The following is a 56,329-nucleotide window of genomic DNA, read 5'->3' as shown; positions in this document are numbered from 1 at the left end:
TGACGCCCTCCCACGGCACCGCCTCGACCTCGGGGTGGGCCAGCGCGGTGTGCGCCGGGTTGCGGGAGAACACGATGATCCGCGCGTTCGGCTCGTGCTGGCGCAGGTCGGCCAGGAGACCCGTGAGGATCGCCTCGTCGCCGAGGTTGCGTCCGCCGTACGAGCCGAGCACGCCGATGGTCAGTCCGGTGCCTCCGGTCATCCGATGCTCCTTTCCGCGGCGTCCGGGCCAGCGTTCCCGCTGCGCACGCCGGGGTAACCCGGTCGGGTGCCGGTCTCAGGGGGCGAGGTCCGCGCCGCGGACCAGACGGGAGACCAGGGTGGAGACCACCTGATCGGGGTCGAACCCGGCGTCGATCGAGGTGGTGAGCAGGTCGAGCAGGAGCCCGTCGACCGCGTAGTGCAGCAGCGCGATCTCGTACGCCCCGCCGGGCAGGCCGGCGGCGACGTGGAAGGCGACGTCGTCGGCGTACCCCCGGCGGAGCACGTCGCCGAGCGCGGCCCGCAGCTCGGGGTGGCGGGCGGCCTCCAGCCGCAGCTCGAACAGCGCCCGAGTGAGGTCGGGCTCGCGGGTGGTGCGGGCGACGATGTCGCGCAGGTAGTCGGTGAACAGCGCGAGCGACGGCTCCCGCCGGCCGAGGTCGGCCACCACCGCCGGGTCGGGGGCGATCCGGTCGAAGATCCGTTCGGCCAGGCCGGCGAGCAGCGCCGATCGGGACGGGAAGTAGTTGGAGGCCGTGCCGGTGGGCACGCCCGCCTCGGCGTCGACCGCCCGGTGGGTCAGCCCCCGCGCGCCGGCGGCGGCGAGGATGCGCAGGCCGGCGTCGGCGAGCAGGTTACGGCGTTCCGGGTTCCTGGCCACGCCGAACACCCTAGCAACGACCACGACAGGTGTTGTACATTCGTCGCCGAACCACGACGGCCGTCGTGGTTATCCCGGACATCGGAGTCGGTTTGCGCTCGCTCGTCTACTTCGTCGCCAGCACGCTCGACGGCTTCATCGCCGCCCCCGACGGGTCGTTCGACTTCCTTCCGTTGGAGCCGGACGTGGCCCCCTACCTGGTGTCCGACTGGCCGCAGACGCTGCCCACGTTCGCCCACGCCCAGCTCGGCGTCCCGTCGCCACCCACCGGCCGCTTCGACGCCGTGGTGATGGGTCGCGCCACCTACGAGCCGGCCCTGAAGGTCGGCGTCACCAGCCCCTACGCCCACCTGGAGCAGTACGTCTTCAGCCGCTCCCTGGACCCGGCCGACCATCCGGACGTCTCGGTGGTGACCGGCGAGCCGGCGGCGTTCGTCCGCGAGCTGAAGACGCGCCCCGGCGGCGACATCTGGCTCTGCGGCGGCGGCAACCTCGCCGGCCAGCTCCTCGACGAGATCGACGAGCTGGTGGTCAAGCTCAACCCGGTGGTGGCCGGTAGCGGCGTCCCGCTGGTCGACCGCGGCTTCGACCCGAGGCGGTTCACGCTCACCGCCACCCACCCGTTCGACAGCGGCGTCGCGGTGCTGCACTACGCGCGGTGAAAGGAGGGGCCCCCTGTTAACGCATTCGGTAGAGGCGGGGGCCCCGCTTAACTCGGTTGTCCGGCGGGCGGGCGGCGCGCACCGTGGAACGGGTGAACAGCCCGACGAAGAACCGACTCCACTGGCACGAGCTGCCGGCCCACGTACGCGCCGCGGTCGAGGCCATCCTCGACGACCGGGTGGTGGCGGCGGAGTCGCAGCCGGGCGGCTTCTCCCCCGGCACCGCCGACCGGGTCCGCACCGCGCGCGGCGGACGAGCCTTCGTCAAGGCGGTCAGCCCCGCGCAGAACCAGCACACACCGACCATGCACCGCGCGGAGGCCCGGATCGCCGCCGCGCTGCCGCCGGCCGCGCCGACGCCCCGGCTGCTCGGCAGCCACGACGACGGCGAGTGGATCGCGCTGGTCTACGCCGACGTCGAGGGCCGGCACCCGGTCACCCCGTGGGACGCCGGCGAACTGGCCGTCGTGCTGTCCACGCTGGAGACGATGGCCGCGACGCTCACCCCGGCCCCCACGGTCGCGACCACCACCGCGGCCGAGGCGCTCGGCCACGACTTCGCCGGCTGGCGACGCCTCGCCGACGATCCGCCCGCCGATCTCGACCCGTGGGCCCGCGACCACCTGGCCGAGCTGTGCGCCGCCGCCGACCGCGGCCTCGCCGCGCTGGGCGGCGACACGCTCTGCCACCTCGACGTCCGCGCCGACAACCTGCTGCTCGGCCCGGACGGTCGGGTCACCGTGGTCGACTGGCCCTGGGCCTGTCGCGGGCCGACCTGGCTGGACACCCTGCTCACCGTCGTCAACGTGCAGGTGTACGGCGGCCACGACCCGGACGCCCTACTGGACTCCCGGCCGCTCACCGCGCGCGTCGACCCGGCCGATCTGACCGGGGTGCTGGCCGGCCTCACCGGCTTCTTCCTGGACGGCGCCCGTCGACCACCGCCGCCCGGCATCCCGACCGTGCGCGCGTTCCAGCGACTCCAGGCCGACGCCCTGCTCCCCTGGCTGACCCGCCGCCTGAACCCCTGACCCTGCCCACCGTCCCCAACCACCTCGGCGATCTTGCGGTTGCGGCCCCCCGGAAGCCCGATACGCCCTTTCCGCCCGGGCCACTTCTGCAAGATCGACAAACGGGTGGGGGGTCAGGGGCGGGGGGCGAGGGGGTTGGTCAGTAGCGGGGTGAAGGCGAGTTCGGCGGCGCCGATCAGGGTGGCGTCGTAGCCCAGCGCGGAGACGCGCAGGTGGGCCTTGTCGCGCGAGACGGGGAGCACGTTGGCGGCGATCCGGTTGCGGACCTGCTGGGCCGCGGTGCCCGGGAACACCTCGCGCAGCGTCCCGCCGAAGATCACCACGCCGGGGTTGAACAGGTTGATCAGGTTCGCCACGCCGATGCCCAGCCAGTCACCGATGCGCCGCAGCGCCTCGCGGGCCGCGGCATCCCCCTGCTCGGCGGCGACGACCACGGCGCGCACCGCCTCGCGCCCCCGGTGGTCGGCCGGGCGGCCGGCCTCGTCGAGCAGCGCCCGCTCACCCACCTCGGCCTCCAGGCACCCGCGCGAGCCGCAGCCACAGGGCCGCCCCCGGTACGGGTTGACCAGCATGTGCCCGACCTCGGAACCGTACCCGCCGTCGCCGTCGAGCAGGTCCCCGCCGACGATGATCCCGCCGCCCACGCCGACGTCACCGTGCAGGTAGATCAGGTTCTGCGCGCCGACGCCGGCGCCGCGTCGGTGCTCGGCCATCGCGCCCAGGTGGGCCTCGTTGCCGACCAGCACCGGCAGGCCGAGATCCAGCCGGCGGGCCAGTTCCGCGCCGAACGCCTGGTCCACCCACCCCAGGTCCGGCCCGAAGCGGACCATCCCGTCCCCGGGCCGGATCATCCCGCAGTAGGACGCGCCGATGCCCACGCACACCGACGTCGGCGGCGCGTCGTGGTGCAGCGCCCGCCCGAAGTCGGCGAGCACGGACACCACCGCGTCGAGGTCGGCCCCGGCGCGGGCCCGGGTCGCCTCGAGCCGGGCCGAGACCGTCCCGCCCAGGTCGACGCGGGCGGCCACGAGCCGGTCCACCGCGATGTCGAAGGCGAGGACGTGGACGGCTTCCGATTCCGGGCGGACCACGAACGACGGACGTCCCGCCCGACCGCTCGTCGTGGCGGGCACCTCCCGCACCAGGCCGGCCGCCGCGAGGTCCGCCGTGAGCGCCATGACCGTGCTGCGGTTGACGCCCAGCCAGTCGGCCAGCTCGACGCGGGAGGCCGCGCCGCCCAGATGGACCCGGCGGAGCAGCGCGCCGAGGTTGCGGCGACGGGTGTCCACCTGCGCATGCCGATCCGCAGCCAGATCCTTCAGCATCGACCACCTCGTCAGCTGACCCACGGCCTGTCCTCCGAGGATAGCCCTCGGCCATCAGCCGGTCGGCCGGCGTTCATTCCGGTGCGGGGTCGTTGCGGATGGCCGATCGTGATGCCGGCCGACGGTTTCGCAGACGTGGCGTCCGGCGACGAGCCGGTCCACGCCGCGGTCGACGCGGTTCGGTCAGCCGGGGGCGCGCGCCACGTGCGTGAGGAACGGCAGCACCGCCGCCGGCAGCGCGGGCGACGCCACCACCTCGTCGTGGGTCAGGCCGGGCAGCACGGCCAACCGGGACGCGGGACGGTCCGATCCGTCGTCGCCCGGGTCCCGGTGGCCGCCACCGAGCAGGCCGAAGAACTCGGCCACGTGACTCATCGGGATGGCGTCGGCGTCCGCGAAGACCAGCAGCACCGGCATCGGCAGCGCGGCCACCTCGGCCGACCAGTCGTAGTCGCGGCGCAGCAGCTCACCGCTGCGCGCCCAGAGCGCCGGCCAGTCCTGCGGCCGGGGCGCGACCTCCGCGTACCGCTCGTACGGCGGGGTGCCCCGCATCCGTTCGGCGGCGCGTTCGTCGTGCGTGGACATCGCGGCCAGCACCCGCGGGTGCCAGCCGCCGCGCCGGAACGGCGTGGAGACCAGGACCAGGCGGCGGACCAGCGCGGGATGCCGGATCGCGGTACGCAGGGCCACGCCGCCGCCGAGCGAGTAGCCGAGCAGGTCGACCTCGGGCAGGTCGAGGTGCCGCAGCAGCCCGGCCACGTCGTCGGCCATCGACTCGTACCGCAGGGGCCGGTCCACGCCGGCGGTGCGGCCGTGGCCCCGCAGGTCGACCGCGATCAGCCGCCGGCGCGCCGCCAGCGCGGACCGGACCGGGGCGAACGTCCCGGTCGACCCGTAGGAGCCGTGCAGCAGGACCAGCGGCTTGCCGGTGCCGTGCACCTCGTACCAGATCCGCAGTCCGCGCACGTCCGCATAGCTCACCCGCTGATCGTGCCGCCCCGGCCGGCGCTCCGGGGCGGGATCACTCCCGGCCGCGGGGGCGGGCCCGCAGGTGGGCCCGCTCGCCCTGGCTGCCGAAGAGGCTGAGGAACTCCACGCCGTCGGCGTCGGCACGGCCGAACCAGTGCGGGACGCGGGTGTCGAACTCGGCCGCCTCGCCGGGCACGAGCACCAGGTCGTGCTCGCCGAGCACCAGACGCAAGTGCCCGTTGAGCACGTAGACCCACTCGTACCCCTCGTGGGTCTTCGGGTCGGGCTCGGCCCGGCCGCCGGCCGGGATGATCAGCTTGTACGCCTGGATGCCGCCGGGCCGCCGGGTGAGCGGCAGCATGGTCATCCCGTGCGCGGCGACCGGCCGCAGGTGGATCCGGGGGTCGCCGGTGGGTGGCGCGCCGACCAGTTCGTCCAGGGCGACGCCGTACGCCTTGGCCAGCGGAAGGAGCAGCTCCAGCGTGGGCCGCCGGCCGCCGGACTCCAGCCGGGACAGCGTGCTCACCGAGATGCCGGTCGTGGCGGAGAGGTCGGCGAGCGTGGTCTCCCGCTCGCGGCGCAACGCGCGCAGGCGGGGGCCGACCGCGTCGAGCGCCCGGTCGAGGTCGTCATCCATCCCGCCAGTTTGCCACGTTGGCAACAAGGTTTGCTTCCGCGCCCAGGGTCGTCGCACGCTGGGCGCGGAGGTGGTCACGATGACCGAGATACGGCAGGACGGCTACGAGGTGTTGGTGATCGGCGGCGGCGCAGCCGGTCTGAGCGGCGCGCTGATGCTGGCTCGGGCGCGCCGGTCGGTGCTGGTGGTCGATGGGGGCAGCCCGCGCAACGCGCCGGCCGACGGGGTGCACGCGCTGCTGGGTCTCGACGGCGTGCCGCCGGCCGAGCTGCTGGCACGCGGGCGCGACGAGGTCCGCCGCTACGGCGGTCACCTGCTCACCGGCGAGGTCGAGACGGTGACCCGCGACGGCGAGGGGTTCGACGTGGCGCTGGCCGACGGTCGTCGGGTGCGGGCCGGCCAGGTGCTGGTGGCCACCGGCCTGGTCGACGAGCTGCCGGAGGTGGCCGGGTTGCGCGAGCGCTGGGGCCGGGATCTGGTGCACTGCCCGTACTGCCACGGGTGGGAGGTACGTGACCGGCCGATCGGGGTGATCGGCAGCGGCCCGATGTCGGTGCACCAGGTGCTGCTGTTCCGGCAGTGGAGCGACGACGTGGTCTATCTCCGCCACACCGCGCCGCCGCTCACCGACGAGCAGGCGGAGCAGCTCGCCGCGCGCGGCGTGCCGGTGGTCGAGGGCGAGGTCGCGGCCGTCGAGGTGGTCGGGGACCGGTTGACCGGGGTGCGCCTGCGCGACGGCCGCACGGTCAGCCGGGAGGTGCTGACCGTCGCGCCCCGGATGGTGGCGCGGGCCGGGTTCCTGGCCACGCTGGGGCTGCGCGTGGCGCCGCATGAGAGCGGTTCGGGCGAGTACGTGCCGGCCGACCCGGCGGGGCGTACCGAGGTTCCCGGGGTGTGGGTGGCGGGGAACGTGACCGACCTGTCCGCGCAGGTCGGAGCCGCGGCGGCGGCCGGCGCCCGGACGGCCGCGATGATCAACGCGGATCTGGTGGCCGCGGAGACGCGCGCGGCGGTCGAGGCGGGCGGCGGGCGGCGGACCGCGAAACGGCCCTAACCTGACAATTCTTCCCCTAGGTTGGAATGCGCAGGAGGCAGTCGACACCGGGGGGCGACGTGGAGAGCTATCCGGCGATCGAGGATCACGGGCTCATCGGCGACCTGCAGACCGCCGCGCTGGTGACCTGCGACGGGACGATCGACTGGTTCTGCGCGCCGCGCTTCGACTCGCCGAGCGTCTTCGCCGCGCTGCTGGACCGGGAGAAGGGCGGCTACTTCCGGATCGCCCCGCACGACGTCCGGTACGTCACCAAGCAGCTCTACCTGCCCGGCACACCGATCCTGATCACGCGGTTCATCAGCGCGGACGGCGTCGCCGAGGTGATGGACTTCATGCCGGTCACGGGTGAGCGGGCGACCGACACGCACCGCCTGGTCCGCATGGTCAACATGGTCCGCGGCAGCATGCGCTTCCGGGTGGAGTGCCGTCCCCGGTTCGACTACGCGCGCCAGCCGCACACCCTGGAACGGCACCAGAACGGGTACGTGTTCCGCAGCCGGTCGGCGTCGCTCACGTTCAACCCGGTCGACCCGGTGCGGCAGCTCCTCGCCCAGGGCGGTGACGTCCGGCTGGAGGACGGTGACCTGATCGCCCACGGCACGCTGAACGAGGGCGACACCGGCGGGGTGGTCCTGGAGACGGAGGGGGCCGAGCCCCGGGTCATCCCGCCGGAAGAGGTCCAGGGCATGTTCGAGTGGACCCGCGACTACTGGCGGCGCTGGGTCGAGCGGTCCCGCTACACCGGCCGCTGGCGGGAGATGGTCGAACGCTCCGCCATCACGCTCAAGCTCATGACGTACGCGCCGACCGGCGCGATGATCGCCGCGCCCACCGCCGCGTTGCCCGAGCTGGTCGGCGGCACCCGCAACTGGGACTACCGCTACACCTGGGTACGCGACACGTCGTTCTCCGTGCACGCGTTGCTCGGCCTCGGGTTCACCGAGGAGGTCAGCCGCTACATGGACTGGCTGGACGAGCGGATCCGCGAGGCCGGCGACCACCAGGACCCACTGAAGATCATGTATCGGGTGGACGGCTCCTCCGACCTGCACGAGGAGGTCCTCGACCACCTGGAGGGCTATCGCGGTTCCCGGCCGGTGCGGATCGGCAACGGCGCTGCCGACCAGCTCCAGCTCGACATCCACGGCGAGGCGCTCTACGCCATGCACCTCGCCGACGAGCAGGGCATCCGGGTGTCGCACCAGGTGTGGAAGAGCACCGTCCGGCTCGTCGACTGGCTCTGCCACAACTGGGACCAGCGCGACGCCGGCATCTGGGAGAGCCGCCACCACCCCCGCAACTACACGTTCGGGCGGGTGATGTCCTGGGTGGCGCTGGACCGGGCCATCCGGCTGGCCACCCGCACCGGCCGCCCCGGGGACATGTCCTGCTGGACCGAGCAGCGCAACCGGATCTACAACCAGGTCATGGCCCGCGGCTACCACCGGGAACGCGGCAGCTTCGTGCAGGCGTACGACGAGAACGTGCTGGACGCCGCGCTGCTGGCGATGCCGGCGGTCGGCTTCATCACGCCGAGTGACCCGCTGTGGAAGTCCACGCTGGCGTCGATCGAACGTGACCTGGTCTCCGACAGCCTGGTCCACCGGTACGACCCGGAGCACTCCCCCGACGGACTCCCCGGCCACGAGGGCACGTTCAACATGTGCACGTTCTGGTACGTCGAGGCGCTGGCCCGCACCGGCCGGCTGGACGACGCAAGACTGACGTTCGAGAAGATGTTCACGTTCAGCAACCACCTCGGCCTGTACGCCGAGGAGATCGCCGCGACCGGTGAGCAGATCGGCAACTACCCGCAGGCGTTCAGCCACCTCTCCCTGATCAACTCGGCGCTGGCGCTGAACGAGCTGCTCGACGCCGAGGCGGACGCCCGACGCCGCCAGTAGGGCGACTCACGCCGCCGATCCGGGCAGCAACGAGAAATGTGATTACTCCGCGTCATGTCAGGCAAGGAGCATCTGCCGGTCAGCGTCATACCCCTGAGTCATAAATATGACGAGGAGTCATATCGTGCTCAGGTAGTGCCGTTCCCGTTCCCGCTCCCGCCCGCCGACGTCGGCCGAGCCCGAGGTGGGCGCCACCTTGACGCACCCCTGTGTTCCAATCCCGGCCATGCATGTCGTCGTCATCGGGGCGCTCGTGGAGAACGGCGCGGTCCTGCTGGTGCACCGCAGTCCGAGCCGGCGGGCCTACCCGGATCTCTGGGATCTTCCCGGCGGGCACGTCGAGGCGGGTGAGTCGGAGCGACAGGCCCTCGCGCGGGAGATGCACGAGGAGATCGGTGTCCGCATCGTGGCGGAGTCCTCGTCACGCCTGGGTGACCTGCACCTGGGCAGCGGCGAGGACGCCGTTCACGTGGCCGTCTGGCACGTCGGGGACTGGGTCGGCGCTCCGACCAACTGTGCGCCCGACGAGCATGACGACATCGCCTGGGTGGCGGTCGGCGAACTGAGTGGCCTGTCCCTCGTGCACGGCGGCGTGGTGGGGCTGGTCCGGAAGGTGGTGGGCGCGGCAGGTTTCGAACCTGCGACCCCTCGCTTGTAAGGCGAGTGCTCTCCCACTGAGCTACGCGCCCGGAACGCCCGTACGGCGGGCCGGAGCGGCAAGCTTACCTGCCGCCTCCGGCCCGGTCGAACGACGTGTTCGGGGTGGCTCAGGCGGCGACGGCCTCGGTCAGCGCCTTGCGCCAACCTTGCTGGTCGCGCGCCTCGCCGGGCATGTTCATCTCGGCGAAGCGGATCACGCCGGCCTTGTCGATGACGAAGGTGCCCCGGTTGGCGATGCCGGCGACCTCGTTGAAGACGCCGTACGCCTGGGCCACCGCGCCGTGCGGCCAGAAGTCGGCCAGCAGCGGGAACTGGTAGCCCTCCCGGTCGGCCCAGATCTTGTGGGCGTAGACCGAGTCGACGCTGACGGTCAGCACCTGGACGTCGTCGTTGACGTACTCGTTGAGGTTGTCCCGCACCTCGCACAACTCACCCTGGCAGATGCCGGTGAAGGCGAGCGGGTAGAAGACCAGCAGCACGGTCTTGCGACCGCGCAGGTCGGAGAGTCGAACCTCCTGGTTGTTCTGGTCCTTGAGCAGGAAATCCGGCGCCTCGGCGCCAACCTTGATGGGCATGTGTGCTCCTACTTCTTGCTCTTGGACCCGCGCCGGAGCACGAGGCGGGCGCCGCTCCAGTCGCGGCCCGCGTTGATGGTGGAGGTCTGCTGGAGGCCGGCGGTCTGGGCGCTCTCCGCGACCTCGCTCGGCTCGACGTGGCCGTCCCGGCCGGCCTTGGGGGTCAGGAGCCACACCACGCCGTTGTCCGCCAGCGGGCCGAGGGCGTCGACGAGGAGCTCGAAGAGGTCACCGTCGCCGTCCCGGTGCCAGACCAGAACCGCGTCGACCACCTCGTCGGTGTCCTCGTCGACCAGTTCTCCACAGCGGTCGGTCAGGGCGTCCCGGAGATCGGAGTCGACGTCGTCGTCGTAGCCCATCTCCATGACGACCATGCCCGGCTCGATCCCGAACCGGTCCGCCAGGCTGCGTACCCCGTCGGCGGCCTGACCAGCGGTCGCGCTCACTGTCGCGTGCCTCCTCATCTCATCCCTGCCGGCGACGTCGTGCGACACCGCCGCGCCCAGTCCACACAGTTGCGGCTCGCTGCGCAAGTGGCGCACCGGGTGGAACGGAATTTACCGTGCCAGCAGCGTACGGGCACCCTCGGTAATGGCTTCCTCGGACACCAGAACCTGACGAGCAGCCGGACCTAATGGTACAAACGAGTCAAGAGCGGCCACCCGTCGCGCCGCGCCCACATAACCGGTGTCGACAAGGGCCGCCAACACCCCCTCGCCCACCCCGCCGGAGCGCCGCGTCTCGTCCACCACCAGCACTCGGCCGGTCGCCGACGCCTCCCGGATGATGTCGGCCACCGGCAGCGGGGCGAGCCAGCGCAGGTCCACCACCCGGGTGCCGACGCCCTCCTCGGCCAGCGTGGCCGCGGCCCGCAGCGACATCCGCACCCCGTTACCGAAGGTGATGATGGTGAGATCGTCGGCGGAGCCGACGCCGTACACCCGGGCGCGGCCGATCGGCACGTGCCGGTCCGCCCAGGCACCCGGCTCGGCGTACTCGGCCAGCCACTCGCCGTCGCCGTCCGCGTGGAGGTCGCGGGTGTGGTAGAGCGCGATCGGCTCCAGGAAGACGCAGACGGCACCGTCCACCCGGGCCGCCGCCAGGCAGGTACGCAGCATCGGCGCGGCGTCGTCCGGCCGCGCCGGCACGGCGATCACCAGCCCCGGCACGTCCCGCAGCACCGCCACCGAGTTGTCGTTGTGGAAGTGCCCGCCGAAGCCCTCCTGGTACGCCAGGCCGGCCACCCGCACCACCATCGGGTTCCGGAACGCACCCCGGGAGAAGAACCGCATGCTGGCCGCCTCGCCGCGGAGCTGGTCCTCGGCGTTGTGCAGGTACGCCAGGTACTGGATCTCCGGCACCGGCAGCATGCCGGCCAGGCCGGCGCCGAGCCCGAGCCCGAGGATCGAGGTCTCGTCGAGCAGCGTGTCGAACACCCGGGCCACCCCGAACCGGTCCCGCAGTCCCTTTGTCACCCCGTACACCCCGCCCTTGGCGGCCACGTCCTCGCCGAACACGGCCATCTGCGGGTGGTCGAGCATGCCGTCGGCCAGCGCCGCGTTGATGCTCTGCGCCAGCGTCAGCGGCCCGGTCAGCTCCGGCGGCTTCCCGCCGAACGCCTCCGCCCGCGCTCCGGCGCCCGGACCAGCCGCGTGTGCCGCCGCGTCGGCGACCGTCCGGGACACCCGCGCCGGCCGGCGCGGCGCCAACTCCGCCACCACCTCGACCGGGGTGGTCAGTTTCGGCTCGTCCAGCACCTCCTCGGCGATCCGCCGGAGCTGCCAGCCCCGCTCGTCGTACCGGGCGAGCAGTTCCTCGCCGCTCGCGTAGCCGCCCGCCACCAGCCGCCGTGCGGTGACCAGCAGCGGGTCCCGTGCCACGTCCGCGGCGATCTCCGCCGGGCTCCGGTACGCGGTCTCCGCGTCCGCGCCGGCGTGCCCCATCAGTCGGACCGTGCGCAGGTGCAGCACGGCGGGCCGGCGGTGCCGGCGCACCCAGGCGGTCGCCTCCGCCGCCACCCGGTGGCTCGCCACCACGTCCGTGCCGTCGGCGTCGAAGTAGCGGATGCCGGGCCGGGACCGCAGCATGGCGGCCACCCAGCCCTCGGGCGAGCGCACGCTGATGCCCAGCCCGTTGTCCTCGCAGACGAACAGCACCGGGATCCGCAGGCCGGTGTGGTCGTACCAGCCGGCGGTGTTGAACGCGGCGGTGGCCGTGGCGTGGTTGACCGAGGCGTCGCCGAAGGAGCAGACGACCACGGCGTCCAGCGGCCAGGACGCCACCTCCGGGTCGCCGTCGAGGCGCCGTCCGCCCCGCCGGAGCCGTTCCAGGGCCAGCCCCAGGCCGACCGCGCGGGGCAGGTGCGAGGCGATGGTCGAGGTGGTCGGCACGACCGCGAGGTCGGCCCGGCCGAAGACCTTGTGCCGGCCGCCGGCGATCGGCTCCTCGACGGAGGCGACCATGCCGCGCAGCACGTCCCGCGCCGCGCCCGCGAACGCGTCGTCGAGCGACGACGACGGCAGACCGGGTACGCCGACCGTCGCGTCGCCGTCCGCGTCCACGGTCACCCCGGCCCCGTCCGGCAGCAGCACCGCGTCGACGTCGTGCGAATCAGCGGCGTCGTCCCTCCGCTCCGCCGGAGTGAGATCTTGGTAGGAATCGGCCCCCGGAGGGGCACTTTCCTGCCAAGCTCTTCCCTTGTCCTGCAGGTCGGAACGTTGCTCCCGGGAAGTGGGAGGCTGGGGCACTCCGGGGTCCGTGGCGCCCTGAGCGGCGCGGTCCGACGCCTCGTGGTGGGCGGCCGGCGAGTGGGCGGGCACACCGGGCTCGGTGGCCGAGGTGGCCGGCTCCGCGGTCGGATCGTCCGGCACGGCCGGCGGCGGACCAGGCGGGAACTCGCCGGCCGCCTGGGCGGCGCGCAGGCAGTAGAACGCGCCGGACCGGTAGTGCAGCAACGCCGGGTCGGTCGGCCGCAGCGCGGCGGCCACCGCCGCGTTGCCCTCGTGACCGGCCGACCCGATCGTGTAGTACCCCTCACCGAAGCCGCGCAGCCAGCGCCCGGCCAGGTCGACCAGCCGGCTGGTGAGCTGCGCGTCGAACAGGGCCAGCGCCTGCGCTCCGGTGAGCGACCCACCGTCGGGCAGCGGTTCACGCAGGTCACGCCGCTGGTCCGGCGCGTCGAGCGCGGCCAGGTCGGCTCGGAGCCGGTCGTCGAGATCGTGCGGGGAGGTCACGTCGGACAGCATTACCGAATCAGGCCCGCCTCGCCCAGTCGGACACGTTCGCACCCGGCGCGGCTCAGACCTCGCCGCGACCCTCCGGGCAGCCGCCGTCGGACGGGCAGCCGCCGTCGGACACCTTCCAGACCAGGTCACGCAGCGTGGCCAGCTCCGCCGTGCTCAACCCGTCGAGCAGCCGTGAGTCCGACATCACCTGGCGTACCCGCTCCCGGACCTGCCGGCCGCGCGCGGTGACGACGAGCGCCCGCTGCCGCCGGTCGGTCGGGTCGGCCCGGCGCTCGACCAGCCCGGCCTGCTCCAGCTTGTCGGCCAGCCCGGTCACGTTGGAGCGGTCACAGCCGAGTCGCACGGCCAGGTCGCGGGCCGGCGACGGGTGGTCCGGGTCCAGCTCGTGCAGCGCCCGGGCCGCGGCCGGGGTCAGGCCCAGCGCGGCGATCTCCTCGTCCTGGTGGTGCCGCAGCGCGGCGGCGACGTGCTGGATCCGGCGCACGGTGTCCCCGGCCAGCCCGAGCCGGTCGTCGGCCGGGGTCGGCGTGCGGGGGACCGGGCGTTGTGCCATGCCGGCAATCATACGTGACAGATCAACAATTGATTTCCTCCACTATTGCGGTAGCGGCCACGGGGCGCGACCGCACCGCCCGGCGGGCGGCGAACGCGCCGGCCACCAGCAGCGCGGCGGTGGCGAGCGCCGGCGGCAGCGCGAGCGCGACCCCGGCGACGCCGGCGTCGGCCAGGGCCAGATGCAGGCCACCGACCACGGTCACCCCGAGCACGGCGGCAAGCAGCGTGCCGGTGGAGACGACCGCGGAGAGAGCGGCCGCGGCACCCGCCGGGACCACGTCGGTGAGCCGGGTGACCAGCGGGCTGAACGCCGCCGCGTGCCCCGCGCCGCCGAGCAGCAGCAGCGCGCTGCCGGCCAGCCAGGGCCAGCGCCCGGCGGACGAGCCGGCGAGCAGCACCGCCACGGCTGCCAGCACCAGCGGACCGGCCACCGGCAGGGCCGCGCGGGCCGGCCCGGGGAGCCGGGCCACCGCCAGACCGCACCCGGCGAAACCCACCGCGTACGGCAGGAAGGCCAGGCCGGCGGCGAGCGCGCTGAGCCCCAGCACGTCCTGCGCCCGCAGGGTGAACACGAACAGGAAACCGGCGTAGCAGCCCATGACCACACAGCAGGCGAGCAGCCCGGCCGGGACGCCCGGGTGCCGTAGCACCGACACGTCCAGCAGCGGCGCCGCGTTGCGGCGGGCCCGCCGGTGCTCGTACCGGAGGAAGAGCCACAGCCCGACGGCGCCGGCGGTGACCGCGACGGTCCGGATCCAGACGGCGGTCTCCAGCACCAGCGGCAGCACGAGCGTGAGCATCGCCGTCGCCAGCAGCGCGGCGCCGGGCAGGTCGAGCGGCTCAGACCGCCGCGCCGGGGCCGGCGGGCCGGCCAGCACCCGCCGGCCGACGACCTGGAGGACCACCCCGACCGGCACGTTGACCAGGAACGCCAGCCGCCAGGTCAGCCCGCCGAGGTCGAGCGTCACCAGCAGCCCGCCGAGCACCTGACCGGCGGCCACACCGAGCGCGAGCACCATCGAGTACGCCCCGACCGCGCGGGCCCGCGCCGCGTCCGGCAGCGCGCTCCGGATCAGCGCGAGCACCTGCGGCACCATGAGCGCGCCGGCCGCGCCCTGGACCACCCGGGCGAGCACGAGCGCCACCGGTGTCGGGGCCAGTCCGCAGGCCATCGACGCGAGCGTGAACCCGGCCAGACCGAGCCGGAAGATCCGCGGGCCGCCGTGGCGGGCGCCGAGCCGCGCGCCGACCACCACCAGCACGGCGAAGGTCAGCGTGTAGCCGGCGAGCACGAGCTGCCCGACGGCGGCCGGGCCGCCCAGGTCGGCGCGGATCGCGGGGGCGGCCACGGCCGCGATCGAGGTGTCCATGGACGCCATCGCCTGCCCGGTGAGCAGCACGACGAGCAGGGCGGCGGAACGCCGGCGCGGATCGGTCACGCGCGTCACCCTGCCGGCCGGGGCGGCGTCCGGTCTTGTCGATCCTTGCGGGCCGTTCCGTCACCCGGGCGGCCTACGCTGAGCCGCGTGCGCACCACCCGCCGGCTGCTGACCCACCCGGACTTCCGGGTGAGCGTGGTGCGCTGCCGGGACGACCACACCGGCTGGTCGACGCCGGAGCCGGCCGGCGCGTACGGCCTGGTGCTGGCGCGGCGTGGCGCCTTCCGGCGGGCCGGGCGCGACGGGGACGCGTGGGTCGGCTCGACGGTCGCCTACCTGACCGTGCCCGGCGAGGAGGAGCGGTTCGCGCACCCGGCCGGCGGCGACGAGTGCACCTCGGTGCACCTGTCCGAACGGCTCTGGCGGGACCTGTTCGACGATCGGCCGGTGCCCGGCACGGTGCATGTCGACGGCCGGCTGGATCTCGCCCACCGACTGCTGCTGCGCAGCGGCGCCGATCCCGACCACGCCGCCGCCGAACGGCTGGTACGCCTGGTCGGTGACGCCGCCGCGCCCACGGCGGGTGGTGGCGGGCCGGGCCGGGGGCTGGTCGAGCGGGCCCGCGCCGCGCTGCACGACGACGCTCCGGAGGCCGCGGGGCTGCTGCCGCTGGCCCGGGCGCTCGGGGTGTCGCCCTACCGGCTCAGCCGGGAGTTCCAGGCCCGGGTGGGGGTGCCGCTGACCCGCTACCGCAACCGCCTGCGCGTCGGCCGGGCGCTGGACCGCATCGAGCAGGGCGGCGTGCGTCTGGCCGAGCTCGCCACCGAGCTGGGCTTCGCCGACCAGGCGCACCTGACCCGCACCGTCCGCGCCCACCTGGGTCACCCACCCGGCGTGCTCCGCCGCCTGCTCAACTGACGTCACACCGCCCGTCCTTGGGCGCTGATTCCCGGAAAGAGTGGCTGTTCCGCGTCGGACAGCCACTCTTTCCGTGAATCAGGGGCCCGCATCGGGGGTGGTCAGGCGGGGAGGAAGGAGAAGCGGATCTGGCGGTCCGGGTTGTCGCCGTTCGGGTCGACCAGGCAGATCGACTGCCAGGTGCCGAGCTGGAGCCGTCCGCCGAGCACCGGCAGCGTCGCGTACGGCGGCACGAACGCCGGCAACACGTGGTCGCGGCCATGTCCGGGCGAGCCGTGCCGGTGCCGCCACCGGTCGTCGGTGGGCAGCAGGTCGTCGAGCGCGCGGAGCAGATCGTCGTCCGACCCGGCGCCGGTCTCGATGATCGCCAATCCGGCGGTGGCGTGCGGCACGAAGACGTGCAGCAGCCCGTCGCCGGACCCGGCGAGGAACCGCTCGGCCTCGGCCGTGATGTCCCGGACGGTCGGCCGGGACCCGGTCCGGACGCTGATCACCTCACTACGCATACGGCGCATTCTGCCGCAGCGCGTCAGCTCCCGCCTCCGCCGCCGCAGTCCGCACCGCCACCGCCGCCGTCCCCCGAGCCGTACGTGGGCATCTCGCCGCCGCCGGTCTCCGGCCCGGGCGGGTACGGGAAGAGGCCGGCCCCGCCGGCCGCCTCCCGGTAGCCGGCCCCGAATCGGCGCCGATGGCGCAGCTCGTCCCGGCCGGCGAGCACCAGCATCACGCCGATGCCGAGGCCGATCGCCCAGCCCGGACCCCACTGCGGGGTACGCGCGATCTCCCAGCCCAGCCCGACCGCCGAGCCGGACGCGACAAGCGCGCCCACCGCCACCAGCACACCACCCACCCGGACCGGCCGCCTCCGCATGGCGGCAGGGTAGCCGGGGACGGCCAGCGCCGAGCCCACGGCGGGGCTCGGTGATCGCACAAAGTTACCGGCGGGTACCTGTGTTCAGCATCGCGTCTGGGGGAGCCAGACGTGACGACGAGCGCCACCAGGGGGCAGGATGGCGCTAGAGACCTATCCCACACAGAACCGAGGGAACGCCTGTGGCTACGGAACGCAAGCGCCCGGTGATCACCGCTGGTCTGCCGAGCCAGCTTCCGGACATCGACCCTGAAGAGACCAGCGAATGGGTCGAGTCGCTCGACGGTGTCATCGACGAGCGCGGAACCAAGCGCGCCCGGTACGTCATGCTGCGCCTGCTGGAGCGGGCCCGCGAGCGCCAGGTCGGGGTGCCGTCGCTGACCACCACCGACTACATCAACACCATCCCACCGGAGCGGGAACCGTGGTTCCCCGGTGACGAGCACATCGAGCGACGGCTGCGGGCGTACATCAGGTGGAACGCCGCCATGCTGGTGCACCGGGCCCAGCGCCCGGAGATCGGCGTGGGCGGTCACATCTCCACGTTCGCCAGCTCGGCCTCCCTCTACGAGGTGGGCTTCAACCACTTCTTCCGGGGCAAGGAGCACCCGGGCGGCGGCGACCAGATCTACTACCAGGGTCACGCCTCCCCCGGCATGTACGCGCGGGCGTTCCTGGAGGGCCGGCTGAGCGCCGACCAGCTCGACGGCTTCCGGCAGGAGCTGTCGCACCGCGCCGGCTCGCTGCCCTCGTACCCGCACCCGCGGTTGATGCCGGACTTCTGGGAGTTCCCCACCGTCTCCATGGGTCTCGGCCCGCTGAACGCCATCTACCAGGCCCGGTTCAACCGCTACCTGCAGCACCGGGGCATCAAGGACACCTCCCAGCAGCACGTCTGGGCGTTCCTGGGCGACGGCGAGATGGACGAGGTCGAGTCGCTCGGCGCGATCGGCGTGGCCGCGCGCGAGGAGCTGGACAACCTCACCTTCGTGATCAACTGCAACCTCCAGCGCCTGGACGGTCCGGTCCGCGGCAACGGCAAGGTCATGCAGGAGCTGGAGGCGTTCTTCCGGGGCGCCGGCTGGAACGTGATCAAGGTGGTCTGGGGCCGGGAGTGGGACCCGCTGCTCGCGGCGGACACCGACGGCGCGCTGGTCAACCTGATGAACACCACGCCCGACGGTGACTACCAGACCTACAAGGCGGAGTCCGGGGCGTACGTCCGGGAGCACTTCTTCGGCCGCGACGCGCGGACCCGCAAGATGGTCGAGCACCTGAGCGACGACGAGATCTGGAACCTCAAGCGGGGTGGCCACGACTACCGCAAGCTCTACGCGGCCTACAAGGCGGCGATGGAGCACACCGGCCAGCCGACGGTGATTCTCGCCAAGACCATCAAGGGCTGGACGCTGGGCTCGCACTTCGAGGGCCGCAACGCCACGCACCAGATGAAGAAGCTGACGCTGGACGACCTGAAGCTGTTCCGCGACCGGCTCTACCTCGACATTCCGGACAAGCAGCTGGAGGAGAACCCCTACCTCCCGCCGTACTACACGCCGGACGAGAAGTCGGACGAGATGGAGTACCTGCGGGAGCGGCGTCGCCAGCTCGGCGGCTTCCTCCCGTCGCGTACCACCGCGCCGAAGACGCTGGCGATCCCGGGCAGCGAGCGGTTCGCCGACGTCAAGCGCGGGTCGGGCAAGCAGAAGGTGGCCACCACGATGGCCTTCGTCCGCCTGCTCAAGGACGTGATGAAGGACAAGGAGTTCGGCAAGCGCTGGGTGCCGATCATCCCGGACGAGGCCCGCACGTTCGGCATGGACTCGCTCTTCCCGACCCAGAAGATCTACTCGCCGCACGGCCAGCGCTACACCTCGGTCGACCGGGAGCTGTTCCTGTCGTACAAGGAGTCGACGACCGGGCAGATCCTGCACGAGGGGATCAACGAGGCCGGTTCGGTCGCCTCGTTCACCGCCGCCGGCACGTCGTACGCCACGCACGGCGAGCCGATGATCCCGATGTACATCTTCTACTCGATGTTCGGCTTCCAGCGCACCGGCGACGGGTTCTGGGCGGCGGCCGACCAGATGGCCCGGGGCTTCGTGCTCGGCGCGACCGCCGGCCGGACCACGCTCAACGGCGAGGGTCTCCAGCACGAGGACGGGCACTCGCTGCTGCTCGCCGCCACCAACCCGGCGGTGGTCGCGTACGACGCGGCGTTCGCGTTCGAGCTGGCGCACATCCTGGAGAACGGCCTGCACCGGATGTACGGCGAGGCGCAGGAGAACGTCTTCTACTACCTCACCGTCTACAACGAGCCGATCTTCCAGCCGGCCGAGCCGGAGGGCGTGGACACCGAGGGCATCGTCAGGGGCATCTACCGCTACTCGCCGGCGCCGCAGCTGGGCGCGGACGCGCCGAAGGCGAACGTGCTGGCCTCCGGCACCGGCATGCAGTGGGCGCTCAAGGCCCAGCAACTGCTCGCCGAGGACTGGGGCGTGGCCGCCGACGTGTGGTCGGTGACGTCCTGGACCGAGCTGCGCCGCGACGCGGTGGAGTGCGAGGAGCACAACCTGCTCAACCCGGGTGAGGAGCAGCGGGTCCCGTACATCCAGCGCAAGCTGGCCGACGCCGAGGGTCCGAAGGTCGCGGTCAGCGACTGGATGCGCGCGGTACCGGACCTGATCGCGCGCTGGGTACCGGGCGACTACACCTCGCTCGGCACCGACGGCTTCGGCATGTCGGACACCCGGCACGCGTTGCGTCGCCACTTCCACGTGGACGCCGAGTCGGTAGCGGTCGCCACGCTGCGGCAGCTCGCGCTGCGGGGCGCGGTCCCGGCGCACGTGCCGGCCGACGCCGCCCGCAAGTACGCGCTGGACGACGTCAACGCCGCCCCCGTCGGCGAGACCGGCGGCGACAGCTAGACGTGAAAGGAAGGGCCCCCGCTTAACGCCTGCGGTAGAGGAGGGGGCCCTGCTTAACACCGACGGACACGACGATGGTCCGGCGTCCCTGGTTGGGATGCCGGACCATCGTCGTTGCGGGCGACGCCGGGACCGGACCCGGTCAGCCGACGGCGGCCAGGTCGGTCAGCCGGGCCAGCGAGTCCTCCAGGTCGGCGCCCACCCGGCGCAGGCCGAGCCGCAGCAGTGCGGCCTTGACCGGCCCGGCGGGCCACCGGACGACGATCAGCCGGACCACGGTGCCGCCGGCGTCCTCGTCCGCGGTGAGCTGGACGTAGATCTCGGTACGCGCCTCGGCCCGGGCGCCGGCGCCCTTGGCCCGTTCGCGCCAGCCGATCAGCGTCGGCTCCTGATAGGCGATCACTTCGGCCTCGTGCGCGGCGCCGCGTCCGGCCTGGACGAGCTGCCGCCGACCGAACCCCTCCCCGGAGAGGACCTCGGCCGCACGGACCCCCGCCAGCCAGGCCGGCAGCTGCTCGGCGCGCTGCACGACGTCCCAGACCACTTCCACCGGCGCCACCACGTGTGCGCTGCGTTCCACGAGGATCATGAGCGTCTTTCCCCCACTTAAAACTACATCCGCGATATTCGGCACTCTATGTGTAAATCGGACTTAAGCGGACGGGATTGTCGAAGACACGCCGAAACGCCCTGATGTCCCGCACCGTCCCGGCCTATGGCGTGGCGTTCCGCCGAGCCCTAGAGTCGCGAACACGCTTCACGTATTGGGAGGGCGAATTGACGACCGTGCCGATGCCCGACTTCCCCACCGGCTTCCGCTGGGGGGTGTCCACCTCCGCGTACCAGATCGAGGGCGCGACCACGGTCGACGGCCGGGGACCGTCCATCTGGGACACGTTCGCCCGGGAGCCGGGCCGGATCGTCGACGGCAGCACCGGCGACGAGGCGTGCGACCACTACCACCGGCACGCCGAGGACACCGCGCTGCTGGCCGGGCTGGGCGTGTCCGCGTACCGGTTCTCGATCGCCTGGCCCCGCGTCCAGCCCACCGGCGCCGGCCCGGCGCACACGGCCGGGCTGGACTTCTACGACCGGCTGGTGGACGGCCTGCTCGCCGCCGGCGTCGACCCGGTCGCCACGCTCTTCCACTGGGACCTGCCGCAGGCGCTGGAGGAGGCCGGCGGCTGGCTGAACCGGGACACCGCCGCCCGCTTCGCCGAGTACGCCGACCTGACCGCGGCCCGCCTCGGCGACCGGGTGAAACTCTGGATCACGCTCAACGAGCCGTTCATCCACATGAGCCTCGGGCACGGCATCGGCACCCACGCGCCCGGCCGGATGCTGCTCTTCGACGCCTTCCCGGTGGCCCACCACCAGCTCCTCGGGCACGGCCTGGCGGTCGACGCGCTGCGCGCCCGCACCGCGAGCCCGGTGGCGATCGCCAACAACTACTCGCCGGTGCGGCAGGTCGGGGACACCGACGCCGACCGGGCCGCCGCGCAGGCGTACGACGCGCTGCACAACCGGCTCTTCACCGACCCATTGCTCGGCCGCGGCTACCCCGACGCGCCCGGCCTCGACCCGGCCGTGATCCACGACGGCGACCTGGACGTGCTGGCCGCCCCGATCGACGTGCTCGGCGTGAACTACTACAACCCGACCGGCATCCGGGCCCCCGAGGAGGGCTCACCGCTGCCGTTCGAGATGGTGCCGCTGGACGGGTACCCGCGTACCGCGTTCGACTGGCCGGTGGCCCCGGACGGGCTGCGCGAGCTGCTGCTCCAGCTCCACGACCGGTACGGCGACGCGTTGCCGCCGGTCCAGGTCACCGAGAGCGGCTGCGCGTACGACGACGTGCCGGACGCCCAGGGCCGGGTGGACGACCCGGAGCGGATCGCGTACCTGGACGGGCACCTGCGCGCGGTGCACGAGGCGATCACCGCGGGGGTGCCGGTGACCGGGTACTTCGTCTGGTCGCTGCTGGACAACTGGGAGTGGGCCGAGGGGTTCACCAAGCGGTTCGGGCTGGTGCACGTCGACTACCCCACGCAGCGGCGTACCCCGAAGTCGTCGTACGCCTGGTTCCGGGACCTGGCCCGGCGATGACCACGGTGAACCCGACGCCGGCCTCGCTGCCGGCGGCGCTCGCCGAGCCGACAGTGCCGGTGCGGCGGAGCTGGATCGCGCTGATCTTCGCCGCCAACCTGGGCGTCTGGATGGCGTTCTTCACGCCGATCCAGGTGCTGCTGCCGCAGCAGGTGGAACGCATCGCGCCGGGCGACAAGGAGGCCATGCTGGCGGTGGTCACCGGCCTCGGCGCGCTCGCCGCGGTGCTGGCGAACCCGCTGGCCGGGGCGTTGTCCGACCGGACCTCGCTGCGGCTGGCGAACCGGCACCTCGGCCGCCGGCACGTGTGGACCGCGACCGGCGCGGTGGTCGGCGCGTTCGCGCTGGTGCTGCTGGCCCGGCAGGACAGCATCGCCGGCGTGGCGGTGGCCTGGGTGGCCGCGCAGGTCTGCTTCAACGCCATGCTGGCCAGCCTCACCGCCGCGATCCCGGACCGGGTGCCGGTGGCGCAGCGCGGCGGCGTCTCCGGCTGGGTGGGCATCCCGCAGGCGCTGGGTCTGGTGCTCGGCGCGGTGCTGGTCACCGCCGTGGTCACCGGCAACGCCGCCGGGTACGCCGCGATCGCGCTCGCCGTGCTGCTGCTGTCGTTGCCGTTCGCGCTGCTCACCCAGGACGACCCACTGCCCCGGGCGCACCGGCCGCCGCTGCGGGCGCGCGCCCTCCTCGCCTCGATGTGGATCAGCCCGCGTCGCCACCCCGACTTCGCCTGGGCCTGGTTCACCCGGTTCCTGGTGCAGTTGGGCAACGCGCTCGGCACGCTCTACCTGCTCTACTTCCTCACCGACGGGGTGCGGGTGGCCGACCCCGAGGGCTCGCTGCTGGTGCTGATCCTGCTCTACACGGTGGGCATGATGCTCACCGCCGTGGTGGCCGGGCGGCTCTCCGACCGCTCCGGTCGACGCAAGGTCTTCGTGATCGTGTCCGGGCTGATCATGGCGGTGGCGGCGACGCTGCTCGCGGTGGCGCCGGTCTGGTCGATGGCGATCGTCGCCGCGCTGCTGCTCGGCGCCGGTTACGGCGTCTACCTGGCGGTGGACGCCGCGTTGATCACCCAGGTGCTGCCGGCCGCCACCGACCGGGCCAAGGACCTCGGGGTGATCAACATCGCCAACTCCGCGCCACAGGTGCTGGGGCCGGCGCTCTCCGCCCCGATCGTGGTGCACCTGGGCGGCTACCCGGCGCTCTACGCGGTGACCGCCGCCGTCACGCTGCTCGGCAGCGCGCTCGTCGTGAAGATCAGGGCGGTGCCCTGACCGGGCCCCCTGCCGGAAAGCGGTCGCGGCCCGCCGTAGGCTGGGGGACGTGACGGTACGTGTACGCTTCGCCCCCTCCCCGACCGGAATGTTCCACGTCGGCGGCGCCCGCTCGGCGTTGCAGAACTGGATCTTCGCCAAGCAGCAGGGCGGGGTGTTCGTGCTCCGCGTCGAGGACACCGACGCGGCCCGCAACCGGCCCGAGTGGACCGAGGGCATCCTCTCCGCGCTCGACTGGATCGGCATCACCCGCGGCAGCTACGAGGGCCCCTACTTCCAGTCCTCGTACGCGGGCGAGCACCGCGCCGCCGCGCAGCGGCTGTACGAGGCCGGCCGGGCGTACTACTGCGACTGCACCCGCGACGACGTGCAGGCGCGCACCGGCTCGCAGCACCGGGGCTACGACGGCTTCTGCCGCGACCGGGGCCTGTCCGCCGGTGAGGGCCGGGCGCTGCGCTTCCGCACCCCGGACGAGGGCGAGACCGTGGTGGTCGACCTGATCCGGGGCGAGCCGACGTTCGAGAACAAGCTGATCGAGGACTTCGTCATCGCGCGGGGCGACGGCTCGCCGGTCTTCCTGCTGGCCAACGTGGTCGACGACATGACCATGGGGATCACCCACGTGATCCGGGCCGAGGAGCACCTGCCGAACACCCCGAAGCAGCAGCTGCTCTGGGACGCGCTCGGCGTCAAGCCGCCGGTCTGGGCGCACGTGCCGGTGGTGGTCAACGAGAAGCGGCAGAAGCTGTCCAAGCGGCGGGACAAGGTCGCCCTGGAGGCGTACCGGGACGAGGGCTACCTCGCCGACGCGATGCGTAACTACCTGATGCTGCTCGGCTGGGCGCCGTCGGGTGACCGGGAGATCGTGCCCTGGTCGGTGATCGAGGACGAGTTCCGGCTCGACGAGGTCAACCCCTCCCCGGCCTTCTTCGACGAGAAGAAGCTCCGCGCCTTCAACGGGGAGTACATTCGCGCCCTGCCGGTGGAGGAGTTCGTCGCCGCGTGCCAGCCATGGCTCACCGGCACCGACACGATCGCCCCGCCGCCGTGGCAGCCGGCCGAGTTCGACCCGGCCGCGTTCGCCGCGGTGGCCCCGCTGGCGCAGACCCGGATCGCGGTGCTCAGCGAGATCGTGCCGAACGTCGACTTCCTCTTCCTGGCCGACCCGCTGATCGACGAGGCGGCCTGGGCGAAGGCGATGAAGGAGGGCGCCGCCGAGCTGCTGGACGCCGCGATCGCCGCGTTCGACACGCTGGAGACCTGGGACGCCGAGTCGCTGAAGGCCACGCTGGAGGCGGTCGGCGCGGAGCGCGGGTTGAAGCTGGGCAAGGCGCAGGCGCCGGTCCGGGTGGCGGTCACCGGCCGCACCGTCGGGCTGCCGCTGTTCGAGTCGCTCGAGGTGCTCGGCCGCGACCGTACGCTGACCCGGCTGCGCGCCGCCCGGGTACGCCTGGTCTGAGCCGTGCGTGACGCCCGGCGTGTCGTCCGGGCGTGTCGCGCGCCGGAAACGGAAGCCCTTTCGGGCGTCATGCCTCCTGGTCATATTTATGACCAGGAGGCATAACGGGACGCGGTAGAGGTCTCTCCCGTCCCGTCACGCACGGTGACCGGGTGAGCGGACGCCCGCTGCGGATCCGGCCTGCCGCCCGGTGCCCGGCCCGGTCAGCGACGGGCGGCGCGGCGACGCAGCAGCAGTCCTCCACCCAACGCGGCCAGCACCACGACCGCGCCGGCCGCCCAGAGCCAACCCGCACCCCCGCCGTCGTCAGCGGCGGCGGCCGCGGGCGTCGGGCTCGCCGGCGACGGCGCGGTCGTGGTGGGCGGCGCGGCGCTCGTGGGCGGCGTCGCGGTGGTCGGCGCGGTGCTGGTCGGCGTCGACGGCGTCTCGGCCGGGGTGCCGGTGGTCAGCGTGAACCGGATCTCGCCCTTGATCGGGTGCCCGTCGTCGGACGCGAGCTGGTAGGCAACGATGTAGAGCCCGGCCGCGGCGGGCTTGAACGGCACGCTCACCCGCTTCCCGGAGAAGATCGGCGGTCCACCCGCGGCGGCCACGTTGTCCGGCCCGGTGACGGTGACCGTCGTGCCGGCCTCCTTCGGCGTGGCCAGGAACCGCAGCTCGATCCGCTTCGGCGCGGCAGCCACCCGGGCCCCGTTGGCCGGATCGCTGCCGGTCAACGAGTTGTGCGCGGAGGCCGGCGCGGCCGGCAACAGCAGCGACACCCCCGCCGCCAACCCGAGCACCGCCAGCCAGGTACGTGTCGTACGGGCAACCCTGCCCCCCATGAGCCCCTCCGTCCGGGTAAGATCCGGCCGCTGATCTTCGACCGTCCATTGGTCGGTCTCAGCTCGCAGATAGTTCCAAATACTCTTCCACCTACTGCAACCACGCGGCGTTCTGCGGAGTCTTTGGGGTGGGCGGGTCCAGTGTGACCGGCAGCGGGAGCCAGCCATCGAACGGGGCGAGGAGGCGGCGATGGTCCGGAAGGTGAGGCGGCTGCTGACCGTCGTGGCCGGGGCGGCGGTGCTGGCGTGCACGCTGGCCCTCACCGGCACGACGGCGGCCCAGGCCGCGCCGAAGCCGAAGCTCGCCCCGGCCGGGGTGGACATCACCGGCGACCAGCTCGACCAGCCGTTGCAGTTGCGGGCCGACACCAAACCGGCCGAGGTCACCATGATCGTCGACCAGGTCAAGTGGCTGGGGACGACCGGTCAGCTGCGCGGCCCGGCGGCCAAGGACCTCGGTCCGAAGTACACGGTGGTGGTGCTCGCCGCCGGCAGCCCGCAGCACACCTACGACCTCTTCCCGCTGGCCAAGGGCGGCCCTCGCGTCTACCGGCCGGCCAAGCAGCCCGACCTGAGCCACCCCCGGGCCGGCTGGTTCTTCGGCCGCCTCAACATGTCCGAGACGCTGCGCGCCGTCGGGGTGCCGCTGGCACCCCGGTTCGACACGCTCTCCGGGGGTATCGGCGGCGGCGAGCGCGTCCTACCGGAGGAGGCGCTCGACCCGGCGGAGGGCCTCGACACCGCGCTCGGCGAGTTGCAGCGGCTGCTGCTGCTCAACATCGGCGTGGTGCTGGTCATCACCGTCGGGCTGGCCGGGATCGCGCTCCTGGTGCGCCGCCGCACCCGCTGAGCCCGGGTCAGATGGTCAGCACGACCTTGCCCCGGACATGCCCCGCCTCCACCAACCGCTGCGCCTCGGCGGCCTCGGTGAGCGGGAACGTCCGGGCCACGTGCACGGTGAGCCGGCCGGCGTCGACCAACCCGGCGAGCACCCCCAGGTCGGCCGAGGACGGCTTGACGAAGAGGTACGTGCCGCCAAGGCGGGTCACGTGCTCCGGGTCGGCGGTGGAGACCAGCCGCCCCGGCCGGCCGATCAGCTCGGCGGAGGCGTCCAGCGCGTCGCCCCCGAACAGGTCCAGCACCACGTCGACGCCGTCCGGCGCGACCGCGCGGACCCGGTCCGGCAGGCCGTCGCCGTAGCTGACCGGCTCCGCGCCCAGCGACCGGACGAAGTCGTGGTTCGCCTCGCTCGCCGTGCCGATCACCCGGTCGGCGCCGAGCGCGCGGGCCACCTGCACCGCGAGGTGCCCCACCCCGCCGGCCGCGCCGTGCACCAGCACGGTGTCACCGGCGCCGGTGCGGGCCAGTTGCAACGCCTGGTAGGCGGTGAGCCCGGCCAGCGGCAGACCGGCCGCCTCCGGCCAGGACGCCCGCACCGGCTTGTCGGTCAGGCACCGCTCCGGGGCCGGGACCAGTTCCGCGTACGTGCCGTGCTGCACGTCGTCGCGGCGGACGTAGCCGATCACCTCGTCACCGACGGCGAACCCGGACACCGCCGGACCGACCGCCTCCACCACGCCGGCGGCGTCCCACCCCGGCACCAGCGGGAAATGGCTCGGGAACGCGCCGGCCAGGTGCCCCGCCCGGACCTTCCAGTCGACCGGGTTGACCCCGGCGGCCCGCACCCGCACCAGGACCGTGTCCGGACCGACCGGCGGGGTGGGCAGCTCACGAGCGGTGAGCAGGTCGGCCGGGCCGTACTCGTCGATCGCCATCGCCTTCACCCCACCCACGCTAACCGCCGGACGGGCCCCGCGTGGTCAGCACCAACGGCGCGGCGGCCGTTCCCGGCGGCTCGTGCGGTTGCCGGGGCGCACCGCGCCGTGCCGGTGGCCACCCGCCCAGCCGGCCTGGTCGCTGCGGCAGCCCTGGATCGGCGCCGGGTCGGCGGTGGGACCGGCCGGCTCGACGACCCGCTGACGCGGCGCCGCCGGCTCGTCGTCGGCGCGCTCCGACGACCGCCCGACGGCCGGCTCACCCGGATGGGTCAGCCCCGCCCGGCGCGGCTGGTCGTGGCCCGGCCGACAGTGCTCGTGCTGGGCGCAGCCGTGTTCGGCCTCCCCGTGCGCCATCCCGGTCCCCCTCACCCTTCGCCCTCGCCCGTCGGACGGAACGCCCCGACGCGCTCTGACACCGTACTGGCCCGGCCCGACGAGATCGTCAGCGCGTACCGGTGGAGATCGCCCGTCGGCGGCGCCGCCGGGGACTCGGAGTGGATCCGCTGGTCAGGCCGTGTCAGGCTGGTGCGGTGAGTGAACCGGGCGGTACCGAGACGTCGGCCACGCTGCGCCGCATCGAACGGGCCGCGGGCAGCCTGGCCACCGCCAGCGTGGCCCGGATGGACGAGAGTCTGCTGTGGTTCCGCGAGCTGCCCGCCGACCAGCGTTCCTGGGTGATGCTGGTGGCCCAGGCCGGCGTGCGGTCCCTGGTGCAGTGGCTGCGCCAGGGCGGCGGCGCGACCGACCGCACCCAGGAGGTGTCGGACGAGGTCTTCGCCGCCGCGCCGGTGGCGCTCGCCCGCTCGATCAGCCTCCAGCAGACCGTGGCGCTGATCAAGGTGACCATCGAGGTCGTCGAGGAACAGGTGTCCGACCTGGCCGTGCCGGGCGAGGAACAGTCGCTGCGGGAGGCGGTGCTGCGGTTCTCCCGGGAGATCGCGTTCGCCGCCGCCCGGGTGTACGCCCGGGCCGCCGAGACCCGGGGCTCCTGGGACGCCCGGTTGCAGGCGTTGCTGGTGGACGCGCTGCTGCGCGGCGACTCGCCGGACGTGCTGGCCAGCCGCGCCGCCGCGCTGGGCTGGTCGGACGCGCCGCCGGTGGCGGTGGCGGTGGGCCGCTCCCCCGGCGGTGAGGTGGCGGCCGTCCTGCACACCGTCTACCGGCAGGCCCGCCGGATCGGCGTCGAGGTGATCGGCGGCGTGCACGGCGACCGCCTGGTGATCGTGCTGGGCGGGGCGGCCGATCCGCTGGCGGCCACCGGGAAGCTGCGTACCGCGTTCGGCGACGGGCCGGTGGTGGTCGGTCCGGCGGTGCCCAGCCTCGACGAGGCGACCGAGTCCGCGCGAGCCGCGCTCGCCGGGTTCCGGGCCGCGCCGGCCTGGCCGACCGCGCCGTGCCCGGTCGCCGCCGCCGAACTGCTGCCCGAGCGGGCGCTGGCCGGCGACGCCGAGGCGCGCCGCCGGCTGCGCCACGACGTGTACGCGGCGCTGGCCCGCGCCGGCGGCGGCGAACTGCTGGAGACGCTGGACGCGTTCTTCGCCGCCGGCGGCACGCTGGAGAGCGCGGCGCGATCGCTGTTCGTGCACCCGAACACGGTGCGTTACCGGCTGAAGCGGATCGCCGAGGTGACCGGCTTCTCGCCGCTCGCCCCGCGGGACGCCTTCGCGCTCCAGGTCGCGTTGACCGTCGGTCGTCTCGACCCGGTGGTCCCGGCCGTCACGCCGGTCCCGAACCAGACAGCGAGCCCAGCCGGTCGGAAAGCCACCCAGAGCGGTGACGACCGACACCGATCTTTGTAGGTTTCCTCTAAAGCTTCTAGTGCGGTTTGGTGCCGTGCGTTACAGCGCAACCCGCGAGTATCCGTCAGAGTCGTACACGTGCTCGCCGTACTCTCCCCCGGACAGGGTTCACAGAAGCCCGGTTTCCTGAACCCATGGCTCGACCTCGCCGGCGCCGAGGCGCGCCTGCGCTGGTGGTCGGCGCTGGCCGGGGTCGACCTGATCCACCTCGGCACCGAGGCGGACGCGGACGAGATCAAGGACACCGCCCGCACCCAGCCGCTGCTGGTCGCCGCCGCGCTGCTCGCCGCCGAGCACCTGCCGATGCACGACGTCCGGGTGGTCGCCGGGCACAGCGTCGGCGAGCTGGGCGCCGCCGCGCTGGCCGGCGTGCTGCCCGCCGAGGCGGCCGTGACGCTCGCCGGCGTCCGCGGCCGGGAGATGGCCGCCGCCTGCGCGCTGGAACCCACCGGGATGGCCGCCGTGCTCGGCGGCGACCCGGACGAGGTGCTCGCCGCGTTGGAGACGCACGGCCTGCACCCGGCCAACCGCAACGGCGCCGGCCAGATCGTCGCCGCCGGTGCGATCGCCGGGCTGGAGAAGCTCGCCGTCGAACCGCCGACCCGGGCGCGGGTCATCCGGCTCAAGGTGGCCGGCGCGTTCCACACCCCGTACATGTCCCCGGCCGAGACCGCGCTGGCCGGGGTGGCCGCCGGGGTCACCGTGGCCGACCCGGCCCGCGTCCTGCTGTCCAACCTCGACGGCGCCCCGGTCGGGTACGGCCGGGAGGCGGTGCAGCGGCTGGTCCGGCAGGTGACCGCCCCGGTCCGCTGGGACCTGTGCATGCGCACCCTGGTCGACCTCGGCGTCACCGGTGTGATCGAACTGCCGCCGGCTGGCACGTTGGCCGGTCTGGTCAAGCGGGAGCTCAAGGGGGACGGGGCACCGGAGATCGTCACCCTGAACACGCCCGACGACCTGCCCGCCGCGCGGAGCCTGATCGCCCGGCACGGCGGTGGCGGCGTCGCCCGCCCGTCGGCGTCCGGTTTCCGGGTGGTGGTCTCCCCCGCCGCCGGTGTCTTCACGCCGGTGGCCGAGCTGACCGAGGGCGCCGGTGTGCACGCCGGCCAGGTCGTCGGCCACGTCGCCGCCCGGCAGGGGCGGGTCGAGGTGACCGCGCACGACAGCGGGCTGCTCACCGAGTGGCTCGCGCACCACGACGACCCGGTCGCCCCGGGCCAGCCCCTCGTCCGCATCGGAGGATCGCACTAAATGGCCGGCAGCCGGATCGCCGCGATGGGGCACTACCAGCCCTCCCGCGTGGTCACCAATGACGAGCTCGCACAGTTCGTCGACACCAACGACGAGTGGATCCGGGACCGGGTCGGCATCGCCACCCGGCGAATCGCCGGCGAGGAGACCGTGGCCGACATGGCCGCCGCCGCCGCCGGCAAGGCGCTGGCCAGCTCCGGCCTCACCGCCGCCGACATCGACCTCGTCGTGGTGGCGACCTGCACGTCGGTGGACCGCAGCCCGAACGTGGCCTGCCGGGTCGCGGCGAAGCTGGGCGTCAACGCGCCGGCGGCGTACGACCTCAACACCGCCTGCTCCGGTTTCGCGTACGCGCTCGGCACGGTGGACCACGCGATCCGGGCCGGCGCGGCGCGCAACGCGCTGGTGATCGGCGCGGAGAAGCTCTCCGACGTGACCGACTGGACCGACCGGTCGACCTGCATCATCTTCGGCGACGGCGCCGGCGCGGCGGTGGTCACCGCGACCGCCGACGACGAGCCGACCGGAATCGGACCGGTGGTGTGGGGATCCGCGCCGGAGAAGAGCGACGCGGTACGGATCGAGGGCTGGCGTCCGTACATCGCGCAGGAGGGGCAGTCGGTGTTCCGCTGGGCCACCACCGCGCTGGCCCCGCTGGCGCTCCAGGCCTGCGAGCGGGCCGGGGTGGCCCCGTCGGAGCTGGCCGCGTTCGTGCCGCACCAGGCCAACGCGCGGATCATCGACGGCATCGCCAAGCGGCTGAACATCCCGGACGCGATCATCGCCAAGGACATCGTCGAGTCCGGCAACACGTCGGCGGCGAGCATCCCGCTGGCCCTGTCGAAGATGGTCGAGCGACGCGAGGTGCCCGCGGGCGCCCCGGTGCTGCTGTTCGGTTTCGGCGGCGGCCTGACCTACGCCGGTCAGGTCGTGCGCTGCCCCTGATGACCCCCTCGGGCGCGAACGCGCTCCAGGTGCGGTGGCCGGCGTCGCCGGCCGCCGAGTAACCCCGATGAGAGGAACCAACCGCAATGACCCGTGACGAGATCACCGCCGGCCTCGCCGAGATCCTCGAAGAGGTTGCCGGGGTGAGCCCGGACGACGTGGCCGAGGGGAAGTCCTTCACCGACGACCTCGACGTCGACTCGCTCTCCATGGTGGAGGTCGTGGTGGCGGCCGAGGAGAAGTTCGGCGTCAAGATCCCGGACAACGAGGTGCAGAACCTGAAGACCGTCGGGGACGCGGTCAGCTACATCGAGGCGCAGTCCTGATCATGAGTCGCCCCGACGTCGTCGTCACCGGGCTCGGCGCGACGACCCCGCTCGGCGGGGACGTCGCGTCGACCTGGGACGCCATGCTGACCGGCCACTCCGGGGTGGGTGCGCTCACCCAGGAGTGGGCCGGGCAACTGCCCGTCCGGATCGCCGCCCGACTGGCCGTGGACCCGGCCGAGGTGCTGGACCGCGTGAAGCTGCGCCGGCTGGACCGCTCCCAGGCGATCGCCCTCATCGCCGCGCGGGAGGCCTGGGCGGACGCCGGGCTGGCCGATGCCGGGCCGGACCCGGAACGGCTGGCCGTGAGCGTCGGCTCGGGCATCGGCGGCGCCACCACCCTGCTCGACCAGGACGACATCCTGGAGGCGTCCGGACCGCGACGGGTCTCCCCGCACACGGTGCCGATGCTGATGCCGAACGGCCCGGCCGCCTGGGTCGGGTTGGAACTGGGCGCCAAGGCCGGGGTGCACTCGGTGGCCAGCGCCTGCGCGACCGGCGCGGAGGCGATCTCGCTGGGGCTGGACATCATCCGCGCCGGCCGCGCCGACGTGGTGGTGGTCGGCGGCACCGAGGCGGTCATCCACCCGCTGCCGATCGCCGGTTTCGCCTCGATGCGGGCCATGTCGACCCGCAACGACGAGCCGGAGAAGGCGTCCCGACCGTGGGACAAGGCCCGGGACGGCTTCGTGCTCGGCGAGGGCGCGGGCGTACTGGTGCTGGAGCGCGCCGACCACGCCGCCGCCCGCGGCGCCCGCGTCTACGCGCGCCTGGCCGGCGCCGGGGTCACCTCCGACGCGTACGACATGGTGCAGCCGCACCCGGAGGGCGAGGGCGCGATCCGGGCCATCGTCCGGGCGCTCGCCGACGCGGACATGACCGGACGGGACATCGTGCACGTCAACGCGCACGCCACCTCCACGCCGGTCGGCGACATGCTGGAGATCGGCGCGCTGCGCGAGGCGATCGGTGACCACCCGCTGCTCACCGCCACCAAGTCGATGACCGGGCACCTGCTCGGCGCGGCCGGCGCGTTGGAGTCGATCGCCACCATCCTGGCCATCCGGGACGGGGTCGTGCCGCCCACGATCAACCTGGACGACCCGGATGACGGCCTCAGCCTGGAGGTGGCCGCGCACAAGGCCCGGCACCTGGAGATCCCGGCCGCGCTGAACAACGCGTTCGGCTTCGGCGGGCACAACGTGGCGCTGGTCTTCACCCGCCCCTGAACCAGGTCTGCAAGGAAGGGGCCCCCTCTCCACACGTGAGTGTGAGAGGGGGCCCCTTCTCTACCGGAGGCGTTAACCGGGGGCCCGTCCTTACACCTTGCAGGTGGTGGCGGGCAGGCCGGGGACCGGCACCGGGGCGCGGCCGGTGGGGCGGGCCTTGCCGGCGAGCACCGCGGCCAACGCGGTCATCGAGGCCCGGGTGGACGAGTAGGTCGCCAGCACCGTCGGCGACTTCGCCCCGGCCAGCACGTACGGCGTGTCCATCGCCACCGTCACCGCCGCGTCGGCGCTCAGGTCCTTCGTGCCGTCGCCGTACCCGACGAGGTGCACGACGGTGCCGCCGGAGGACACCACCCTGACCCCGGCGGCGGTGAGCGCCTCGGTCAGCAGGGCCCGGGTGCGGTCCCGCCCGCCGGAGGAGGTGACCCGGACCGGTCCGGTCACCGCACCGCCGCACGTGCCGCGCAGCACTGTCACCGCGGCGGCGGCCAGGTCGGCGGCGGCCTTTCGGTGCTCGGGGCCGTCCAGCGTCGACAGCGCCGGCTGCGGGTGCCCGGCCAGCCGGAACTTCATGGTGAGCACCCGGGTGACCGCCTCGACCAGGCGGGTGCGGGGCAGCGAGCCGTCCGTCAGCGCGGCGCGCAGCCCGTCGTACGCCTGGCCGACGTTCGGGGTCATCAGGATGAGGTCGTTGCCGGCGTTGAGCGCGCGGACCGCCGCCTCGCCGGGCGACCACTTCTTCGCCGGCGCCATGTTCATCCCGTCGGTGATCACCACCCCCTGGAAGCCGAGCTGGCCCCGGAGCACGTCGGTGAGCAGCTTGCGGGAGAACGTGGCCGGGGTGCCCGGGTCGACCGCCGTGACGTTCAGGTGGGCGGACATCACCGCCATGGCGCCGGCGTCGATCCCGGCGCGGAACGGCGGGAACGCGGTGCGGTCCAGCACGGCCCGGGACTGCCCGACCACCGGCAGTTCGGTGTGCGAGTCGGCGGCACTCAGGCCGTGCCCGGGGAAGTGCTTGACCGCCGCACCGACGCCCTCGGCCTGGAGACCGCGGACCGCGCCGGCCACCTGGGGCGACGCGGTGGCCGGGGTGGCGCCGAAGGACCGGGAGCCGATCACCGTGCTGCGGGTGGCCAGCACGTCGGCGACCGGGGCGAAGTCCAGGTTGATCCCCATCGCGGCCAGTTCGGCGCCGGCGGCCCGCCAGGCGGCCTCGGTGAGCGCCGGGTTGCCGGCCGCGCCGGCGGCGAGCGGGCTGGGCAGTTGGGTCACCCCGTCGGTGATCCGGGTGACCACGCCGTACTCCTGGTCGGTGCCGACCAGGAAGGGCGCGGCGCCGGCGGGCAGCTTGCCGGCGGCGACGCGCAGCCCGTCGGTCAGCGCGCGGACCTGCTTCGGGTTGTCGACGTTGGTGGTCTCCTGGTTGCCCGAGGTCGGGTCGTCGGCGCTGAAGCCGACCAGGATCACGCCGCCGAGGCGGTACTTCGCCACCATCTCGGCGGGGGTGTCGACACCGGCCAGCGCCCGGTTGCCGGCGGCCGAGCCGGCGGAGACCTGGGTGGCCGAGCTGCCGTACGCGTACGGCATCAGCACCTGCCCGACCAGGTCCTCGTCGGAGAGCGTGGCGACCAGCGCGGCGGCCTGCGCCGCCGGGTCGGCGGCGGTGGGCGCCGGCGCGGCCGACGAGGAGGCGGGGGACGCCGGGGCCGACGGGGCCGGGCGGGGCCGGTCCGGCCCGTCCGAGCAGCCGGTGAGGACCAGCGCGGTCAGTGCGGCGAGCGCGACGGCGGAACGTCGCGGGGGAATCGACACGGTCCCCACCGTATCGGGGCAACTTGCCCGACGTCACCCCACCCGGGTGAGCAGCGTCACCGGCGCGCCGTCGCCGGCGTACCGGTAGGGCTCCAGCTCGGCGTCCCAGGCGGTGCCGAGCGCCTTGTCGAGGGCGTGCGCGAGCGCCTCCGGGGCGCGGGCGGCGGCCATCAGGGTACGCAGCCGGTCCTCGCCGAGCTGGATGTCGCCGGCCGCGCCGACGGTGGCCCGGAACAGGCCCCGCCCGGGGACGTACATGAAGCGCTCGCCGTCAGCGCCGGGACTGGGCTCCTCGGTCACCTCGAAACGGATCATGGGCCACTGCCGGAGGGCAGCGGCCAGCTCGGCACCCGTCCCCGGGCTGCCGGTCCAGCCGCACTCGGCGCGCCGCGCGCCGGGGTCGACGGGCTGCCCCGTCCAGTGCAGGTTGACCGGCGCGGCGAGGACGCGCGCGATCGCCCACTCGACGTGTGAGCACACGGCGAGCGGGGTCGAGTGGACGTATACGACGCCACGCGTTGGCACGGTGACCTCCCGGTGAGCCGAGGTGCGTCTTCCCCTACGACCTCGTCACCCGAGTGGCCCCTGGCACACATGATGACCGCTGTGACAGGTGGTGCGCCAGCGAATCGGAAAATTCGCCGCGGTCGGCCGGCCGGAAATACCCGGGTGGGCGACCCGGTTGTGTCCCGGTGACGGCGCGACCACCAGCCAGGCGTCGCGTTCGTGTACAGTTCTCTGGGCGGTTCTGTGCCGCCGCACGTCTTCGCGGGCCGGCGCTCAAACCCGGGCGTCACTCGCACAGCCCCCGGACGGTTCCCGTCCCCACCGTACGTCTGCAAGGAGTACCTCCGTGGCGAGCAACACCTCTAAGACCGCGCGCGCGTCAGTCCGGGCCGGCCAGGCTGGCCAGGGTGGCGCCCTCAGCGTGCTGGGCGAGTTCAAGTACCTGATCCCGCTCAACGGCGGCAAGCACGCCTACGTGCGCAACCTGACCAACGGCAAGACCGCGCACCTGCGCACCGACTCCGACGCCTTCGTCGAGGAGATCCGGACGCTGGCCGCCGCCGGCCACGCCGCCAAGATCCGCGCCGAGCTCAACGGCCTGGCCGCGTCCTACCCGGACCACGGCTGGGACAAGACCGAGAAGCGTCTCGTCGAGGCCGGTGTCTTCGAGGGCTGAGCCGCCCTCACCCGCACCACCGCGACCGCCCGTCGGGGATCACCCCGGCGGGCGGTTCCGTGTCTCCTCCGCCGGCAGCAGCGTGACCTCACCGGTGGCCAGGTCGTAGAGCGCGCCCACCACGGCCAGTTCGCCGGTGGCGACCCGGTCGGCGAGCAGGTCGTCGGCGCGCAGCGCGGCCACCGTGCGCCGCACGTGCCGGCGGATCGCCAGCGGGTGGACGGCCGGGTCCGCCACGCCGACCTCCCGCACCGCCGGGGTGATCCGGTCCACCACGTACCCCAGCGCGCCGCCGGGCCGCCGCCCGGTGCGTACCGCGTCGACTGTCGAGCCCACCGCGCCGCAGCGCTCGTGGCCGAGCACCATCACCAGGCGTACGCCGAGCTGGCCCACCACGTACTCGATCGAGCCGCAGACCGCGCGGTCGAGCACGTGCGCGCCGGTCCGGATCACGCAGATCGAGCCGAACGTCTGGTCGAAGATCGCCTCCAGCGGCACCCGGGAGTCGATGCAGCCCAGCACCACCGCGTACGGCTGCTGGTCGCCGGAGGCCACCGCCGCGGCGGCGGTCACGTCGTGCCCGTGCAGCGGTTGGCCGCTGACGAAGCGGCGGTTGCCGGTGAGCAGCTCGGCCAGGGCGGCCCGGGGGCTCCGGGCGGCGGGCGGGGACGGCATGCCTCCAGCCTGGTCACCGATCGGACCGCACGGGAGCGGACGGCGAATCTTCTCACCGGCCCGGTTGCCGTGGTGTCATGACGGGTAACGCCGGTGTCACCACCGGGTAACGCCCCGGTGGCCGGACACCGGGCGGCCCGGGGGAGGTGGACCATGTCGGAGCACCAGGAGCTGCGGCTTTCCGACGACGTACGCCTGCACGTCACGGTGACGGGGCCGGTCGACGCCGACGTCACCGTGGTCATGCTGCACGGCTGGACGCTGGACGGACGGAGCTGGCACCGGCAGCTCGCCGACCTGCGGGACCGCTTCGGCGACCGGGTCCGGGTGGTCGCCTACGACGCGCGCGGTCACGGCCGGTCGAGCTGCCTGACGCTGCGCGACGCGACGCTCGCCCAGCTCGGGGACGACCTGGCCGCGGTGGTCGACGAGTTCGCCGCGTCCGGCCCGGTGGTGCTGGTCGGGCACTCGATGGGCGGCATGACGGTGATGGAGTACGCACACCGCCACCCCGACCGCTTCGCCGAGCGCACCGCCGGCCTGGTCTTCGTCTCGACCACCGCCGAGGGGCACACGCACACCGTCTACGGGCTCTCGCCCCGGATCGCCCGGCTGATCCGGCTGGCCGAGACCACCGGCGCCGGGGTGCTGGCCCGCTGCGGCGGCTGGCGGCCGCCGTACGCGTTGCTGCGCGCGCTGCGGCCGAGCATCCGCTGGATGTTGTTCGGCGACCGCTGCGATCCGGCGGACATCCGGCTGGTCACCTCCGCGGTGGCGCGCGCCACGCTGCGCTCGATCGGTGGGTTCCGCGCCTCGATCGGCGCCCAGCACCGGCTGGAGACGTTGGCCGCGTTGGGCGGGTTGCCGGCCGCCGCGCTGGTCGGTGACCGGGACCGGCTCACGCCGCCGCCCTGCGCCGAGTCGATCGCGGCGGCGCTGCCCACCGCGGAGCTGACCGTCTGCCCCGGCGCGGGTCACATGCTGATGATGGAACGGCCCGACGTGGTGAACGCCGCCGTGGCCGGGGTGCTGCGCCGGGTGCTGGCCGGCATCGCGGTCCCGGGCCCGGCCGCGGCCTGACGACCGCTGCCGGACCCGGCCTGACGGACGGTCCCGGCACCGGTCCGGGCCGGCGCGGAGGCAGGCCCCGACGTGCGGCTTGCGGGCGGCCCGTACCCTCATTCAGCCCGTCGTGCCGTCCGACCACAGGAGCACCGCGTTGACCGACCAGACCACGCTGGACCGGGAGATCGCCGCCGAGCAGCGGCATCTCGACCGGGTGTACGCCCGGCTGGCCGAACTGCGCCGGTCGGCGGCCGACGCCGAGCGGGAGGGCTACCGGCTGGCCCGGGTCGGCACGTTCGGCGCGCTGGTCGAGCGGGACGCGATGGTCTTCCACGCCGCGCAGCGCCGGCACGTGTTGGACGCCGAGCACGAGGGGCTGGTCTTCGGGCGGCTGGACCTGCGCACCGGGCAGGTGCTGCACGTGGGCCGGCTCGGGGTACGCGCCGACGACGCGGAGACGCTGGTGGTGGACTGGCGGGCGCCCGCCGCCGCCGCGTTCTACCAGGCCACGCCCGCCGAGCCGCGCGGCGTGGTGCGCCGCCGCACGATCCAGTCCGCCGCCGAACGGGTCACCCGGATCGAGGACGACCTGCTGGACCCGGAGGCCGCGCCGGCGGACATGGCGGTGGTCGGGGACGGCGCGCTGCTGGCCACGTTGTCCCGGGCCACCGGTCGCGGGATGCGGGACATCGTCGCCACCATCCAGCGGGAGCAGGACGAGGCGATCCGGTCCCCCGGCAGCGGCGTCACGATCGTCTCCGGCGGCCCGGGCACCGGCAAGACGGCGGTGGCGCTGCACCGGGCCGCGTACCTGCTCTATTCCGACCGGGCCCGGTACGCCGGCGGCGGCATCCTGGTGGTCGGCCCGTCCGGCGTGTTCGTCGAGTACATCGCCTCGGTGCTGCCCTCGCTCGGCGAGGAGACCGCCACGCTGCACTCGCTCGGCTCGCTGTTCCCGGGCCTGTCGGCGACCCGGACCGACCCGCCGGAGGTGGCGGCCGTGAAGGGTTCGCTGCGGATGCGCCGGGTGCTGGAACGCGCCGCGCGGGACGCGGTGCCGGACGCCCCGGCCGAGCTGCGCCTGCTCTACCGCGGTGAGCTGCTGCGGCTGGACCGGCCGGCGCTGGACGCGGTGCGGGACCGCACGCTGACCCGGGGCGCGCGTCGCAACGAGGTGCGTCGGGCCGCGTTCGACGCCGTGCTCGCCGCGCTCTACGCGCAGGCCCGGACGCTGCGGGTGGGCCGGCTGCCGGAGCAGCCCGCGTTCGAGGACGAGATCATCGAGCGCCCGGAGTTCCGGGAGTTCCTCAAGGCCTGGTGGCCCCGGCTGCACCCGCGTCACGTGCTGGGCTGGCTGGCCCGGCCCGAGCGGCTGCGCCGGTACGCCGGCGGGGTCCTCTCCGCGGCCGAGATCCGGCTGCTCACCGACGCGTACCGGACGCTGGACACCGACGGGTTGACAGTCGCCGACATCGCGCTGCTGGACGAGCTGGACGCGCTGCTCGGCACGCCGGTGCGGCGGGCGAAGCCGAAGCGGGACCCGTACCAGTTGGCCGGCGGCGTGCGCGAGCTGAGCACGTACGCCGATCGGCAGCGCGCGGCCCGGGCCGCCGCCCGGGAGCGCCCGGTGGACTACCGCGACTTCGCCCACGTGGTGGTGGACGAGTCGCAGGACGTCTCGCCGATGCAGTGGCGGATGGTCGGGCGGCGCGGCCGGCTGGCGTCCTGGACCGTGGTCGGCGATCCGGCGCAGACCGCCTGGACCGGCGATCCGCAGGAGCTGGACCGGGCACGTGACCAGGCGCTGGGGCGGCGGCCCCGGCGTCGCTTCGAGCTGACCACCAACTACCGGAACTCGGCGGAGATCTTCGCGGTGGCGGCGGCGGAGATCCGCCGGCGGTATCCGGATCTGGCGCTGCCCGTCGCGGTGCGTTCCACCGGCGTGCCGCCGGTGGAGCGGACGGTGGCCGCGGCCGAGCTGCCGGCGGCCACGGTCGAGGCGGTCCGGGCGCTGTTGGCCGAGGTGGAGGGCACGGTCGGCGTGATCACGCCGGTGCCGCGCCGGGACGAGGTGGCCGGTTGGCTGGGCGACCTCGCCGTGGGCCGGCTCCAGGTGGTCACCAGCCTCCAGGCCAAGGGCATGGAGTACGACGGGGTGGTGCTGGTCGCGCCGAGCGAGATCCGGGCCGACCCGGGTTCGGGTGTCCGCACGCTCTACGTCGCGCTGTCCCGAGCCACCCAGCGTCTGACCACGCTCGATCCGGTGGGCTGACGCCACAGTCACTTGCACACATAGCGATGTGAGCATAGATTGGGCCCGTCCGGGACCCGGGGCGGGAGGGTGGGTGCGTGGGCGCAGGTCATGACCACAGCGGTGCGGTGGCCAACGCGGCACACCGGCACCGCGGTCGGCTCTGGGCGGCGTTCGCGCTGCTCGCCGTGCTGATGGTGGTCGAGGCGGTGGCCGCCGTCACGACCGGTTCGCTCGCGCTGCTCTCCGACGCCGGCCACATGTTCACCGACGTGCTCGGCATCGGCATGGCGCTCGCGGCGATCACCGCCACCCGGCGCGCCCGGACCGACCCGCAACGCACGTTCGGGCTCTACCGGCTGGAGGTGCTCGCCGCGCTGGCCAACGCGGTGCTGCTCGGCGCCGTCGCGGTCTACGTCCTGATCGAGGCGGTACGCCGGTTCGGTGAGCCGCCGGAGGTGCTCGCCGGACCGATGCTCGTGGTGGCCGTGCTCGGCCTGCTCGCCAACATCGCCGCGTTCGCGCTGCTGCGCGCCGGCGCCCAGGAGAGCATCAACCTGCGCGGCGCGTACCTGGAGGTGCTGGGCGACCTGCTCGGCTCGCTCGGCGTGATCGGCGCCGCGCTGGTCATCGCGGTCACCGACTGGTGGTGGGCCGACCCGCTGGTCGCGGTGGCGATCGGCCTGTTCATCCTGCCGCGCACCTGGCGGCTCGGCCGGGCCGCGGTACGCATCCTGGTGCAGGCCGCGCCGGAACACCTCCAGGTGACCGCCGTGCACGACCGGCTGACCGCCGTGCCCGGTGTGGCCGAGGTGCACGACCTGCACGTCTGGACGCTCACCTCCGGCATGGACGTGGCCTCCGCGCACCTGACCACCGACCCGGGCGTGGAGGTCGCCACCGTGCTGGCCGCCGCCCGGGCCGCGCTGCACGAGGACTTCTCGATCGATCACGCGACGTTGCAGATCGAACCCGGAGCGTCCACCGGCGCCTGCGGCCCAACCGGCTGGTAGTTAGGACAGACTTAAATTCGGGTGGTTATTGTTATCTTATGCCGGTTTTGCCCGGTATCTGGTTCCGGGTGGCGGAGCCGGCTCCGGGCAACGCCGGTAGGCTCGGTCGCGGCCGACCCGCAGGCGTCATCCGGCGCCGACGGAGCGGCCGTCGCCTAATCGCCCGCGGGGCGAGCCGGGGAACCACGTACGTGGGGTGCATCCGCGTCAGCGGTAGGGATCTTCCGTCCCGAACCCGTCAGCTAACCCGGTCGGCGGTTGACGGAAGGACACGTGAATGCCCCCAGTGGCACCTGCACGACGGACGGCCGCCCGGATGGCGGCCCTGCTCGTCGCGATGCTGACCCTCGGCCTCGTGACGGCGCCGGTCTCCCCCGCCTCGGCGGCACCCCCGACCGGCCGGCTCGCCGCCGCGCCCGGCGACGACGACGAGGGCGGCACGCCGGCGCTGCGCGCCAAGCTCGACGCCGCCAGCAAGGGCTGGCTGGAGGCCAAGGCCGCGCTGAACCGGTCGGTGACCCGGCAGAAACAGCTCAACGAACGACTCGTGACGATCGACACGGAGTTGACCGAGCGCAACGCCAAGGTCGGTGAGATCGCCGAGGTGGCGTACCGCACCGGCCGGATGGGCACCGCCGCGGCGCTGCTCGGCAGCACCAGCCCGGAAGGCTTCATGGACCGGGCCGCCGCCCTGGAGACGGTCGCCGCGCACGAGGACCGGACGCTGCGCGAGCTGATCACCACCCGCGACGAGGCGATCCGCACCCGTACCGCACTCGACGGCGAGGTCCGCGAACAACGCAAGCAGGTCACGGTGATGGCCAAGCGCAAGGAGCAGGCCGAGCAGGCGCTGGAGGAGGCCAACAACCGGCCCTCCGCCAGCAGCGGCGGCAGCAGCAGCGGCAGCGGGATCCGGGGCACCTCCACGGCGAACGCGAAGCCGGCCAAGCGCAACTCCGACGGCTCCTGGCCGGCCGAGTCGTGCAGCGTCAACGACCCGACGCCGGCCAGCGGCTGCATCACCCCGCGGACGCTGCACGCGCTGCAACAGGCCCAGGCCGCCGGCTTCACCCGGTACGTCTCCTGCCACCGGCCCAGCGGCTCCGGCGAGCACCCGAAGGGCCGGGCCTGCGACTTCGCGGCCCAGAAGAGCGGCTTCGGCGGCGTGGCCAGCGGCGGCGACCGGACGTACGGCAACAACCTGGCCGCGTACTTCGTGCGCAACGCCGACCCGCTCGCCGTGCTCTACGTGATCTGGTTCAAGCAGATCTGGCTGCCCAGCAGCGGCTGGAAGTCGTACAGCGGGGGCAACGGCGACCCGTCCAGCGACCACACCAACCACGTGCACCTGTCGGTCTACTGAGCACTACGTCCCACGACGTACCCCGGGTGTCGTCGCGCGGCCCACGACGTGGGCCGCGCGACGGGGCGACGATCGGGGCATGAGACGACTCTCCCCCGCCGGCCGCAAGGCGCTGCTCACCGCGCATCTGGCCACCTCGCTGGGCTGGCTCGGCACCGACCTGACGCTGCTCGCGCTCGGCGTCGCCGGGCTGCGGGGCGCCGATCCCGACGTGGTCTACCCGGCGGCGGCGCTGCTGGTCACCTGGCTGTTCGCACCGCTGAGCGTGGCGGTCTGGCTGATCGGGACCGCCAGCGCGCTGCTCACTCCGTGGGGCCTGCTGCGCTGGCGGTGGGTGCTGGTGAAGTTCGCGCTCACCACCGTCATGCTCGGCCTGGTGCTGCTCCTGCTGACCCCCCGGATCCGGCACCTCGGCGCGCTCGCCGGGGCAGCCGACGCGCACCTGCGGGTCGACCTGGTGGCGCCGCCGGCCGTCTCCACCACGCTGCTGCTGATCGCCACCGTGCTGTCCGTCTGGAAGCCGTGGGGGCGGATCAGGCGGGCCGGGCCTCCAGTGTCGCGCCGAGGCGGGCGGCGAGGCCCAGGTGGGCGGCCCTCGCCTGGCGGAACGCGTAACCGAACAGCGGCGCCGGCGCGGTGAGCGTGATCTCCACGTCGATCCGCACCACGCCGTCGGGCTCGTCGCGCAGCCGGGTGTGGTTACGCACCGACGTCGCCGGCTGCTGCCGGGCGACGGTGACCACCTCGTCCTCGGTGGCGACCAGCACGTCCGCCTGGTAGGTGACCGGAAAGTGCAGCGGACCGAGCTCCAGCCGGTCGGTGATCGCGAAGCTGGCCAGCGCGCCCGGCCGGGGCGGCAACTGTCGGACCCGCACGATCAACGGATGCAGCTCGCCCTGCCGGCTCAGGTCGCCGAGCAGTGCCACCGCGTCCGCCCGGCTGCACCGGGCCTGCACGGTGTAGCTGAAGCTGTCGCTGCTCTGCAACCGGTCCCCCCTCGCCGTCGTGGGTCCGGACGATCGTCCCGTACCGGGGCCGACCTGGCAACGGGTCGAAGGTCCCCCGGCCAGCGAGGGCGCGGAAGCAGGATCGGTGCGGGCGCGTGGCGCTCAGGCGCCGGGGAGCACCTCGGGTGCCTCGTCGGCGAACCAGGGCTCCGGTGCCCCGAAGAGACCGAGCAGGCCGGTCACCCAGAGCTGCCGGTGCACGAACCGGCTCGGCTCGGTGACCACCAGCTTGACGCCGCTGACCTCGCAGGTCTGGAAGCCGGCGACCATGGCGCTGATGCCGACCGAGTCGATGAACGTGACGAGCCGCATGTTCAGCTCGATCCGGACGGGACGCGCCTTGGCCAGGACCTCGGCGATCGCTTCCCGCACCTCGTACGCGGTGTCGACGTCGATCTCCCCACGGGGCGCGATCTGGACGACACCACCCGGACGCACCGATTTCACGATCGACAGGCTCACGCGAGCACCTCCACTCGCCCCAACGGGCGCCTCATCAGTACGCGGGCCGCGACCGAGAGTATTCCTCCAACGGCCCCGGTCGCCACCCCCCGGGATGAGCAATTCGCGGACTGGGCACACCTGGGCGAGCCCAAACCGCACCTCCGGGTTCCGTTTTCCGCTTCGACGCGGACCAGCGACCGGCCGAACGACCGGACCGGGTCGGCCGATCCGCCGACCCAGGGTAGCGGGCCCGCGCATCCCGCAGGGACACCCGGTCCCCGGCGCGTACGGGTGATTCCGCCCACCCCGTCCGTTTCCCCGCCGCTCGACTGACGGAACGGGCGGGTTTGGCGCGGGAGCGGGCGGGGCACTGCCCCGGGAAGTGAACCGTGACGCGCCGGATGACCACCGGAGTCCGACGTGGCCGCCGGGCTTCGGCACCCGAGGAGGTAGAACGATGTTCGGATCCAGCCTGTTGGACCGCCGCAGCAAGCCCGAGCGGGTCGCGGACCAGGCATGGCAGCACCTGCTCGACGCGGTCGGCACCGCCGGTGACAGCGTGCGGGACGCCACCCGCGTCGCGCGCCGCAACTCCTCCGGGCTGGCCGACGACGCCACCGACCTGGTCGGCTCCGCCGCCGACGAGGCACGCCGCCGGGCCGGCCTCGCCTTCGAGGCGCTCGCCGGCCGGCGGCCCGCGCTGCCGTGGACGCTGCTGATCGCGGCGGCCCTGGCCGGCGCGGCGATCGGCTGGGCCGCCGGCACCGCCGCCCGCGCCGCCGGCAGCCGGGAGCGCGCCACCGACGACATCGAGTTCGTCGACGTCGACCGCCCCAACTCCCCCGCCGGCCTGGACGGCTGACCGCACCCCGCACACGACGAACGGTGGCCGTCCCCGACCAGGGGACGGCCACCGTCGCGTCAGCGGGCTTCGGTGATCATGAGGATGGCGGCGAGAGTCCGGTCAACCTCATGATCGTCACGTGGGGCCGCCCGCGGAACCGGTCAGCGCGCGGCGCAGGAGACGGTCGGTGCCCGGTTGCCGTTGGGGGCGGTGCCGGTGAAGCCGACGGTGGTCGACGCGCCGACGCCGAGGTTGCCGTTCCAGCCGGCGTCGGTCACCGTGACCGCCGAGCCGGTCTGGGTGTACGTCCCGCTCCAGAGTTGGGCGATCCGCTGACCGTCCGGATAGGTCCAGGTCAGCGTCCAGCCGGCGATCGGCGTGGTGCCGGAGTTGCGTACCGTCACCTCGCCCTGGAAGCCGCCGGGCCAGGAGTTCGTCACCGCGTAGGTGGCGGCGCAGCCGCGCCCGGTCGGCGTCGGGGTCGGTGCCGTCGGGGTCGGGGTCGGTGACGTTGGCGACGGCGACGGGCTCGTCGGGGTGGGCGACGGGCCGGTCGGGGTGGGACTCGCCGACGTCGGGGTGGGCGTGGGCGTGCCGCCGAGGCGGTCCGCGACCAGGATGCCCCGACCGTTGGTGCCCAGGTAGACCCGGCCCCAGACACGCGGGTCGCCGGTGAGCGCCTCGCCCGCGTTGCCGTACTGGTGCTGGTCGTCGTTGATCCGGACCCAGGTCGCGCCCGCGTCGTCGGAACGGAAGACCCCGTGCGTGCCGTCCACCGTGCCGACGGTGAACAACGCCGGGTACGTCTTCCCGGGCGCCGCCTTGCCGAAGCCGACGTTCACCGCCGTGGACACGCCGGTGACCTTGGTGAAGCTCGCGCCGGAGTTGGTGGAGTGCCAGAGGCCACCCTCGCCGGCCAGCCAGATGTCGCCCTCGACGCCGGGCAGCGCCTTGAACTTGACGCCGGTGGTGGGCAGGCCGGTCGCCGCGGTGGCGGTGAACGCCGCCCCGCCGTTGGTGCTGACGTAGAACTTCCCGGCGCTGACACCGTAGAACTTGTTCGGGTTGACCCGGTCGGACTCGACGGTGGCATTGGCCGGGATGCCGGTGGCGGCGGTCCACGAGTTGCCGAAGCCGACCGAACGGACCACCTGCTGGCCGGCGTCGCCGGGCGACCAGACGAACTGGCCGCCGTCGGCGGACGCGGCCACCGTGCCGCCGTTGTTGATCCCGCCGGGCTCGGTGCCCTGGAACCAGTTCGCGCCGCCGTCGGTGGAGAACGCCACGTGGCTGTCGTTGGGGCGGTCGGAGTCGGTGAAGTTACCGGCCCGGACCATGACCGCCGGCTTGGTCTCCGCGTAGTCGAGGCTGGTGGTGCTGGTGAAGCCCGGCTGGGTGAACATCATCGGCGGTACCGCCGCGAGGTCGGTGTGGCGGAAACCGCCGATGTCGCCGAGGCCGCTGATCAGCGGCGCGCCCGACGGCGGGCTGACCAGGTCGAGCACGGCGGTCTCCTCCAGCCCCTTCACCATCGGCGTGATGGTGAACGTGCCGCCGGTGTCCCACTTCGTCAGGCCGGTGGTGCCGTAGATCGTCGCGCCGGTGCCGTACATCATCCGGTCGCTGTCGAACGGGTCGATCTCCAGCGACTCGTTCATCCAGCCCAGTTTCGGGGTCTCCTCCGGCGGCGCCGGATTGGTGCCGAACGTCAGCCACGGCACCGAACTGACGTCCATCGTGTACTTCTTGGTGCGGTTCGGGTAACTGGCCCAGTCCCAGATCCGGGTCCAGGTCGCGCCGCCGTCGGTGCTGCGCCAGAAGATCGCGTCCGGCCACCAGGAGACCTGGGTGGCGACCATCAGCGTGTTCGGGTGCTGACGGTCGATGGTCAGCCCGGAGTAGCCGAAGTACGCGTCGCCGCTCGACGACGGCACCGGGCTGATCTGCGTCCACGCGCCGGTGGCCCGGTTGAACTTCCACACGTCGCCCTTGCCGCCGTCGTACGGGCCGCCGGTGTCGCTGGTGGCGAGGTAGAGGAAGCCACCGACCGGGTCGACCACGCCCTTGTGCGCGAGGTAGCCGGTGGGCTGGCCGGGGATCCGTTCCCAGGTCGCGCCGGCGTCGGTGCTGCGGTAGACCGGGTTCTGCTTGTCCGCCACCCCGACGTAGATGGTCTTCGTGGCGGTGCCGGCCGTGCCGGTGCCCTTGTCGAAGCTGACCCAGGTCAGGCCCTGGTTCTGGCTCTGGTAGCCGCTGCTGTCGTTCGGGTCGGCCCGGTAGTTGCCCACGTTCGGGAAGTTGGCGACCTTCGCCCAGGTCGCGCCGTAGTCGGTGCTGCGCCACAGGCCGTTGCCGCCCTCGGCGCCGTAGTAGAGCACGCTGTTGCGGTTCGGGTCGACCGCCAGCCGCTCCCCCATGCCCCGGCCGGGCATGTTGCCGCCGTTCTTGAACGGCAGCTCGGTGGCCTGCCAGGTGGCGCCCTTGTCGGTCGAGCGCAGGATCGCCCCGTGGTTCGGGTCCCAGTCGTTCGTGTACATGCCGACCGCCGCGTACACCCGGTTGGTCTGCACCGGGTCGGTGGCGAGGCTGACCACCCCGTTCCAGCCCCACCGGTCCGCGCCGACCCAGTCCAGCAGCGGCGTCCACGACCGGGTGGCCTGCTCCCAGCGGTACGCGCCGCCGATGTCGGTCCGCGCGTAGATCAGGTTCTTCTCGGTCGGGTTGAAGACGATGCCGGGGACGAAGCCACCGCCGTCGATCCGGACGTTCTTCCAGGTGTACGGCTCGGCGGCCGCGGCGGCGGCGGGGGGTACGCCGGTGGCGACGAGCGGCACGACGACGGTCGCCACGGTGGCGGCCAGCGCGACGGCCGCCAGGCCGGCGAGTTTTCTGCGCATGGGGCGGATCCTCTCGGTTGCCCTTGGGGGCGGGGAACGGGAGCAGGGGGTGGCGCTTCGAGGAGGGGAGCTGCCCGGGCTCCCCGTCGGCGTACTGGCTCCCGCAGCCGAGGGACCCTCAGCGTACGCCGATCAACCGCGCCATGGAAGCGCTCCCATGCCACCCGTTCCGGGTGGGGGCGGATCACCCGGTCGCGCGCAGGATCGCAGGGTGCGGGACCGCCCCGCACGTCGACCACCCACCGGAAGGAGAACCGGATGACCACCGGGACGATGACGCGTACCGACCGGGAGATCCGGTCCGCGGTCCGCGACGAACTGGCCCGGGCGGGCCTCGACGGCATCGGGGTGACCGTCGACGGCGGCGTGGTGACGCTGACCGGCCCGGTGGCCGATCCCGCCGCGCGGTGGGCCGCCGAACGGGCCTCGCACCGGGTGGCCCGGGTCCGCGCGGTCGCCGACGACCTCGCCGTCCCGACCGTCCCCGCCGACGCCGGCCGGAACGACGCGGGGCTCGCGCTCGGGGTCGTCCGGGCGTTGGAGTGGGACGCGTTCCTGCCGGTCGGGGCGCTGCGGGTGACCGTCGCCGACGGCTGGGTCACGCTGCACGGCGAGGTCGGATGGGAGTACCAGCGGCGGGCCGCCGAGCGGTCGGTCGCCCGGCTCACCGGCCTACGCGGACTGAGCAACGGGATCACGGTGCGGCAGTGAACCGAACCACCCGGCCCGGGTGAGCCCGGCTCACCCGAACGGCCGGCAGAGTGGACGGCATGAGTGATCCGAACGGGCTGATCACGCCCGGGCAGACCGCGCCCGGGTTCACGCTGCCGGCGTCGCCCGACGCGCGGGAGGTGGGCCCCGGGCAGTTCCGTGGCCGGCCGGTCGTGCTGGCCTTCTACCCGGCCGACTGGACACCGGTGTGCAGCGACCAGATGGCGCTCTACCAGGCGGCGCTGCCCGAGCTGGAACGGTACGACGCGGTGCTGCTGGGCATCTCGGTGGACAGCGTCGACTCGCACCGGGCGTTCGCGCAGAGCCGCGGCATCCGGTTCCCGCTGCTCGCCGACTTCGAACCGAAGGGCGAGGTGTCCCGCCGCTACGGCGCGTACGCCCCGCGCGGGCAGTCGGACCGGGCGCTCGTGGTGATCGATCCGGACGGCCGGGTGGCCTGGAGCCACCTCTCCCCGCCCGAGGTGAACCCGGGCGTGGACGGCATCCTCGACGCCCTGGAGCAGCTCGGCACCGATCGGCGGGTGAGCGCGCGATGACCACCCCGTTGCAGGTCACCACCGCCCGGCTGCGGGTGCCGGTCACCGACCGGGATCACGTCCGCGGTCCGGCCGACGCCCCGGTCACCGTGGTCGAGTACGGCGACTTCCAGTGCCGGTTCTGCGGCGCCGCCTACCCGAACCTGGCCGAGGTGCGGCGCCAACGGGCCGACGTGGTGCGGTTGGTGTACCGCCACTTCCCCATCACCAACGTCCACCCGCACGCGGAGAACGCGGCGGAGACCGCCGAGGCGGCCGGCGCGCGGGGCCGGTTCTGGGAGATGCACGACTGGCTCTACGAGCACCAGGACCAGCTCGACCCGGTGCACCTGTCGCTCGGTGTCGAACAGATCGGGCTCTCACCCGACGAGATCGACGCGGAGGTGGGGCGGCAGGCATACGCCGACCGGGTCCGGCAGGACTTCGTGGGCGGCATCCGCAGCGGCGTCAACGGCACGCCGACGCTCTTCGTCAACGACATCCGCCACGACGGCGGCTACGACCTGGCCGAGCTGCTGGCCGTGGTGGACGCCGTCGCGCCGACCTGACCGGCCGGGCCCGTCCGCGACCGGTCAGATCAGCCGCAGCTCGCGCGCCCGCCGGACCGCCTCCCGCCGGCGGGTCGCGTCGAGCTTGCGGTAGACGTTGCGCACGTGCGTCTTCACCGTGTTGACCGAGAGCGACAGCTCGGCGGCGATCTCCACGTTGGTCAGGATGCTCTGGAGATACCGCAGGATGGTCAGCTCCCGTTCGGTGAGCGGCTCGTCCAGCGCCCGTGCCGGCCCGTCCGGTGCCCCGTCGGCCCCGGACGCGTCGACGCCCCGGACCAGGTCGCTGACGGTCGCCCAGTACGCGGTGCCGGAGTCCAGGTGGGCGGCGAGCAGGTCGCGTACCCCCGGCTCGGCCCGGGTGAACACGCGCCGGCAGCCGTCCGGCTCGGCCAACGCCAGCGTCTCCTCCAGCAGCCGCCCGGCCCGCCGACCGTCGCCGGCCGCACCGGCCAGCGCCGCGTCCAGCAGCCCCGCGCCCAGCCGGACCGGCAGCGGCCAGCCCGCCGCGCCCGGCCCGGTCCAGTCCGGCAGCGCCCGCTCGGCCGCCCGGGCGTCGCCGGCCCGCAGCCACAGCCGGGCCGAGACCAGGGCGAGCGCCGGATCGGTGGAGTCGTCGCCGGTCGCGTCCAGCAGCGCGCGGGCCCCGCCCGGGTCGCCCACCGCGGCGCGGAGCTGGGCCTCGCCGGCGGTCAGCCACGCGCCCAGCTCGGGCCCGGGCGCGACCGACCGGGCCGCGGCGAGCGTGTGCAGCCCGGCCGCCGGTTCCCCGCCGTCGGCCAGCAACCCGGCCCGGCAGAGCGCCGCCAGCGCCGCCCCGCCCGGCTCCGCGCCGGCCGGACCGGCGAGCGCGAGCTGCGCCGCCGCCTCCGCCGGCCGGTCCCGGTGCCAGGCCACCAACGCCAACGCCAGGTACGCGTAGCCGCAGTCCAACCGCGACGACCAGCCCTGGCAGGGCGGCATCGACAGGGCCGCCCGGGCGCGCTCCTCGGCGGTACGCAACGCGCCCCGGGCCGCCTCCAGCAGCGCCGACCGGCTGGCGCAGAGCAGCTCGACGCGGGGCCGGCCGGCCCGACGCGCCGCGACGAGCGCCGCCGAGAACCGCCCGCCCGCCTCCCGCAGGTCCCCCTCGGCGAGCGCGACCAGCCCGTGCGCGGCCCCGGCCACCGCCCGCACGTCGTCGGCCTCGACGCCCCGGACACCGGGCTCGGCGGCGGCGGCATCGGCATCGGCGGCATCGGCGTCAGCGGTCCGGCGCGGACCACCGGGATCGGGCCGCGTTCCCGGTTCGGCGGGGTCGTCGTGCGGTGCGGGGGCGGTGGCGAGCAGGCGGTCGGCGGCGCGGCGTACCTCGGCGTGGTCCCCGGCGAGCCGGGCCAGACCCAGCTCGACCGCGGTGGCCAGCCGGCGGAACCGGTCGCGGCGCGGTGCCGGCAGGTCCGTCGCGTGCCCGACCGCGCGCCGCAGCAGCGCGTCGGCGGCAACCGGATCCCCGGCGTACGCCCGTTCGGCCGCCGCGGCCAACGCCAGCTCCGGGTCCCGGCGTACCGCCTCGGCCGGCGGCTCGGGCGGCGCCGGCGGGACGGGCCGGGCCGGCTCGTCCGGGGCCAGTTCCGGCCAGCGGGTGACCAGCAGCTCGGTGGCGTCCGCCCACTCGCCGGCCGCCAGCGCGTGCCGCAGCGCCTCGGCCGGTCGGTCGTGCGCGGCGAACCAGCCGGCCGCCCGCCGATGCAGTTCGCCCAGCTCACCGGCGGGCAGCCCGGCCAGCTCGTCGCGGAGCAGGTCGGCCAGCAGCGGGTGCGGCCGGTACCAGGGCGGGCTGCCCCCGTCCTGCTGGACGAAGCCGCCCTCCCGGGCCGCCTCGGCCAGCAGGCGTCCGGCGTCGGCCCGCCCGGTCACCGCGGCGGCCAGGTCGGCGCGGACCGCGACCGCCACCGCGCTGCGGCGCAGGACGTCACACACGGCCGGGTCCAGCGGCGCGAGCACCTCGTCCCGCAGGTACGCGGCGATGTCCGGCTGATCGCCGGCGACGTGCGCCACGGCCCGCGCCGGGTCGCCGCCCAACGCCAGGGTGGCCAGGCGCAGCCCGGCCGGCCAGCCGGCGGTCCGCTCGGCGAGCCGGGGCACCGCCTCGGCCGGCACCGGCACGCCGTACGCGACCAGCAGGTCGGCCACCTCGTCGGCGGTGAACGCCAGCTCGTCCGGGCCGAGCACGGTCAGCTCGCCGGCCAACCGCCACCGGTGCAGGGCCAGCGGCGGTTCCCGACGCGCGCCGGCCACCAGCCGGAGCCGCCCGTCGGCGTGCCGGAGCAGGAACTCCAGCCCGGCCAGCGCCTGCCCGTCGGTCACCCGGTGCAGGTCGTCCAGGACCAGCAGCACCGGGTGCTCGCGGGCGGCCAGCGCGGCGGCGAGCGCTTCGAGCTGCGCCGGCCGGGGCGGGTCCACCGGGACCGGCGGGTCCACCCCCGGTTCCCCGGCGACGGCGGCCCGCAACGCCTCGGCCAGGTACGCCCACAGCCGCTCGGTGGTGTCGCCCTCCGCCACGGAGACCCAGACCGGCGCCGGACCCGCCCGTTCCGCCCGCGCCCAACCGGACAGCAGCGTCGTCTTGCCCCACCCGGCCGGGGCGAGAAGCAACGTGACCGGTCCCGCCGCGCCCCGCTCCAGCCGGTCCAGCAGCCGGGGACGCCGCAGCAGCGGCTCGGGCGGCGCGGGCGGCGCCAGCCGGGACGCCAGCAACGGCGGCCCCGGCCGCTGCGGCGGACCGGCGTCGGCGGTGAGCGGTTCCGGCGTCCCGACGGCCGTCCGCGTGTCCGCGTCGGTCGGCGCGGCGGCGAAGCGGACCCGGTCGACCTGCTCCGGCATGCGTCCCTCCCCCCGTCGGTGCGGGGGGCGGTTACCCGGACCGCGCCGGTTCACCCCTTCCGGGCGAACCCGCGTCACCCGGGTCGCCGCCACGCTGGGGACACGCGGGCGGCCGGCCGCGCACCGCCGGCCGCCCGGGTGACCCGCGACCTCGGGGAGGGCCTGTGACCCGGACCGGACGGCTGGCCGACGGCGTACGCGCCCTGGCCGCCGGCGTACTGGCGCTGGTGCACCGGCGGCGGGCCGCGACCGACCCCCGGCCCGGGCGCTGGCAGGTGGTGACCGTGACCGGGCGGCCCGAACAGGTGCTCCCGGGCGGGCGGTGGCCCGAGCCGCTGCGCCCGCTCGACGGCGCGGTGGAGGTCTGGGCCCGCCCGGCGCCCGGCGGGCGCGGCACCGAACTGGCGGTACGCCCGCTGGGCGGGACACCGGCGCTGGCCGGGTTCGCCGCGCACCTGGTCGGCGACGACCCCGGCCGGTACCTGCGGCAGGTGCTCCGGCAGACCCGGCAGCTCCTGGAGACCGGTGAGGTGCTGCGGGCGGACCGCTCGCCGCTGGACCGCCCGGCGGCGCGGCGCCCTAGCCGCCCCGGACCGGAGGGGACCGGGTGAGGGCCCTGTGCTGGGAGGGCACCGACGCGCTCGCCGTACGCCAGGTCCCCGACCCGGAGCTGCGCAACGCCCGGGACATGATCGTCCGGGTGCGGCGCAGCGCCACCTGCGGCGGAGACCTGCCGCTGCTGGCCGGCCGGGTGCCCGAGGCGGCCACCGGTGAGGTGCTCGGGCACGAGTTCGTCGGCGAGGTGGTCGAGGTCGGTCCGGAGGTACGCCGGCACCGGGTCGCGGACCGGGTGGTGGTCGGCGCGGCGATCGCCTGCGGGGCCTGCTGGTTCTGCCGGCAGGGGCTGCTGGCCTGCTGCGACAACGGGACCAGCGACGTGGCCACCGAGCCGCAGTGGGGGGCGCCCGCCGCCGGGTGCTACGGCCGCCCGGCCCGCCTCGGTGGTTTCGCCGGCGGCCACGCCGAGTTCGTCCGGGTGCCCTACGCCGACGTGGGCGCGTTCGCCGTACCGGACGGGGTCGACGACGACCGGGCGGTCTTCGCCGCGGACGCCGCGCCGGCCGGCTGGCACGGTGTCGAGCTGGCCGGTGTCGCCCCCGGGGACGTGGTGGCGGTCTGGGGCGCGGGCGCGGTGGGACAGCTCACCGCGGCGGCGGCCGTGGCCCGTGGCGCGGCCCGGGTGATCGTGGTGGACGAGCACGCCGACCGGCTGCGGATGGCGGCCCGGCACACCGGCGCCGAGCCACTCGACCACCGGTCCGTCGACGTCCTCGCCGAGCTGCGGGAACGCAGTGGCGGCCGAGGGCCGGACGTGTGCGTGGACGCGGCCGGCCCGCCGACCGGTCCGGCCCGCTGGCCGGCCACCGGACCGGACGCCGGGGTGGCGCTGCGCGAGGCGGTGCACGCCTGCCGCAAGGGCGGCACGGTGGTGGTGCTCGCCGGCGGGTCGACGTTCGTGGACCGGTTCCCGCTCGGCGCGGTCACCGAGAAAGGGCTGGCGGTACGCGGCGGCGCCCGGGTCGGCCCGGACGCCATCCCGGCGCTGCTGGCCCGGATGGCCCGCGACGAGCTGGTCACCGAACACCTCGCCACCCACCGGCTGCCGCTGGACCGGGCCGCCGAGGGGTACGCGTTGTTCCGGGACCGGGCGGACGGCTGCGTCCGGGCGGTCTTCACGCCGTGAGTCCGGCCGGCGGGTGGCACACTCGGCGGATGCCCGCAGACCGCGCGTACGACCTCGTCCTGTTCGGCGCCACCGGCTTCACCGGCGGCCTCACCGCCGAGTACCTGGCCCGGCACGCGCCGGACCGGCTGCGCTGGGCGCTCGCCGGCCGCAACCCGGCCAAGCTGGCGGCCGTCCGCGACCGGCTGGCCGCCATCGACAGCGGCCTGGCCGAGCTGCCCCTGCTCACCGCCGACGTCACCGACGCGGCGTCGCTGCGTGCCGTGGCGGAGAGCGCCCGGGTGGTCGCCTCCACCGTCGGCCCGTACGTGCACCACGGCGAGCCGCTGGTGGCCGCGTGTGCCGCCGCCGGCACCGACTACCTGGACATCACCGGGGAGCCGGAGTTCGTCGACCTGATGTACGTGCGGCACCACGCCGAGGCGGTGCGCACCGGGGCACGCCTGGTGCACGCGTGCGGCTTCGACTCGATCCCGCACGACCTCGGCGTCTGGTACACCGTCAAGCAGCTCCCCACGGACGGGCCGGTCACGGTGGACGGCTACGTGCGGGCCGGCGGCCGGTTCTCCGCCGGGACGTACCATTCGGCGCTGACCGCGTTCTCCCGTACCGCCGAGACGAGCCGGGCGGCGAAGGCCCGGCGGGCGGTCGAGCCCCGGCCGGACGGGCGGCGGGTGCGGGCGGTGCCCGGCCGGGTCGGGCGGGTCCGCGAGTTCGGCCAGTGGGCGGTGCCGCTGCCCACCATCGACCCGCAGATCGTCCGCCGGTCGGCGGCGGCCCGCCCCGAGTACGGCCCGGACTTCCGGTACCGGCACTTCGCCGCGCTGAAGCGGCTGCCCACCGTGCTGGTCGCCGGCGTGGGCCTGGCCGGCGTGGTCGGGCTGGTGAAGGTGCCGCCGACCCGGCGCTGGCTGCTCGGCCGGCTCGCCTCCGGTCAGGGGCCGAGCGCCGCGCAGCGGGCGAAGTCCTGGTTCCGGGTGCGGTTCGTGGGCGCCGGTGGCGGCCGGCGGGTGGTGACCGAGGTGGCCGGCGGCGACCCCGGCTACGACGAGACCGCCAAGATGCTCGCCGAGTCGGCGCTCTGCCTGGCCTTCGACGAGCTGCCGGAGACCGCCGGGCAGCTCACCCCGGTCGCCGCGATGGGCGACGCGCTGCTGGACCGCCTGGTTCGCGCCGGCATCACGTTCCGCACGCTGAAAGCGTAAGGCGGGGCCCCTTCTTAACGCTTCCGGTAGAGGCGGGGCCCCCTCTTAACAACCCGGGGCGTTGACCCTCGACCTGGTGCAGGGCACAGGATGGCGGCCGTGGAGAGCGAGCTTCGCAGCATCGGTGAGCTGGCCCGGGCCAGCGGGTTGACGGTCAGCGCACTGCGGTTCTACGACCGTTCCGGCGTGCTGACGCCGGCCCGGGTGGACCCGGTGACCGGCTACCGCTGGTACGCCGACGACCAGGTGGGCCCGGCCCGCCTGGTCGCCGGCCTGCGCCGGGTGGGCATGCCGCTGGCCGGCATCGCCGAGGCGCTGCGGCGCCGGCGTCACCCGGCCGAGGTGCACCGCCTGCTGGACGCGCACCTGCGCCGGCTGGAGGACGGCCTCGCCGACGCGCGCCGCGAACTCTCCCGGATCCGTAGCCTGATCGACCCGGAGGAGACCATCATGGCCACCCGCCTCGTGCTGTCCCGCACCGACCTCGCCGCCGCCGTGGACGCCGTACGCTTCGCCGTCGGCACCGACCCGGAGCTGCCGTTCCTGTCCGGCGTGCTGCTGGAGGTCGAGCCGGGTGGCGTCCACCTGGTCGCCACCGACCGGCACCGGTTGGCGGTGGCCCGGGTCGACGCCACGGTCGACGGTCCGTCGGCGCGCGCGCTGCTGCCGGTGGCCGCGGTCGACGAGCTGCGTGGGCTGCTCGACCACGACGGGACGACCGCGGAGGTGGTCGTCGCCGCGGAGGGGGTCACGTGCTCGGTCACCGGGCGCACGCTGACCGCCGTCCCGCTGCCGTACGACTTCCCGGACCACCGCCGGCTGCTGGGCGCGCAGCTCGGTGCCGCGCCCGCGTACCGGATCCCGGTGGACGGCGCGGCGCTGCGCGCGGCGCTCACCGCCGACGACGTGCGGGTGTGCCACCGCACGCACGACGGCGTCGCGCACCCGGTGGTCGCGCTCGGCCTGGACCACGGCGGCGAGCTGCGGCTGGTCGACCCGGCCGCCGTCGAGGGCCCGGACGGCGGGCTGCGGGTCGGGTTGAACCGGGAGTACCTGCTCGACGCGCTGGACGCCGGCGGCAGCCAGCTCGTGCTGGAGCTGGACGGTCCGATCACGCCGCTGGCGGTGCGCCGGGCGGACGACGCGCACGCGTTCTCGGTTCTCATGCCGGTACGCCTCTGACCACGGGCGCCGCCCGCTCGGGCAGCCGAACCGGGCCGGGCCGGAGAGCCCGGCCCGGGCCGGCGGGGCCGCGACGGTAGCATCGGTGCGTCCCACCTGACGGCCTGGACGGAGGCGTACGAGCAGCATGCTCGACATGGAGTTGATCCGGAAGGATCGCGAGGCGGTGGCGACCGCGCTGGCGAAGCGTCTGGATCCCGCCGAGGTCACCCGGGCGCTGGACGACATCCAGCGACTCGACCAGGAGCGGCGCGCCCTGATCACGGAGATCGATGCCGAGCGGCAGCGCCGCAAGGCCGAGGCGCGCGCGTACGCGGAGGCGAAGCGCTCCGGCGCCACCCCACAGCCCGCCGCGCCGGAGGCCGAGCGCAAGCAGCTCGCGGAGCTGGAGT

General features: G+C 74.2%; 53 protein-coding genes, 1 tRNA gene, 1 pseudogene and 1 riboswitch (2 of these 56 only partly in view). Of the genes and pseudogenes, 31 read left to right on the top strand and 24 right to left on the bottom strand.

Annotated features, from left to right (window positions below):
* Positions 1 to 202 carry the start of a polysaccharide pyruvyl transferase family protein gene (locus tag C8054_RS06775; protein ID WP_107155855.1) on the bottom strand. The gene continues 944 nt to the left of window position 1, outside the view, so only the first 202 of its 1,146 coding nucleotides appear in the window; it begins with the start codon at positions 200 to 202; its stop codon lies off the left edge, out of view.
* A 75-nt stretch (positions 203 to 277) separates the two neighbouring features.
* Positions 278 to 862 carry a TetR/AcrR family transcriptional regulator gene (locus C8054_RS06770; protein WP_107155898.1) on the bottom strand — a complete coding sequence of 195 codons (585 nt, stop codon included), beginning with the start codon at positions 860 to 862 and terminating at the stop codon, positions 278 to 280.
* Positions 863 to 927: 65 nt separating this feature from the next.
* Here C8054_RS06770 and C8054_RS06765 point away from each other — a divergent pair, with 65 nt between their 5' ends.
* On the top strand, positions 928 to 1,524 hold the full coding sequence (locus C8054_RS06765; RefSeq protein WP_107155854.1) for a dihydrofolate reductase family protein: 597 nt from the start codon (positions 928 to 930) through the stop codon (positions 1,522 to 1,524).
* A 92-nt stretch (positions 1,525 to 1,616) separates the two neighbouring features.
* Complete coding sequence (locus C8054_RS06760) at positions 1,617 to 2,555, top strand: phosphotransferase family protein (RefSeq protein ID WP_107155897.1); 939 nt, start codon at positions 1,617 to 1,619, stop codon at positions 2,553 to 2,555.
* 113 nt (positions 2,556 to 2,668) lie between these two features.
* Here the strand turns inward: C8054_RS06760 and C8054_RS06755 are convergent, their stop codons facing one another.
* The 3 genes from C8054_RS06755 to C8054_RS06745 form a co-directional block, all read right to left on the bottom strand.
* Positions 2,669 to 3,880: an ROK family transcriptional regulator gene (locus C8054_RS06755; protein WP_107155853.1), complete on the bottom strand. Its 1,212-nt coding sequence runs from the start codon at positions 3,878 to 3,880 to the stop codon at positions 2,669 to 2,671.
* Between the two features lie 183 nt (positions 3,881 to 4,063).
* A complete protein-coding gene (locus C8054_RS06750; RefSeq protein WP_107155852.1) occupies positions 4,064 to 4,861 on the bottom strand; it encodes an alpha/beta fold hydrolase in 798 nt (265 codons plus the stop codon).
* 40 nt (positions 4,862 to 4,901) lie between these two features.
* Entirely contained in the window at positions 4,902 to 5,486 is a 585-nt protein-coding gene (locus tag C8054_RS06745) for a helix-turn-helix domain-containing protein (protein ID WP_107155851.1), read from the bottom strand.
* A 79-nt stretch (positions 5,487 to 5,565) separates the two neighbouring features.
* Between C8054_RS06745 and C8054_RS06740 the strand changes: the two genes are divergently transcribed.
* The 3 genes from C8054_RS06740 (at position 5,566) to C8054_RS06730 (ending at position 9,105) form a co-directional block, all read left to right on the top strand.
* A complete protein-coding gene (locus C8054_RS06740; protein WP_107155850.1) occupies positions 5,566 to 6,540 on the top strand; it encodes an NAD(P)/FAD-dependent oxidoreductase in 975 nt (324 codons plus the stop codon).
* Between the two features lie 59 nt (positions 6,541 to 6,599).
* Positions 6,600 to 8,447: a glycoside hydrolase family 15 protein gene (locus C8054_RS06735; RefSeq protein WP_107155849.1), complete on the top strand. Its 1,848-nt coding sequence runs from the start codon at positions 6,600 to 6,602 to the stop codon at positions 8,445 to 8,447.
* A 226-nt stretch (positions 8,448 to 8,673) separates the two neighbouring features.
* Positions 8,674 to 9,105 (top strand): NUDIX domain-containing protein, encoded by a 432-nt coding sequence (locus tag C8054_RS06730; RefSeq protein WP_107155896.1) that lies wholly within the window; start codon positions 8,674 to 8,676, stop codon positions 9,103 to 9,105.
* On the opposite strand, the gene C8054_RS06725 is transcribed toward C8054_RS06730, so the two are convergent.
* The 6 genes from C8054_RS06725 to C8054_RS06700 form a co-directional block, all read right to left on the bottom strand.
* A tRNA-Val gene (locus C8054_RS06725) sits at positions 9,062 to 9,136 on the bottom strand. The genes C8054_RS06730 and C8054_RS06725 overlap by 44 nt on opposite strands.
* A 78-nt stretch (positions 9,137 to 9,214) precedes the next feature.
* Positions 9,215 to 9,682 (bottom strand): peroxiredoxin, encoded by a 468-nt coding sequence (locus C8054_RS06720; protein WP_107155848.1) that lies wholly within the window; start codon positions 9,680 to 9,682, stop codon positions 9,215 to 9,217.
* Positions 9,683 to 9,690: 8 nt separating this feature from the next.
* Positions 9,691 to 10,128 (bottom strand): DUF3052 domain-containing protein, encoded by a 438-nt coding sequence (locus tag C8054_RS06715; RefSeq protein ID WP_107155847.1) that lies wholly within the window; start codon positions 10,126 to 10,128, stop codon positions 9,691 to 9,693.
* Between the two features lie 111 nt (positions 10,129 to 10,239).
* Positions 10,240 to 12,702: a transketolase C-terminal domain-containing protein gene (locus tag C8054_RS06710; protein WP_306766805.1), complete on the bottom strand. Its 2,463-nt coding sequence runs from the start codon at positions 12,700 to 12,702 to the stop codon at positions 10,240 to 10,242.
* Positions 12,703 to 12,979: 277 nt separating this feature from the next.
* Positions 12,980 to 13,480, bottom strand: coding sequence for a MarR family winged helix-turn-helix transcriptional regulator (locus C8054_RS06705; RefSeq protein ID WP_107155845.1), 501 nt, complete (start codon positions 13,478 to 13,480; stop codon positions 12,980 to 12,982).
* 22 nt (positions 13,481 to 13,502) lie between these two features.
* Positions 13,503 to 14,921: an MFS transporter gene (locus tag C8054_RS06700; RefSeq protein WP_199199565.1), complete on the bottom strand. Its 1,419-nt coding sequence runs from the start codon at positions 14,919 to 14,921 to the stop codon at positions 13,503 to 13,505.
* An 87-nt stretch (positions 14,922 to 15,008) separates the two neighbouring features.
* Here C8054_RS06700 and C8054_RS06695 point away from each other — a divergent pair, with 87 nt between their 5' ends.
* Positions 15,009 to 15,779, top strand: coding sequence for an AraC family transcriptional regulator (locus C8054_RS06695; protein ID WP_107155844.1), 771 nt, complete (start codon positions 15,009 to 15,011; stop codon positions 15,777 to 15,779).
* A gap of 101 nt (positions 15,780 to 15,880) precedes the next feature.
* On the opposite strand, the gene C8054_RS06690 is transcribed toward C8054_RS06695, so the two are convergent.
* A complete protein-coding gene (locus C8054_RS06690; protein WP_199199563.1) occupies positions 15,881 to 16,285 on the bottom strand; it encodes a YjbQ family protein in 405 nt (134 codons plus the stop codon).
* 23 nt (positions 16,286 to 16,308) lie between these two features.
* Positions 16,309 to 16,650, bottom strand: coding sequence for a hypothetical protein (locus tag C8054_RS06685; protein ID WP_146179880.1), 342 nt, complete (start codon positions 16,648 to 16,650; stop codon positions 16,309 to 16,311).
* A gap of 182 nt (positions 16,651 to 16,832) precedes the next feature.
* Here C8054_RS06685 and aceE point away from each other — a divergent pair, with 182 nt between their 5' ends.
* Positions 16,833 to 19,577, top strand: a complete 2,745-nt coding sequence (gene aceE, locus C8054_RS06680; RefSeq protein WP_107155841.1) for a pyruvate dehydrogenase (acetyl-transferring), homodimeric type — start codon at positions 16,833 to 16,835, stop codon at positions 19,575 to 19,577.
* A gap of 142 nt (positions 19,578 to 19,719) precedes the next feature.
* Here aceE and C8054_RS06675 read toward each other — a convergent pair whose 3' ends face one another.
* The gene (locus C8054_RS06675) at positions 19,720 to 20,166 is read right to left on the bottom strand and encodes an SRPBCC family protein (protein WP_107155840.1); all 447 of its coding nucleotides are present in this window, start codon (positions 20,164 to 20,166) and stop codon (positions 19,720 to 19,722) included.
* Between the two features lie 203 nt (positions 20,167 to 20,369).
* Here C8054_RS06675 and C8054_RS06670 point away from each other — a divergent pair, with 203 nt between their 5' ends.
* From C8054_RS06670 to gltX, 3 genes are read left to right on the top strand one after another with little or no spacing between them, the layout of a single operon-like run.
* Positions 20,370 to 21,683, top strand: a complete 1,314-nt coding sequence (locus C8054_RS06670) for a GH1 family beta-glucosidase (RefSeq protein ID WP_107155839.1) — start codon at positions 20,370 to 20,372, stop codon at positions 21,681 to 21,683.
* Entirely contained in the window at positions 21,680 to 22,957 is a 1,278-nt protein-coding gene (locus tag C8054_RS06665) for an MFS transporter (protein WP_107155838.1), read from the top strand. Before C8054_RS06670 ends, C8054_RS06665 begins: the two co-directional genes overlap by 4 nt.
* A gap of 49 nt (positions 22,958 to 23,006) precedes the next feature.
* Positions 23,007 to 24,416, top strand: coding sequence for a glutamate--tRNA ligase (gltX, locus tag C8054_RS06660; protein ID WP_107155837.1), 1,410 nt, complete (start codon positions 23,007 to 23,009; stop codon positions 24,414 to 24,416).
* 203 nt (positions 24,417 to 24,619) lie between these two features.
* Here gltX and C8054_RS06655 read toward each other — a convergent pair whose 3' ends face one another.
* Positions 24,620 to 25,240 (bottom strand): copper resistance CopC family protein, encoded by a 621-nt coding sequence (locus C8054_RS06655; RefSeq protein ID WP_107155836.1) that lies wholly within the window; start codon positions 25,238 to 25,240, stop codon positions 24,620 to 24,622.
* Between the two features lie 190 nt (positions 25,241 to 25,430).
* On the opposite strand from C8054_RS06655, the gene C8054_RS06650 reads away from it, so the two are divergent.
* On the top strand, positions 25,431 to 26,090 hold the full coding sequence (locus C8054_RS06650; RefSeq protein ID WP_107155835.1) for a hypothetical protein: 660 nt from the start codon (positions 25,431 to 25,433) through the stop codon (positions 26,088 to 26,090).
* 7 nt (positions 26,091 to 26,097) lie between these two features.
* On the opposite strand, the gene C8054_RS06645 is transcribed toward C8054_RS06650, so the two are convergent.
* A complete protein-coding gene (locus C8054_RS06645) occupies positions 26,098 to 27,015 on the bottom strand; it encodes an NADP-dependent oxidoreductase (RefSeq protein WP_233219516.1) in 918 nt (305 codons plus the stop codon).
* 45 nt (positions 27,016 to 27,060) lie between these two features.
* Positions 27,061 to 27,372 carry a hypothetical protein gene (locus C8054_RS06640; protein WP_107155833.1) on the bottom strand — a complete coding sequence of 104 codons (312 nt, stop codon included), beginning with the start codon at positions 27,370 to 27,372 and terminating at the stop codon, positions 27,061 to 27,063.
* A gap of 140 nt (positions 27,373 to 27,512) precedes the next feature.
* Between C8054_RS06640 and C8054_RS06635 the strand changes: the two genes are divergently transcribed.
* The 5 genes from C8054_RS06635 (at position 27,513) to fabF (ending at position 32,568) form a co-directional block, all read left to right on the top strand.
* Positions 27,513 to 28,817: a CdaR family transcriptional regulator gene (locus C8054_RS06635; RefSeq protein WP_233219515.1), complete on the top strand. Its 1,305-nt coding sequence runs from the start codon at positions 27,513 to 27,515 to the stop codon at positions 28,815 to 28,817.
* Positions 28,818 to 28,895: 78 nt separating this feature from the next.
* Positions 28,896 to 30,068, top strand: coding sequence for an acyltransferase domain-containing protein (locus tag C8054_RS06630; protein WP_107155831.1), 1,173 nt, complete (start codon positions 28,896 to 28,898; stop codon positions 30,066 to 30,068).
* The gene (locus C8054_RS06625) at positions 30,069 to 31,013 is read left to right on the top strand and encodes a beta-ketoacyl-ACP synthase III (RefSeq protein ID WP_107155830.1); all 945 of its coding nucleotides are present in this window, start codon (positions 30,069 to 30,071) and stop codon (positions 31,011 to 31,013) included.
* Between the two features lie 86 nt (positions 31,014 to 31,099).
* Positions 31,100 to 31,339 carry an acyl carrier protein gene (locus C8054_RS06620; RefSeq protein WP_013735281.1) on the top strand — a complete coding sequence of 80 codons (240 nt, stop codon included), beginning with the start codon at positions 31,100 to 31,102 and terminating at the stop codon, positions 31,337 to 31,339.
* Positions 31,340 to 31,341: 2 nt separating this feature from the next.
* Positions 31,342 to 32,568 (top strand): beta-ketoacyl-ACP synthase II, encoded by a 1,227-nt coding sequence (gene fabF, locus C8054_RS06615; protein WP_107155829.1) that lies wholly within the window; start codon positions 31,342 to 31,344, stop codon positions 32,566 to 32,568.
* 90 nt (positions 32,569 to 32,658) lie between these two features.
* On the opposite strand, the gene C8054_RS06610 is transcribed toward fabF, so the two are convergent.
* Positions 32,659 to 34,383: a glycoside hydrolase family 3 protein gene (locus tag C8054_RS06610; RefSeq protein ID WP_107155894.1), complete on the bottom strand. Its 1,725-nt coding sequence runs from the start codon at positions 34,381 to 34,383 to the stop codon at positions 32,659 to 32,661.
* A gap of 33 nt (positions 34,384 to 34,416) precedes the next feature.
* Positions 34,417 to 34,908 carry a DUF3145 domain-containing protein gene (locus tag C8054_RS06605; RefSeq protein WP_107155828.1) on the bottom strand — a complete coding sequence of 164 codons (492 nt, stop codon included), beginning with the start codon at positions 34,906 to 34,908 and terminating at the stop codon, positions 34,417 to 34,419.
* A gap of 328 nt (positions 34,909 to 35,236) precedes the next feature.
* Here C8054_RS06605 and C8054_RS06600 point away from each other — a divergent pair, with 328 nt between their 5' ends.
* Positions 35,237 to 35,566, top strand: coding sequence for a hypothetical protein (locus C8054_RS06600; protein WP_107155827.1), 330 nt, complete (start codon positions 35,237 to 35,239; stop codon positions 35,564 to 35,566).
* A 39-nt stretch (positions 35,567 to 35,605) separates the two neighbouring features.
* Here the strand turns inward: C8054_RS06600 and C8054_RS06595 are convergent, their stop codons facing one another.
* A complete protein-coding gene (locus C8054_RS06595; protein ID WP_107155826.1) occupies positions 35,606 to 36,241 on the bottom strand; it encodes a carbonic anhydrase in 636 nt (211 codons plus the stop codon).
* Between the two features lie 153 nt (positions 36,242 to 36,394).
* Between C8054_RS06595 and C8054_RS06590 the strand changes: the two genes are divergently transcribed.
* From C8054_RS06590 to C8054_RS31685, 5 genes are all read left to right on the top strand, one after another.
* A complete protein-coding gene (locus C8054_RS06590) occupies positions 36,395 to 37,321 on the top strand; it encodes an alpha/beta fold hydrolase (protein ID WP_107155825.1) in 927 nt (308 codons plus the stop codon).
* A gap of 139 nt (positions 37,322 to 37,460) precedes the next feature.
* Positions 37,461 to 39,578, top strand: a complete 2,118-nt coding sequence (locus C8054_RS06585; protein ID WP_107155824.1) for an AAA family ATPase — start codon at positions 37,461 to 37,463, stop codon at positions 39,576 to 39,578.
* Between the two features lie 77 nt (positions 39,579 to 39,655).
* The gene (locus tag C8054_RS06580; RefSeq protein WP_107155823.1) at positions 39,656 to 40,570 is read left to right on the top strand and encodes a cation diffusion facilitator family transporter; all 915 of its coding nucleotides are present in this window, start codon (positions 39,656 to 39,658) and stop codon (positions 40,568 to 40,570) included.
* A gap of 142 nt (positions 40,571 to 40,712) precedes the next feature.
* Positions 40,713 to 40,843, top strand: a riboswitch (cyclic di-AMP (ydaO/yuaA leader).
* Positions 40,844 to 40,847: 4 nt separating this feature from the next.
* Positions 40,848 to 41,933, top strand: a complete 1,086-nt coding sequence (locus C8054_RS06575; protein ID WP_107155822.1) for a hypothetical protein — start codon at positions 40,848 to 40,850, stop codon at positions 41,931 to 41,933.
* A 79-nt stretch (positions 41,934 to 42,012) separates the two neighbouring features.
* Positions 42,013 to 42,573: a hypothetical protein gene (locus C8054_RS31685; protein ID WP_146179879.1), complete on the top strand. Its 561-nt coding sequence runs from the start codon at positions 42,013 to 42,015 to the stop codon at positions 42,571 to 42,573.
* Here the strand turns inward: C8054_RS31685 and C8054_RS06565 are convergent.
* Positions 42,467 to 42,919: an SRPBCC family protein gene (locus C8054_RS06565; protein WP_107155820.1), complete on the bottom strand. Its 453-nt coding sequence runs from the start codon at positions 42,917 to 42,919 to the stop codon at positions 42,467 to 42,469. The genes C8054_RS31685 and C8054_RS06565 overlap by 107 nt on opposite strands.
* A 123-nt stretch (positions 42,920 to 43,042) precedes the next feature.
* On the bottom strand, positions 43,043 to 43,402 hold the full coding sequence (locus C8054_RS06560) for an STAS domain-containing protein (RefSeq protein ID WP_107155819.1): 360 nt from the start codon (positions 43,400 to 43,402) through the stop codon (positions 43,043 to 43,045).
* 439 nt (positions 43,403 to 43,841) lie between these two features.
* Between C8054_RS06560 and C8054_RS06555 the strand changes: the two genes are divergently transcribed.
* The gene (locus tag C8054_RS06555; protein ID WP_107155818.1) at positions 43,842 to 44,246 is read left to right on the top strand and encodes a hypothetical protein; all 405 of its coding nucleotides are present in this window, start codon (positions 43,842 to 43,844) and stop codon (positions 44,244 to 44,246) included.
* Between the two features lie 143 nt (positions 44,247 to 44,389).
* Here the strand turns inward: C8054_RS06555 and C8054_RS06550 are convergent, their stop codons facing one another.
* A complete protein-coding gene (locus C8054_RS06550; protein WP_107155817.1) occupies positions 44,390 to 47,125 on the bottom strand; it encodes a cellulose-binding domain-containing protein in 2,736 nt (911 codons plus the stop codon).
* A 258-nt stretch (positions 47,126 to 47,383) separates the two neighbouring features.
* On the opposite strand from C8054_RS06550, the pseudogene C8054_RS06545 reads away from it, so the two are divergent.
* The 3 genes and pseudogenes from C8054_RS06545 to C8054_RS06535 form a co-directional block, all read left to right on the top strand.
* Positions 47,384 to 47,830, top strand: a pseudogene (locus C8054_RS06545) (BON domain-containing protein); the annotation flags it as partial.
* A 65-nt stretch (positions 47,831 to 47,895) separates the two neighbouring features.
* Positions 47,896 to 48,393 (top strand): redoxin domain-containing protein, encoded by a 498-nt coding sequence (locus tag C8054_RS06540; protein WP_107155815.1) that lies wholly within the window; start codon positions 47,896 to 47,898, stop codon positions 48,391 to 48,393.
* Entirely contained in the window at positions 48,390 to 48,941 is a 552-nt protein-coding gene (locus C8054_RS06535; RefSeq protein WP_107155814.1) for a DsbA family protein, read from the top strand. Before C8054_RS06540 ends, C8054_RS06535 begins: the two co-directional genes overlap by 4 nt.
* 24 nt (positions 48,942 to 48,965) lie before the next feature.
* Here the strand turns inward: C8054_RS06535 and C8054_RS06530 are convergent, their stop codons facing one another.
* On the bottom strand, positions 48,966 to 51,884 hold the full coding sequence (locus tag C8054_RS06530) for a LuxR C-terminal-related transcriptional regulator (protein ID WP_233219514.1): 2,919 nt from the start codon (positions 51,882 to 51,884) through the stop codon (positions 48,966 to 48,968).
* A gap of 140 nt (positions 51,885 to 52,024) precedes the next feature.
* Between C8054_RS06530 and C8054_RS06525 the strand changes: the two genes are divergently transcribed.
* From C8054_RS06525 to serS, 5 genes are all read left to right on the top strand, one after another.
* Positions 52,025 to 52,417, top strand: a complete 393-nt coding sequence (locus C8054_RS06525) for a hypothetical protein (protein ID WP_233219520.1) — start codon at positions 52,025 to 52,027, stop codon at positions 52,415 to 52,417.
* Positions 52,414 to 53,550: an alcohol dehydrogenase catalytic domain-containing protein gene (locus tag C8054_RS06520; RefSeq protein ID WP_107155811.1), complete on the top strand. Its 1,137-nt coding sequence runs from the start codon at positions 52,414 to 52,416 to the stop codon at positions 53,548 to 53,550. The genes C8054_RS06525 and C8054_RS06520 overlap by 4 nt, the downstream gene beginning before the upstream one ends.
* A gap of 29 nt (positions 53,551 to 53,579) precedes the next feature.
* Complete coding sequence (locus tag C8054_RS06515) at positions 53,580 to 54,755, top strand: trans-acting enoyl reductase family protein (protein ID WP_107155810.1); 1,176 nt, start codon at positions 53,580 to 53,582, stop codon at positions 54,753 to 54,755.
* Between the two features lie 90 nt (positions 54,756 to 54,845).
* Complete coding sequence (locus C8054_RS06510) at positions 54,846 to 55,937, top strand: MerR family transcriptional regulator (RefSeq protein ID WP_107155809.1); 1,092 nt, start codon at positions 54,846 to 54,848, stop codon at positions 55,935 to 55,937.
* 127 nt (positions 55,938 to 56,064) lie between these two features.
* On the top strand, positions 56,065 to 56,329 hold the 5' end (the start) of the coding sequence (gene serS, locus C8054_RS06505; protein ID WP_107155808.1) for a serine--tRNA ligase. The gene runs 1,022 nt beyond the window's last position; the window shows 265 of its 1,287 coding nt (coding positions 1-265); its start codon is at positions 56,065 to 56,067; its stop codon lies off the right edge, out of view.

Source organism: Micromonospora sp. RP3T (genome assembly GCF_003027925.1).
Classification (GTDB): Bacteria; Actinomycetota; Actinomycetes; order Mycobacteriales; family Micromonosporaceae; genus Micromonospora.
Note: the sequence above shows the minus strand (reverse complement) of the source record. Positions and strands in the feature narration are given on the sequence as shown.

Excerpts from the sequence above, each read along its gene's own strand:
- C8054_RS06755 (WP_107155853.1), bottom strand. The coding sequence starts at position 3,880 with ATGCTGAAGGATCTGGCTGCGGATCGGCATGCGCAGGTGGACACCCGT.
- C8054_RS06745 (WP_107155851.1), bottom strand. The coding sequence starts at position 5,486 with ATGGATGACGACCTCGACCGGGCGCTCGACGCGGTCGGCCCCCGCCTG.
- C8054_RS06740 (WP_107155850.1), top strand. The coding sequence starts at position 5,566 with ATGACCGAGATACGGCAGGACGGCTACGAGGTGTTGGTGATCGGCGGC.
- C8054_RS06730 (WP_107155896.1), top strand. The coding sequence starts at position 8,674 with ATGCATGTCGTCGTCATCGGGGCGCTCGTGGAGAACGGCGCGGTCCTG.
- C8054_RS06720 (WP_107155848.1), bottom strand. The coding sequence starts at position 9,682 with ATGCCCATCAAGGTTGGCGCCGAGGCGCCGGATTTCCTGCTCAAGGAC.
- C8054_RS06705 (WP_107155845.1), bottom strand. The coding sequence starts at position 13,480 with ATGGCACAACGCCCGGTCCCCCGCACGCCGACCCCGGCCGACGACCGG.
- C8054_RS06690 (WP_199199563.1), bottom strand. The coding sequence starts at position 16,285 with ATGCGTAGTGAGGTGATCAGCGTCCGGACCGGGTCCCGGCCGACCGTC.
- C8054_RS06685 (WP_146179880.1), bottom strand. The coding sequence starts at position 16,650 with ATGCGGAGGCGGCCGGTCCGGGTGGGTGGTGTGCTGGTGGCGGTGGGC.
- C8054_RS06675 (WP_107155840.1), bottom strand. The coding sequence starts at position 20,166 with ATGATCCTCGTGGAACGCAGCGCACACGTGGTGGCGCCGGTGGAAGTG.
- C8054_RS06670 (WP_107155839.1), top strand. The coding sequence starts at position 20,370 with ATGCCCGACTTCCCCACCGGCTTCCGCTGGGGGGTGTCCACCTCCGCG.
- C8054_RS06665 (WP_107155838.1), top strand. The coding sequence starts at position 21,680 with ATGACCACGGTGAACCCGACGCCGGCCTCGCTGCCGGCGGCGCTCGCC.
- C8054_RS06655 (WP_107155836.1), bottom strand. The coding sequence starts at position 25,240 with ATGGGGGGCAGGGTTGCCCGTACGACACGTACCTGGCTGGCGGTGCTC.
- C8054_RS06650 (WP_107155835.1), top strand. The coding sequence starts at position 25,431 with ATGGTCCGGAAGGTGAGGCGGCTGCTGACCGTCGTGGCCGGGGCGGCG.
- C8054_RS06645 (WP_233219516.1), bottom strand. The coding sequence starts at position 27,015 with ATGGCGATCGACGAGTACGGCCCGGCCGACCTGCTCACCGCTCGTGAG.
- C8054_RS06640 (WP_107155833.1), bottom strand. The coding sequence starts at position 27,372 with ATGGCGCACGGGGAGGCCGAACACGGCTGCGCCCAGCACGAGCACTGT.
- C8054_RS06625 (WP_107155830.1), top strand. The coding sequence starts at position 30,069 with ATGGCCGGCAGCCGGATCGCCGCGATGGGGCACTACCAGCCCTCCCGC.
- C8054_RS06620 (WP_013735281.1), top strand. The coding sequence starts at position 31,100 with ATGACCCGTGACGAGATCACCGCCGGCCTCGCCGAGATCCTCGAAGAG.
- fabF (WP_107155829.1), top strand. The coding sequence starts at position 31,342 with ATGAGTCGCCCCGACGTCGTCGTCACCGGGCTCGGCGCGACGACCCCG.
- C8054_RS06595 (WP_107155826.1), bottom strand. The coding sequence starts at position 36,241 with ATGCCGTCCCCGCCCGCCGCCCGGAGCCCCCGGGCCGCCCTGGCCGAG.
- C8054_RS06590 (WP_107155825.1), top strand. The coding sequence starts at position 36,395 with ATGTCGGAGCACCAGGAGCTGCGGCTTTCCGACGACGTACGCCTGCAC.
- C8054_RS06575 (WP_107155822.1), top strand. The coding sequence starts at position 40,848 with ATGCCCCCAGTGGCACCTGCACGACGGACGGCCGCCCGGATGGCGGCC.
- C8054_RS31685 (WP_146179879.1), top strand. The coding sequence starts at position 42,013 with ATGAGACGACTCTCCCCCGCCGGCCGCAAGGCGCTGCTCACCGCGCAT.
- C8054_RS06555 (WP_107155818.1), top strand. The coding sequence starts at position 43,842 with ATGTTCGGATCCAGCCTGTTGGACCGCCGCAGCAAGCCCGAGCGGGTC.
- C8054_RS06550 (WP_107155817.1), bottom strand. The coding sequence starts at position 47,125 with ATGCGCAGAAAACTCGCCGGCCTGGCGGCCGTCGCGCTGGCCGCCACC.
- C8054_RS06540 (WP_107155815.1), top strand. The coding sequence starts at position 47,896 with ATGAGTGATCCGAACGGGCTGATCACGCCCGGGCAGACCGCGCCCGGG.
- C8054_RS06535 (WP_107155814.1), top strand. The coding sequence starts at position 48,390 with ATGACCACCCCGTTGCAGGTCACCACCGCCCGGCTGCGGGTGCCGGTC.
- C8054_RS06515 (WP_107155810.1), top strand. The coding sequence starts at position 53,580 with ATGCCCGCAGACCGCGCGTACGACCTCGTCCTGTTCGGCGCCACCGGC.
- C8054_RS06510 (WP_107155809.1), top strand. The coding sequence starts at position 54,846 with ATGGCGGCCGTGGAGAGCGAGCTTCGCAGCATCGGTGAGCTGGCCCGG.